Here is a 57,671-nt window from a genome sequence, read left to right as displayed (position 1 = left end):
GAGCGAGGAGCAACTGGTGCTGGTGGTCGATATCGGCGGTGGCACCTCGGACTTCACGGTGGTGCGTCTGGGTCCGCAACAGGCCGGGCATGCCGACCGCACCGAGGACATTCTGGCCACCACCGGCGTGCATATCGGAGGCACGGATTTCGACCATCGCCTCAACGTGGCCCAGGTCATGCCCCTGCTGGGCTACAAGCACATCGGCCCCAGCGGGCGCGAGGTGCCCAGCAGCGTGTTCTTCGATCTCTCCACCTGGCATCTGATCCAGTGGCTGTACACGGCCAAAGCCCTGGCTTCGGCGCGCGGTCTCAAGAGCGATTACAGCGATCCGCAGCTGCACCAGCGCCTGATGAAGGTGCTGGATTGGCGCGAAGGCCATAGGCTGGCCGATGCGGTGGAGCAGGCCAAGATTGCAGCTTCGCAAAGCCATGCGGCCTCGGCCATAGCGCTGGACTGGCTGGAGCAAGACCTGCCGGCGGCCATCTCCCCGGAGGTTCTGCAGGAGCAGTTGCAGGCCTTGCTGCTGCAGGTCGTTGAATGTGCGCAGGACTGTGTGCGCCAGGCCGGCGTCGCGGCGCCAGACGCCATCTATCTCACCGGCGGCTCGTCGGCCCTGCGTACCCTGCGCGATGCGCTGCGCGTCGCTTTCCCCGATGTGCCGCAGGTCGAAGGTGACCTGTTTGGTGGCGTGGCAACCGGTCTGGCCTACGCTTGAGTCGCAACCAGGCTTCCCCAAACGGGGGCTGCGGGGCAGCCCTTGCCAGGCGTCTCTGGTTTGTACCGCGCCCGGTTGATGTAGTTATTCCTCTTCGGCGGCCCGCTTGAGTTCCAGCGCCCGGTCGTAGAGCGTGTTGCGACTGGCCCCAGTGATTTCGGCGGCCAGTTTAACGGCCGTCTTGGTCGGCAACTCGGCCAGCAGCAGCTTGAGCACACGCTCGGCCTCGCCCGATTCCTGCTGCACTGCCACGGGGTGCAGCACGATGGCGAACTCGCCCTTGATGCGCTGCGGCGAGGCCTGCAGCCAGGCTGCCAGCTCGTGGGCCGGCATGCTGGCGATGTCTTCAAACTGCTTGGTGATCTCGCGCGCCAGCGTGACGCGACGCTCGCCCAGCAGGGCCAGAGCCTGGGCCAGCTCGATGATGCGGTGCGGTGCTTCCAGCAGCACGGTGCAACGCGGCTGGTCGGCCAGCTTCTGCACGGCGGCCAGTCGTTCGGCATTCTTGGTGGGCAGGAAGCCGGCAAACACAAAACCGCTTTCGCCCTGTGCCGGAGTGACGGCGCCGGCCACGCTGATGGCCGATGTCACGCTGCTGGCGCCGGGCAGCGGAATGCTGCGCAGACCCACGGTCTGCAGCGCCGCGCACAGGCGCGCGCCCGGGTCGCTGACGCCGGGAGTGCCGGCATCGCTGACATAGGCGATGCGCTGGCCTTGCTGCAGGCGCTCGATCACCTGCTGGGCGGCTTCTGCCTCGTTGTGCTGGTGCACGGCCAGCAACTGGTTGCCGGGTCGGTCCAGCCCGTAGCTGCGCAGCAGGCCCTGGGTGTGGCGCGTGTCTTCGCAGGCGATGCAGTCCACGATCTGCAGTACATGCAGCGAGCGCAGGCTGATATCGGCCAGATTGCCAATCGGCGTCGCCACCACATACAGGGCTCCCTGCGGATAATGCTGGGAAGCGGCCGCGTCATGTGCGGCAGTCAGTGCAGAGGCGAAAGAGGTAGTCAATGGATTTCCTTGGAAAGCGGCCCAAGCTGGCGCAAAGCACAACCGCACGCGGGCAACAGGCCGAGGATGCCGCGTTGGCCCATTTGCAGACGCGGGGCCTGAAGCTTGTCGAGCGCAATTATCGGACGCCGGGCCGTGGTGGCGGCGAAATCGATTTGATCCTGCGTGACCGCGACGGGTCTTTGGTGTTCGTCGAAGTCCGCAGCCGCAACACCGAGCGCTTCGGCGGTGCCGGCGGCAGCATCGGCCGCCTCAAGCAGCAGCGCATCGTGCTGGCCGCCAGATACTATCTGATGAGGCTTGCGGCAGCGCCGCCATGCCGCTTCGATGTGGTACTGGTTGACAGCTCCGGGAACCCGATGCGCATCGAGTGGCTCCAGGCGGCATTCGAGGCGCTTTAGTCGCCGCGTCATAGTTGTGCGCAACACTGATGCGCAAATAACGGTTTGCTACCAAAGAGATAACAGGTGGCGGGTATCATCGGGCCTCCATGCTAGAGCAACGAATTCAACAGCATTTCATCGACAGTGCCGACCTGAAGTACCAGGCCGCCCAGGCGCTGAGCCAACCTATTGCTTCCGCCGTACAGGCCATGCTGGCCTGTGTGACGGGCGGCGGCAAGGTGCTGGCCTGCGGTACGGGCGTTTCGGCCAGCGATGCCCAGTTATTTGCCTCCCTGTGCGTGACAGGGTTCGAGCGCGATCGTCCCGAGCTGGCGGCCGTGGCCCTGACTTCCGATGGCGGCCTGCTGGGCAGCGTGGGAGCCACGGGCTCGGGCGGCAATGCCAGCCAGTATCTGGCGCGTCAGGTGCGGGCGCTGGGGCAGCCCGGCGATCTGCTGCTGCTCATGTCGGTGACCGGCAACGACACGGCTGTGCTGGAGGCTCTTGAAGCCGCCCACGAGCGCGACATGATGGCCGTGGTGCTGACAGGCCGCACCGGCGGCAATCTGGCCACCGCCGTGCGCGAGACCGATGTACTGATCTGCGTGCCCCACGACCGTGCGGCGCGCGTGCGCGAAACCCATACCTTGATCCTGCACTGTCTGGCCGATGGTGTGGACTCTCAACTGCTTGGTGACCAGGAGATGCCTTTATGAAGTTGAAGTGGACCCGTGTTGCATGTGCGGCCCTGACTGTTGCCGCTCTGGGCGGTGCCTTGAGCGGTTGCGTGGCTCTGGTGGGCGGCGGTGCTGCCGTGGCGGGCATGTCGGCGGTGGACAGGCGTACCACCGGCACACAGGTTGAGGACCAGGGCATAGAGCTGCGTGCCGGCAATCGCATCAGCGAGGTGATGGGCGACAAGGCTCGCGTCAGCGCCACCAGCTACAACCGTGTGGTGTTGCTGACCGGCCAGGCAGGCAATGCGACGGACAAGGCGACCATCGAGAAGCTGGTGCGCGAACAATCCACCGTGCGTCAGGTCTATAACGAGATCGAGGTCGCGCCTTTCACGGCCACTCTGGGTCAGCGCTCCCAGGATTCTCTGATCACGACCAAGGTCAAGGCCAGTCTGGTCAACGCCAAGGACATTTCATCCTCGGCCATCAAGGTCGTGACCGAGAACAACGTGGTCTATCTGATGGGCATAGTTACGCCGCGTGAATCCAAGCGGGCTGCCGAGATCGCTCGTGGCGTCAACGATGTGAGCAAGGTTGTGCGCCTGTTTGAGGTCATCTCCGAAGATGAGCTGGCTGCAGCAACATCCAAGGCTGCCCCTGTGGTCGAGGATCGCTCCAGCATGAACTGAGGTGAGCGACGGTCACAAAAAAGCCGGACTCGAGTCCGGCTTTTTTCATGGCTCAGCGCAGGCGCTGGATCAGGCTGGAGGTATCCCAGCGATTGCCACCCATGGCCTGTACATCGGCATAGAACTGGTCCACCAGCGCGGTGACGGGCAGGCGTGCGCCATTGCGCTGGGCCTCGGCCAGCACCAGCCCCAGATCCTTGCGCATCCAGTCCACGGCAAAGCCGAAGTCGAACTTTCCCACGGCCATGGTCTTGCCGCGATTGTCCATTTGCCAGCTCTGGGCGGCTCCCTTGCCGATCACATCGAGGACTTTCTCAACGTCCAGGTCGGCACGAAGGCCAAAGGCGATGGCTTCGGACAGGCCCTGCACCACACTGGCCACGCAGATCTGATTGACCATCTTGGTCAGCTGACCGTTGCCGCAGGCGCCCATATAGGTGAAGGCGCGCGAGAAGGCATCGGCCACAGGGGCCACCTGGTCGAACACATCCTGATCGCCGCCGCACATGACGGTGAGCTGGCCGTTGACCGCCCCGGCCTGACCGCCCGATACAGGGGCATCGATAAAGTGCAGGCCGCGTTTGCGTGCTTCTGCATACAACTCGCGTGCCACCTGGGCCGAGGCCGTGGTGTGATCGACAAAGATGGCGCCAGGCTCCATGCCTGCAAAGGCGCCGTCGTCGCCCAGCACAATGGAGCGCAGGTCGTCGTCGTTGCCCACGCAGGAGAAGACCATGCGTGCGCCCTTGACGGCTTCGCGGGGCGTGGCCGCATGGCTGCCGCCTGGGAATTCCTCGGTCCAGGCTTCGGCCTTGGCAGCCGTGCGGTTGTAGACCGTGACCTGATGGCCAGCCGCAGCCAGGTGCCCGGCCATGGGATAGCCCATGACACCCAGGCCCAGAAAGGCCACGGGAGTGGAAGCGCAAGCAGCGTAGCTGCGGGAGGCGATGGTGGCTGTGCTCATGAAATCCTCTAAGACTTGGTGCGAAACAGTTCGATCATGGTAGCGCCGGAGTGCATGGCCGTGGCTGACAGCAGGGGCCTGGGCGGCCCGCCACGCAGCAAAACCCGCGCTCCTCCTGTGGGAAGAGATGCCAGCGCCTTGGGCTTAGACGATGGTCAGATGCTCGGTGCCGGCCGCCAGGTCCAGAGTCCGGGCACGCTGGCTGTTGAGCTTGATCTGCAGACGCAGGTCGTTGACCGAGTCTGCATTGCGCAGCGCGTCTTCATAGGTGATGAGATTGGACTCGAACAGGTCGAACAGCGCCTGGTCAAAGGTCTGCATGCCGATGTTGCGGCTTTTCTTCATGATCTCCTTGATCTCGACGACTTCGCCCTTGAAGATCAGGTCGGCGATCAGCGGCGAGTTGAGCATCACCTCGATGGCGGCGACACGGCCCTTGCTGTCCTGCTTGGGGATCAGGCGCTGGGAAATGATGGCCCGCAGATTCAGCGACACGTCCATCAGCAGTTGCGGACGGCGCTCTTCGGGGAAGAAGTTGACGATACGGTCCAGCGCCTGGTTGGCACTGTTGGCGTGCAGCGTGGCCAGACATAGATGCCCGGTTTCAGAGAACGCAATCGCGTGCTCCATGGTTTCGCGGTCACGGATTTCGCCCATCAGAATCACATCGGGCGCCTGGCGCAGCGTGTTCTTGAGCGCGGCTTCCCAGCTTTCAGTGTCCAGTCCCACCTCGCGTTGCGTGACCACGCAGTTCTTGTGCGGATGCACGAACTCCACGGGATCTTCCACGGTGATGATGTGGCCGAAGGAGTTTTCATTGCGCCAGTCCACCATGGCGGCCAGCGTGGTGGACTTGCCCGAGCCCGTCGCGCCGACCAGGATGCACAGGCCGCGCTTGGTCATGGTCACTTCCTTGAGCACCTGCGGCACGCCCAGGCCGTCAATCGTGGGCAGGGTGCTGGGAATGGTACGCAGCACCATGCCGACCTTGCCCTGCTGCATGAAGGCGTTGACACGGAAGCGCCCCACACCGGCAGGCGAGATGGCGAAGTTGCACTCCTTGGTGTGTTCGAAGTCTGCCACCTGCCTGTCGTTCATGATGGAACGCGCCAGGGCCAGCGTATGCAACTGGTTCAGCGGCTGGGGCGAGACCTTGGTGACTTTGCCGTCAATCTTGATGGCGGGCGGAAACTCTGCAGTGATGAACAGGTCGCTGCCGTTGCGGCTGACCATGAGCTTGAGCAGATCGTTGATGAATTTACTGGCCTGATCGCGTTCCATGATCGTTCCTTGAGGCAGCGTCAAAATTGGCAGAGCCCAAGTGAGAGACGCCGAGCAAGAGCCGCCTCGCGGCGAGGGCGTCGTCCCCCTGGGGGGAAGCGGCAAAGCCGCTCAGGGGGAGGCATCATCCAGGAAAATTCTCGGGAATCTTCGCCTTGCTGCGCGCTTCGGCAGGACTGATGAGGTTGCGGCGCACCAGATCGGTCAGGTTCTGGTCCAGAGTCTGCATGCCCATGTTCTGGCTGGTCTGAATGGTGGAGTACATCTGTGCCACCTTGGCTTCTCGGATCAGGTTTCGGATGGCGGGCGTGCCCAGCATGATCTCGTGTGCGGCCACACGGCCCTGGCCGTCCTTGGTCTTGCACAGCGTCTGCGAGATCACGGCCTGCAGCGACTCGGACAGCATGGCGCGCACCATTTCCTTTTCCTCGGCCGGGAAGACGTCGATGATACGGTCGATGGTCTTGGCGGCCGACGAGGTGTGCAGCGTGCCGAACACCAGGTGACCGGTTTCGGCCGCCGTCATGGCCAGACGGATGGTTTCCAGGTCCCGCATTTCGCCGACCAGGATCGCGTCCGGGTCTTCACGCAGCGCGGACTTCAGCGCTGCCGCAAACGACAGCGTCATGGGGCCGACTTCGCGCTGATTGATCAGGCATTTCTTGGACTCGTGCACGAACTCGATGGGGTCTTCCACCGTCAGGATGTGGCCGTACTCGGTCTCGTTGAGATAGTTGACCATGGCGGCCAGCGTGGTGGACTTGCCCGAACCCGTGGGACCGGTCACCAGCACCAGACCGCGCGGCTTCAGGGCCAGGTCGGCGAAGATCTTAGGGGCGTTGAGTTGCTCCAGTGTCAGGATCTTGCTGGGAATGGTACGGAACACGGCCGCCGCGCCGCGGTTCTGGTTGAAGGCATTGACACGAAACCGAGCCAGGCCTTCAATCTCGAACGAAAAGTCCACTTCCAGAAACTCTTCGTACTGCTTGCGCTGGGCATCGCTCATGATGTCGTAGACCATGGCGTGCACGGTCTTGTGGTCCAGCGGATCGATGTTGATGCGGCGCACATCGCCGTGGACGCGAATCATGGGGGGCAGACCTGCCGACAAATGCAAGTCCGAAGCCTTGTTCTTGACACTGAATGCCAGCAATTGCGTGATATCCACGGAGATCCCTCTCTGGTTTGATACTCTGGCGCCAATTATGACGACGATTGAAAACAATCTGGGGCAGATTCATGCCCGCATGGCAGCCGCTTGCGCCAGTGCAAGCCGGCCCGTAACATCGGTGCAACTGCTGGCCGTTTCCAAGACCTTTGGCGCGGATGCGGTGCGCGAGGCGGTGCTGGCCGGCCAGCGCAGCTTTGGCGAGAACTATATCCAGGAGGCCGTGGAGAAAATTGCCGCGGTGCGCGCCATGCAGCTGGCGGGCGGCGAAGCGCTGCAGTGGCATTGCATAGGCCCCATCCAGAGCAACAAGACGCGGCTGGTGGCCGAAAATTTCGACTGGGCTCAGACCGTGGACCGGCTCAAGATCGCCGAGCGCCTTTCGGCCCAGCGTCCGCATGGCATGGCACGGCTCAATGTCTGCATCCAGGTCAATGTGGATGGCGGCGCCACCAAGTCCGGCGTCATGGCCGAGCAAGCCCTGGAGCTGGCCCAAGCCATGGTGAAACTGCCCAATCTGCAGCTGCGCGGCATCATGAGCATTCCTGACGATGCCCCTGATTTCGAGGCGCAATGCGCAGTCCACAAAAAGGCCAGAGCTGTTTTTGAGTCCATCAAGGCCAGCGGTCTCGCGGGGCTGGAGCATTTCGACACGCTGTCCATGGGCATGACCGGCGATCTGGAAGCCGCCGTGGCAGCAGGCAGCACCATGGTGCGCGTGGGCAGCGGAGTGTTTGGGAAGCGGAGCTACACCCCCTGAGCGGCTGCGCCGCTTCCCCCTCTCTCTACGCGCTGCGCGCTAGGGGAGGGGACGACACCCTCGGTGCGGGGCGGCCCTTCCTTGGTGTCTCTGCGTTGGTCCGCGCTGGTATCAGACCGCTTAGGCCATGCCATACCGCACAGGAGATTGTGCTCAAGGTCGCTTCATCTGGCACTCCGTGGGTAGATCAAGCTGCTGGGCGGAATAGACGGCATCGGTTCTGAAGCCGTAGTTCGTGCCTTCCCAGCCGGTCTTGACCAGCTTGCCGTCCACGGGGGCGATGGTGTTGACGACCTGGGGCAGCAGCAACTGGTGGTCCTTGCCGCGCATCTTGACGGGGCCGAAGACGGTGTCCATGGACATGTCCTCCATGGCCTTGGCAATTTTCACGGGCTCGGTGGACTGGGCCTTGGCCATGGCAGCGGCCAGCATACGCGGCACAAGATCCATGCGCGGGGCCAGAAAGTCCTGGTTCATCCTGGCCTTGTACTCCCTGGCCCGGGCGTCGGCCTGGGCGCGGTCGGCCATGCCGGGGTGCCATTCCGCGACCCAGGTCACCTGGCCTATCTTTGCCTGGGAAATCGAGGTCACGGTGCCCGGAAAGCCGCCTGCGCTGTGGTTGAAGTAGCGCAGGTTGTAGCCCGAGTCGCCGGCGGACTTGAGCAGCAGAGCCAGGTCCTGGCCCCAGTTGCCGGTGATGACCGAATCGGTGCCGACTTCCTTGATCTTGGCCACATAGGGTGCAAAGTCCTTGATGCGGCCCATGGGGTGCAGGGTCTCGCCGACAAACTGGATATCCGGGCTTGCCTTGCCGACCATGCTGCGCCCGAAGCTGGCCCATTGCTTGCCATGGGCGTAGTCCTGGTTGAGCAGAAAGATTTTGCGGATCTCGGGCTGGGTCTTGATGTAGTTGGCAATGGCCTGCATGCGCATGGCAGTGTTGGCATCGAACATGAAATGCCAGAAGCTGCAGGACTTGCCGGTCAGCTCGGGATCGATGGAGCTGTGGTTGAGTATCAGCACCTCCTTGCCCGGGTTGCGCTGGTTGTAGCGCGATGCCGCCTGCACCAGCGCCGTGACCACCGATGAGCCCGAGCCCCCCGTCACCACCACGCGTGCGCCCTGATCAATGGCGGCCTGCAGCGCGCTCTGGCTCTCCTGGGCCGAGAGCTTGCTGTCGAACTGCAGCAGCTGGAACTTGGCGCCGTTGTAGAGGCCGCCCTTGGCATTCACGTCATCGACAGCGTAGAGCACATGGTTGCGCATGACTTCCCCCACATTGGCAAACGGGCCGGAGAGCGGGTCGATGAATGCAATCTTGAACGGCTCTGCCGTCTGGGCGGATACGGTGCCGGCACACAGGCTGGCAGCCAGCGCAAGGGCTGAGAAGCGAACTGACATGGTTTTGTCTCCAGGAGTTGGAATGGCGCCTTGGCCTTCGAGGCTCTCAGCTGGCGCTGTTGGTGGTGGATGAAGCGCTCTTGCGGCGCCTGGGGGGCGAAGGGTTCTGCGCTGCTGGCGCCGGTGCGGCTCTGGCCGCGCGTTTGCGCGCAGGGGCCGCAGCAGTGCGCAGGCCCAGTACGCGCGAGGCCAGATCGGTGAGCTCGACCACCATCTCGGCCGGGCCCAGCTTGCCGTCAGGCTGATACCAGTTGTAGAGAAAGCCGGGCAGACTGCAGGCCGCCTGGGCGGTAATGCGGGTGTCGCGGAAATCGAAATGCCCGCTGGCGCGGCCTTCGTCGAGCAGGGCGCAGAACTGCTTGTAGAACTGCTGGGCCACATTGCGCGATGCCTTGAGATAGGCGGGGCTGAAGGCCTGTGGCTCGCGGTAGGGGAAGAAGCCCGCAGGGTAGTGCGCAATGGTGGCAGCAATCAGACGCTGCAGGCCGTCAATGGCTTTTTCATGCGCGGGGCGCGGGTCGTCGGCTGCAAAGTCCAGCACCGTGAAGCAGGCCTCGGTCGGTGCCCAGCACAGGGTTTCGAAGATCTCCTGCTTGTTGCGGAAGTAGTAGTAGACAAAGGGCTTGGTCACGCCCAGCGCCTGCACGATCTGCTCGATGGTGGTGTTGGCATAGCCATAGCGGTCGAACAGGGCTTCGGCGGCCTTGAGAATGCGCTCGCGCTTCTCGTCGGAGCCGGCGGTGGGCAGGCGCTGGCGGCCGCGCGGCGCCACGGGCGCAGCCGGCTTTTTTTCGGTCTTTCTGGACGTGGCGGGCATGAGGGTTTGCGTGTGTCGCATTCGTTATACCAATGGGTAGCATTGTTCTACCGGCAGGTATACATTGACAAGACTCCGAGCAGCAGATTGCCCTAAGGCAATCCCTGAGAAAGCCCGCAAAGTGGCGCCGCTGCTCGGTCTACACGAGACACCCAGGAGACAACCATGGCTGAATCCGAAATCCTCATTCCCCTGCATGAGGCCTTGCGCCGCAATGCGCGCCAGCATCCCGAGCGTGATGCCTATATCTGGTACGGACAGCACATCAGCTGGCGCCAGGTGGATGAGGCCAGCGATGCCGTAGCCGCCCATCTGCAGCAACTGGGCGTGAAGCCGGGCGAACCCGTCGCCCTGTTCATGAACAACTGCCCGCAGTACATCGTTGCACACTACGCGGTGCAGAAGATCGGCGCCATAGTCTGCCCCTGCGGGCCGCTGAACAAGGAGCATGAACTCGAATATCAGCTCAATGATCTGCAGGCCAGGGTCATCATTGCGGCCGATGTGCTGCTGCCCGTGGTCGACAAGGTGCGCGGCAGCACGGAGCTGCTGCATGTGCTGGCCGTGCGCTACGGCGACTGGCTTCCCGCAGCGCCCACGCTGCCCCTTCCTGCAGAGCTGCAGGCCCCCGTGCAGCCGCTGCCCGGCAATGTGACGTCGTTCTGGGATCTCATGCACAGCGGCGCCAGGCCTTCACATGTCGAGGTGGACATGGACGAGGTGGCCCTGATGACCTATACCTCGGGCACCACCGGCCTGCCCAAGGGCGCCATGCTGAGCTTCGGCGCGGCCGCATACAAGACGGCCGGCGCGTCCCGGGTGACCGGGGTCAGCGCCGAGGACGTATTGCTGGCCGTGGCACCGCTCTATCACATCGCCGGCATGTCCATGGGGGTGAACATGCCCGTGCATTCGGGGGCGCCCTGCGTGCTGCTGCATCGCTTCGATCCACTGGCCGTGGCGCAGGCGCTGGAGCGCTATCGCGTCAGCTGGTGGTACAGCATCGCGCCCATGAATGTGGCGCTGATGCAGGTGCCCGGCGTGGAGAAGATGGATTTCAGCGCGCTGCGCCGCAACACCGTCACCAGCTTCGGCATCACCTATACCGAGGAACTGGCGAAGCAATGGCGCAGGTTCGCACCCAATGCCATCTCCAGCGAGGCGGCCTACGGCCTGTCAGAAACCCACACCATGGATACCTTTATGCCCGGCGATGCCATTCGTTGGGGCACGCATGGCAAGCCCGCGCCGGGCAACGAGATCCGGGTGATAGACCCGGAGACCGGCGCGCCGCTGGCCGCAGGCGAGGTGGGCGAGATCATCATTCGCGGCCCGGGCAACTTCAAGGGCTACTGGAACAAGCCCGAGGCCACGGCCAAGACGCTCAAGAACGGCTGGGTGCATACCGGCGACATGGGCAGGTTCGATGCCGACGGCTATCTGACCTTCATCGGCCGCTTCAAGGAAATGATCAAGGTTTCGGGCTACAGCGTGTTCCCCGAGGAGGTGGAGACGATTCTGATCAAGCATCCGGCCATCGCCCAGGCGGCCGTGATCGGTGTTGCCGACGCTCAGAAAGGCGAGGTCGTGCGCGCCTTCATCGTGCGCAAGCCCGGGCAGAGCCTGGAGGCGGACGGGCTGCTGGCCTGGAGCAAGGAAAACATGGCCAGCTACAAGGCGCCGCGCGAGGTGCGCTTCATCGATGCGCTACCGGCCACGGGCGCAGGAAAGGTGCTGCGCCGTTTGCTGCGAGATATTTCCTGATTTTTTGCATCAAGAGTGGTTGTGATCATTGATTGGTGCGCGCTAAAAGCTATTAAAACGAGAGTCCTATGTTCAAGAAAGTCCTGATCGCCAACCGCGGTGAAATCGCGCTGCGCATCATCCGAGCGCTGCAGGAGCTGGGCATTGCCAGCCTGGCGGTGTACGCCGCCGATGATGCGGCGGCCCCGCATGTGCAGGCCGCAGACGAGGCGCTGGCACTGGGCGCCAGCGGCCCGGCTGCCTATCTCGATGGCGCGCAGCTGCTGCGGATTGCCCAGCAGCACGGTTGCGATGCACTGCACCCGGGCTATGGCTTTCTCAGCGAGAACGCAGACTTTTCGGGCGCCTGTGCGGCAGCGGGGCTGCGCTTCATCGGCCCGACGCCTGAGCAACTGGCGCTGCTTGGCGACAAGGCCAGGGCCCGCGCGCTGGCGCAGCAATGCGGCGTGCCCCTGATGCCCGGCAGCACCGAGGCCGTGACGCTGGAGCAGGCCCAGCAGTTCTTTGCGCGCCAGCAGGCCGACGGAGCCAGCGGCATCATGATCAAGGCCATCGGCGGCGGCGGCGGGCGCGGCATGCGTGCGGTCACCGAGGCTGGCGAGGTGGCGGCCGCCTACCAGCGCTGCCGCAGTGAGGCCCAGGCAGCCTTTGGCGTGGATGGCGTCTATGTCGAGCGGCTGATGAGCGGCGCGCGCCATATCGAGATCCAGCTGCTGGGTGACGGCAGCGAATGGCCGATGGCGCTGGGCGAGCGCGAATGCACGCTGCAGCGGCGCTTTCAGAAGCTGGTGGAGATTGCGCCCAGCCCGAGCCTGACGCAGCCGCTGCGCGAGCGCATCACCGAGGACGCGCTGCGCATGGCAGCCAGGCTGCGCTACGAAAGCCTGGGCACATTCGAGTTCCTGGTCGATCTGCAATCCCAGTCCCTGCCCTATGTGTTCATCGAGGCCAACCCGCGCCTGCAGGTGGAGCACACGATTACCGAAGAAGTCTTTGGCGTCGATCTGGTGCAGGCCCAGATCCGCATCGCGGCGGGCGAGCATTTTGCCGACCTGGGCCTGAATGTGAATGCACGGCCCCGGCCGCGCGGCTATGCCATGCAGTGGCGCATCAATGCCGAAACCCTCGATGCCCAGGGTAACTCCCGCCCCGGCAGCGGCCGCATTGCCGAGCTGCACTGGCCGCAAGGCCCCGGCATACGCCTGGACAGCCATGCGCAGCAGGGTGCCAGCCCGTCGCCGCATTACGACACCTTGCTGGCCAAGCTCGTCGTGCACAGCAACGCGCCGCGTTTTGAGGATGTGCTGCGCCGCTCCCGGCGCGCGCTGGCCGACTGCCGCATCGTGGGCCTGGCCACCAATCTGCCGCTGCTGAAGGCCCTGGCGCAGCGGCCCGAGATGCAGGATCAGACCGTGCACACGCGCTGGCTGGAAGAGGTCCTGCCGCAGCTGGTGTATGCTGCAGAAAAGATAGCTTCAAGCGCAATTCATTCAAAGAATTCAGATGCTTTTGCTTCTGAAAGCAAGGTACTTCAAGCGCAGCAAGCTCCTGAAAATGCTGTGCTGGCCCCCATGCCAGCCAGGGTCGTGCAGTGGTCTGTTGCGGTGGGTGAGACGGTGGCCAAGGGCGCCGAGCTGGGCATTCTCGAAGCCATGAAGATGCAGCATGTGCTGTTCGCGCAGGCGGCGGGCCGGGTCCAGGCGCTGCTGGCGGAGGCCGGCAGCTATGTGGCGCAGGACCAGGCCTTGCTGGTGCTCGCGCCCGTTCAGGGCGATGCAGCGCATGCCGAGGTGGTGCCGCAGCGGCAGGACCCGGGCCACATCCGGGCCGATCTGCAGCGCGTCAGGGATCGCCATGGCTTCACGCTCGATGCAGCGCGGCCCGAGGCCATGGCCAGGCGCCATGCCCAGGGCAGCCGCAGCGCGCGCGAGAACATTGCCGATCTCTGCGATGAAGGCAGCTTCATCGAGTACGGCGCGCTGGCGATTGCCGCGCAGACACGCAGGCGCAGCCTCGACGATCTGGTGGCTAACACGCCGGCCGACGGCATGGTCACGGGCATGGGCTCCATCAATGCCGCGCAGTTCGGCGCGGAGCGGTCGCGCGCCGTGGTCATGTCCTATGACGCCACGGTGCTGGCGGGCACCCAGGGGGCGCGCAATCACGCCAAGACCGACCGCATGCTGGGCATCGCGCTGCAGCAGAAACTGCCCGTGGTGCTGTTTGCCGAAGGCGGCGGGGGCAGGCCCGGCGATACCGACACACCCGTGGTCGCGGGCCTGCATGTGCATACCTTCGCGGCCTATGCGGCGCTCTCGGGTCAGGTGCCCGTGGTGGGTATCACCCATGGCCGCTGCTTTGCGGGCAATGCGGCGCTGCTGGGTTGCAGCGATGTGATCATCGCCACGCGCAGCAGCAATATCGGCATGGGCGGACCGGCCATGATCGAGGGCGGCGGCCTGGGTGTCTTCCGTCCCGAGGAAGTCGGCCCCGCCAGCGTGCAGCATGCGAATGGCGTGATCGATATCCTGGTCGACGACGAGGCCCAGGCCGTGGCCGCGGCCAGGCACTATCTGTCCTTCTTCCAGGGGCGGGTCGAGCAATGGTCCGAGCCCGATCAGCGTCTGCTGCGCCAGGTCGTGCCCGAGAACCGCCTGCGTGCCTACGATACGCGCGCAGCCATGGCCGGGTTGGTGGACGAGGGCAGCCTGCTGATGCTGAGAACCGGCTTCGGCGCCGGCATCCACACGGCGCTGGCGCGCATCGAGGGGCGGCCCGTGGGACTGATAGCCAACAACCCGGGCCATCTGGGCGGCGCCATCGATGCCGATGCGGCCGACAAGGTGGCGCGTTTCATGCAGTTGTGCAATGCCCACGGCATCGCCATCGTCAGCCTGGTCGATACGCCCGGCTTCATGGTCGGGCCGGAGATCGAGAAAACCGCCCAGGTGCGCCATGTCAGCCGGCTGTTCGTCATGGCGGCCAAGCTGCGCGTCCCATACTTCAGCGTGGTGCTGCGCAAGGGCTATGGCCTGGGCGCCATGGGCATGACGGCGGGCAGCTTTCATGCGCCCATCTTCAATGTGGCCTGGCCCACGGGCGAGTTCGGCGCCATGGGCCTGGAAGGGGCTGTGCGGCTGGGCTTTCGCAAGGAGCTCGAAGCCCTGCCGGAGGGCGCGCAGCGCGAGGCGTTGTTCCAGAAGCTGCTGGCCCAGCAATACGCGCATGGCGAGGCCATGCACATGGCGGCCACGCTGGAAGTCGATGCCGTCATCGACCCTGCGGAGACCCGCGCCTGGCTGGTGCGCGGCCTGGCCGGTGCGCGACTGCGCGAGGAAGGCGGCCGCTTTGTGGACACATGGTAAACGCTGATGGGGGCATCGAGATTTCAGCGTTTAATCGGTTGAAATCTCCGATGTGCAAAGCGCTTGCAGCTCATGTTTTTGATATGAACTGCATACGCAAAACCATATTCCGGCTCATGCTAAGCTGAATGTCTTGCACCAGCGCCCCGGCGGCCCAACGTCTGCTCCGGGGTGTTTTTGACTGCCCAGTATTTGCGATTGGAGATATCCCATGCCCGGACTTTTGCCCGACGTTGATCCCGATGGCCTGCTCGAATTCTCGGTGGTCTACACCGATAGAGCGCTCAACCACATGTCCAAGAAGTTCGTGGGTGTGATGCAGGACATCCTGGGCATGCTCAAGGACGTCTATCACGCCAACACGGCCGTGCTGATTCCCGGCAGCGGCACCTTCGGCATGGAAGCCGTGGCGCGCCAGTTCGCCAATCGCGAGCGGGTGCTGATCGTGCGCAACGGCTGGTTCAGCTATCGCTGGACGCAGATCTTCGATGCCGATGCGGGCCTGGGTGGCGGCTCCGTGGTCTGCAAGGCGCGCAAGCAGGGCGAGGGCAGCCAGGATCCCTGGGCGCCATGCCCGGCAGCCGATGTGGCCGAGACCATTCGCGTGGAGCGTCCCAAAGTGGTGTTTGCCCCGCATGTAGAGACCGCCAGCGGCATCATGCTGCCCGATGAATACCTGCGTACCGTCGCCGACGCCGCGCACGAGGTTGGCGCGCTGTTCGTGCTGGACTGCGTGGCATCCGGCGCCATGTGGGTCGATATGGAAAAAACCGGCGTGGACGTGCTGATCTCGGCGCCGCAAAAGGGCTGGAGCAGCTCGCCTTGCTGCGCCATGGTCATGCTCTCGGCGCGCGCCCGCGAGGCCATAGAGCACACGCAGAGCTCCAGCTTCTCCTGCGACCTGAAGAAGTGGATGCAGATTGCCGAGGGCTACGAAAAAGGCCAGCACGCCTATCACACCACCATGCCCACGGACGCGCTGCTGCGCTTGCGCGACGTGATGCTGGAGACGCGCAAATACGGCTTTGCCAAGGTGCGCGAAGAACAGATGGAACTGGGTCGCAAGGTGCGCGAGCTGCTGCAGTTGCGCGGCTTCCCCAGCGTCGCGGCCGAGGGCTACAAGGCGCCTGGCGTGGTCGTGAGCTACACCACTGACGCGGAAATCCAGAGCGGCCGTGCCTTCCTCAAGGTGGGCTTGCAGACCGCCTCGGGCGTTCCGCTGCAATGCGATGAAGGCCCGGACTTCAAAACCTTCCGCATCGGCCTGTTCGGCCTGGACAAATGGCATGACTCGGATCGCTCCGTGGCGCATCTGTCCAAGGCACTGGACGATATCGGCATTGCCCGGACCTGAGTCAATGCAGCCGGCAGCATGGCTGCCATGACATCTTTTCGACCCGACTTCGTAATAAAGTCGGGTTTTGTTTATTCAGCGCATCCGATATGAAAAAAGCAGTCTCCGTGATCGGGTTTGTATTTGCTCTGGGCGCTGGCGCAGTGGTTCATGCTGCGCCAGTCACCACCGCCAGCGGGCTGATCTATGAAAGCCAGGTCGAAGGCAGCGGGCCCAGTCCCAAGGCGACGGACACCGTCAAGGTGCACTACCGCGGCTACTTTCCCGATACCGGCAAGGAGTTCGACAGCTCCTATGCACGCAAGCAGCCCATCGAGTTCCCGCTCACTGGCGTGATTCCCTGCTGGACCGAGGGCGTGCAGAAGATGAAAGTGGGCGGCAAGGCCAAGCTGACATGCCCTCCCGGCATAGCCTATGGCAGCCGTGGTGCAGGCCGTGCCGTTCCCCCCAATGCCACGCTGAACTTCGATGTGGAGCTGCTGGGCATCCAGGGCCGCTGATCAAGGCCTGTCGATCTCAAGCCGCTTGGCCAGGCGCTGCAGATTGGCTCGATCGAGCTGCAGCTCGCGCGCTGCGGCGGCCCAGCTGCCCCGGTGACGGGCCAGGCTGGAGCTGACCAGCTGGCGTTCATAGGCGCTGACGGCGGCGCGCAGACCGGCCTCGGGCGCAGCCGCCGGTGTGGCCGGGTCCATTGGGGCTGTAGCCTGTGCGGCGGCAGGCGCCTCGGCCCGCTCCCAGAGATCGGCAAGTCCCAGGGTCACGATGCGCAGCCTGGTTCCCGCGCGGCTGGCGCTGCCGTCATTGCGGCTCAGGGCCCTGAGCACGGCGCGGCTGATGCAGTGCTCGAGCTCGCGCACATTGCCGGGCCAGCTGCGATTGAGCAAGGCCGCCTGTGCGGCCGCATCCAGGCGCAGGCCGCCCAGCCTGAGCCTGGAGCGGTTCTCCTCGAGGAAATAGCCCGCCAACTGCAGCACGTCGCTGTCGCGCTCTCGCAGCGGCGGCACGGCGAGCGGATAGACATTGAGGCGGTGATAGAAGTCCGCGCGCATGCGCCCGGCGTGGACTTCCGCAGCCAGGTCACGGTTGGTGGCGGCGATCACGCGCACATCCACATGGTGCTCCCGGTCCGAGCCCAGGCGCTGCAGCTGGCCGCTTTGCAGCACGCGCAGCAGCTTGGCCTGCACGGGCAGCGACAGTTCGCCGACCTCGTCCAGGAACAGCGTGCCCTGATGTGCCTGTTCGAACTTGCCACTGCGCTCGCTCAGTGCTCCCGTGAAGGCCCCGCGCACATGGCCGAACAGCTCGCTCTCGACCAGGTTGTCGGGCAGGGCCGCGCAGTTGATGCTGATCATGGGCTTGTCGGCACGGCCCGACTGCGCATGCACGGCCTGGGCCACCAGCTCCTTGCCGGTGCCGGTTTCGCCGGTGACGAGCACGCAAAGATCGCTGGCTGCGACCAGGGCAATGTCTTTCTGCAGCTGGCGCATGACGGGGCTTGCGCCCTGCAGTCCGCGCTCCTGCGGCGCGGCGGGACTGGCCGAGCCGGTGGCGCCGCGCGCGAGCTGGGACAGCAGGTGCACGCGCTCGGCCGTGGCCACGGTGGCTGCGGCCAGATTGCTGAAGGCCTGCAGCATGGCCAGCGCCGCGGGGTCGGCGAACCGGCCCGGCTCCAGTGCGTCCAGCGTCAGCAGACCCCAGGGCAGGCCGCCCAGCTGCAGCACGCAGCCCATGCAGTCATGCACATGCAGCTCGCTGATGGCCTGGCCTTTGTGCGCCACCAGCCCGTCATAGGGATCGGGCAGGGGACTGTCGGGTTCAAAGCGCATGGCCTGGCCGGCCGCCAGCAACTGGGCAAAGCGCGGATGCTCGCCCAGGCGAAAGCGCCGGCCCAGCGTGTCCGGCATCAGGCCGTCGATTGCCATGGGGCGCAGCCATTCGCCTTCGAGCTTCAGCAGGGCTACGGCATCGGCGGGCAACAGGTTGCGCAGTGCGGCCAGCAGACGGCGCAGACGTTCGCGCTCGGACAGGTCCTGGGCCAGATCGGCGATCAGCGGGCTGACGGCGTTAAGAATGTGAGATGTTGTCATAACGACATCGGATGGTGTCAATGAGACAGCAATTGATGGATGTCATATTGACGCATGTTTTTGCAAGCCATTGTTCTGCAATGGTCTTGTTGCTGGCACGCCGTTTGCATTTATCTGCTCAAGCCTTGCAGCTGGCAAGGCAGCAACCAGGAGATTTGCATGCTTACCGAACGTCAACGCGAGATCGTCAAGGCCACCGTACCGCTGCTGGAAACCGGCGGCGAGGCCCTGATCACGCATTTCTACCAGACCATGCTGGGTGAGTATCCCGAGGTGCGCCCGCTGTTCAACCAGGCGCACCAGCAAAGCGGTGCTCAGCCGCGAGCATTGGCACATAGCGTGCTGATGTATGCCAAGAACATCGACCGACTGGAAAACCTGGGCAATCTGCCTGCGCAAATCATCAACAAGCATGTGGCGCTGCAGGTACAGGCCGAGCATTACCCCATCGTCGGTGCCTGCCTGCTGCGCGCCATTCGCGAGGTGCTGGGGGCAGAGATCGCCACGGATGAGGTGATCGCCGCCTGGGCCGCCGCCTATCAGCAGCTGGCCGATATCCTGATCGGTGCGGAGCGCGCGGTGTACGAGCAGACTGCGGCAGCCGAAGGCGGCTGGCGTGGTGCGCGTGCCTTCAAGCTGGTGCGCAAAGAGGCCGAAAGCGCCGAGATCACGTCCTTCTATCTGGAACCCGTGGACGGCGGCGCGGTGATTGCCCATCAGCCAGGCCAGTACATCGGCCTGCGCGTGGTAGTCGACGGCCTGGAGCAGCGCCGCAACTACTCGCTGTCGGCGCCTGCCAACGGCAAGAGCTATCGCATCAGCGTCAAGCGCGAGGCCGGCGGCAAGGTCTCCAACCATTTGCACGACCAGCTGCACGTGGGCGATACGCTGGAGCTGTTCCCGCCTGCCGGCCATTTCACCTTGCAGGCCAATGCCAAGCCCCTGGTGCTGATCAGCGGCGGTGTGGGCATCACGCCCACGCTGCCCATGCTGCAGGCCGCGCTGCCCACGGGGCGCGAGATCACCTTCATCCACTGCGCGCGTGATCGCGGCGTGCATGCCTTCCGCGAGAAGATCGATGCGCTGGCTAACAGCCACGAGCAGCTCACACGCCGCTATTGCTACGACCAGGCGGACGCGGGCGACGAGGTCGATGCCCAGGGCCTGCTGAGCACCGACCGACTGGCCCAGTGGCTGCCTGAGTCACGCGATGCCGATGTCTACTTCCTGGGCCCGCGCGGCTTCATGCGCAGCGTCAAGCAGTCGCTGCGCGAGCTGGGCGTGCCCGAGGCCCAGGTGCACTATGAGTTCTTCGGTCCTGCGGAAGCGCTGGCTTGAGCGAGCTGAATGCTATTGAATAAATAGCTTTATGCGCTTGGTGTGAAAGGGGTAGAGGCTGAAAAGGCTTGAACTCAAGTCTTCAGTCTCTTCCATGCACTATGGTGTGAATGATTTCCCTGCCATCCAGGATGCGGCTGACACCATTGAACCAGCGGCAGTCGGCGTGGATGTTGGCGTAGTGATCCATCCAATCCAGCGTGATGGGTGAAATGCAGACCAGACGCTGGCTCTGCAGACCAGCATCAAACACTTGTGCGCGGAACTGGCTCAGGTTGGCGGGGCAATCCATCTCTTGAGCAAAGCACTGCCATGCAGCATGCAAAGCCGTGGCGTCTGCTGTGCGCAATCGTGTTTCAGACTCGGAGGCTTCCGCGGGACTGGTTTGCCAGTCGCTGATTTGCCCCTGCTGCAAGGTGGCCTTGACGCAGTGCCCTGCATCGCCGAAGACCAGCGCTTGAGCATCGCTCAGGCTGTGTACATAGAGTCTGTTGGACTCTGGCACTTCTGCGGCAAAGCGTTGCAGCAGCGGTATGTCCATCCCTAAAACGAAGCTGCTGCAAAGCGCGGGCTGTACAGCGATGGCTTCGGGTCGCAGCACCTGCTGCACCCAGGTTTGCCAAGGCAGCGGAAGCCCGGGCATCAACCATCCCAGCTCGCCCTCCGTGATTCTGTGTCGCAGCCCGGCCTCTTGCCTTTGTCCATCGGCGATCTGGCTGCGAGAGTATGGCCGCACGGCATTCAGCTCACGCTTGAGCTGGCGCTTGTTCAGGCGTTGTGCGGCCACGGGGACTGGGTTTAGCGGTAATACGCCTCGACCGTACCCTTGATCTTGATCAACAGGGGCTTGCCCTTGCGGTCCAGGGTCTTGCCGGCGGGCACCTTGACCCAGCCCTCGCTCACGCAGTATTCCTCGACGTCAAAGCGGTCCTTGCCGTTGAAGCGGATGCCGATGTCGTGCTCGAACACGGCGGCCACATGGTGAGGGCTGCGAGGGTCGATGGACAGGTGATCGGGCAGTTCGGGGCGTTGTATGTCGGTCATATCGTGCGGATCCAAAAACGCCTATTGTCCTCTGCTTTGCTGGCTAGTCAGGTGAGCTCATGCCATGAGTCCCTGCTTTTCTTCCTTCGTGAAAACAAGCTGTTGGACTACTTTTGGCAATTCCTGGGGTTATTGACTGCCGCAAATGTTACCTGTGCGTGCGCCAGATGGCTGGTTCGGTTTTACATGTCTGCATGCAGTTTCCGCAGAGTCGCTGCTCATGTGTGTCGATGGTGACTTTTTGTGTCGGTTTGCGTTGTCACCCCGAGAGGCCCAAGGGAAGTTCGGGTTGATGAAAACCCGAATTGATAAGGCAGGAACAGCGTGAATGTCCAACTCTGTATGTGGATGTAGCGTAACGGCTGTACAGCCTGTTTGTTTGCCAAAGGCAACTTGGTTTTCAAAGTTTAAAAGCTATGAAAACGGTAGTCGAAGCTTCACTTCCAAACCGAAAAATGAGCTCTCCGAAACAGCGCCCCGAGCTTGTGCAGCCCGGCGCGCGCAACAAAGGAGAGTCTGATGGATACAGCCATCCGCACCAAGGCAGGCTTGGTTTTTCTGGGACCACTCACCACAGCCGTCCCTGAGTCAGAGCGATCTGTCTCCTATCAGGATCTGGATGCGCTGATGCACTCCGGTGTACAGCCGCAGGGCATTTATCTGCGTGCCGTGCCGCACCAGGTCTGGCGCAAATGGCTCAATCGCACCCGCCAGAGCGACTGGTGGAGCCTGCCGGTCTTTGCGGAACCGGCGCTGCGCGACGCGCAGCCGTACGTGGATGCGCTGTGCAGCGTGGAGCGGGCACACGAAATCACCGAGGGCATGGCCTTGCGCCGCCAGATGCTGCCCGATCCTGGCGATGTGCTGGGGCTGGAGGAGCGTCTGCTGTACTTCCTCTACGAACGCGGGCCGCAGACGGGCTTTCGGCCGCTGCTCGACCGCGACAGCGACCAGCTCTACCGCTATCCGGTCGCGGAGCAACTGGCCTGCGCACAGGAGAGCGTGTCCCAGGCGCTGGAGGAGCTGCGCCGCCGCGGGCTGCTGCGCTCCGAGGGGCTGGTGGACCGCACCCGGCTGTGCTCGGGTTGCGGCTCCGCGCACATCCATTTCGTGGACGTATGTCCGCATTGCCAGAGCCTGGACATCCGACGCGAGTCAATGCTGCACTGCTTTGCCTGCGGCCATGTCGGCGCCGAATCGCAGTTCGTTGAAGGCGGTGCGCTGGACTGCCCCAAATGCCATGTGCATTTGCGTCACATCGGCGTGGACTACGACAAGCCGCTGGCCCAGTACCACTGCCGCAGCTGCCAGCGCTCATCGGTCGATTCCATGGTCCAGGCGCGCTGCCTGGACTGTGCGCGCACGAGCACGCCCGACGAGCTGGAGGTGCGTGAAGTCGCCACGCTGATGCTGAGCGCCAGTGGGCGTCAGGCTGTGCGCAATGGCGGAGTGGGCGAGGCCTACCCGCCGCTGAAGGCGCGCAACTATGTGGACCCGCAGGGGTTCAAGCGCATGTTGGGCTGGGCCAGCGACATCCAGGCGCGAAACCCGCAGTTCAGCTTCCACCTGATGCGCATGGAGCTCGAGCACAAGGGGCTACCGGCGCAGCAACTCAGCCCCTGGCAGATCACCGAGCTGCTGGACGAACTCGCCGTGCGCCTGAACGCCCAGCTGCGCGAGTCCGACCTGATTACCCGCGTGGATGAGCACAGCCTGTGGGTGATCCTGCCATACACGATGCCGCAGGGCCTGCAAAGCCGCATCGAGAAAACCATGGAAAAGCTGGCCGAGGAAGAGGGTGAAGCCAAGCGCCTGGCCCTGTCGGTGCACCTGCGTAGCATGGAAGTCAAGGCCATGAACGACGGCAGCGAAGCACCGTCCGCGAGCAATCTGATGCGGAAGATGCAGGCCGACACGCTGCAAGAGGCCTGACCATGTGGCAGCAGTTTGTGGAATCTTTCTTGCTGCTGGCGCACAGCTTCAGCACGCGGGGCGCATGGGATCAGGCATTCAACCTGTTCCCGTTCATCGTCCTGCTGGAGCTGCCGTTCTATGTGCTGGTCGTCGGCGGGATGCTGCGCTACGGGTTGCGCCATTGGCGTGTTCCGGTCCGGCGCCTGCAATACCCGTCCGTGTCCTGCCTGATCACCTGTTATTCCGAAGGCGATGATGTGCGCAAGACCATCAGCTCCTTGGTGAATCAGCGCTATGCGGGGCGCATCCAGATCATTCCGATCATCGACGGAGCTATCAAGAACAGCGACACGCTGCATGCGGCACTGTCCGAGGCCAAACGCTGGGAAGGTACCGAGGGGCGGCGCGAAGTCACCGTGCTGCCCAAGTGGCAGCGCGGCGGCCGGGTGTCTTCGCTGAATGCGGGGCTGACGCTGGCCACGGGCGACGTGGTGATGGCACTGGACGGCGATACCTCGTTCGACAACGACATGGTGGAGAACGCCACACGCCACTTCGACGATCCACTGGTGGCGGGGGTTGCGGGCAATCTGCGTGTGCGCAACCAGGGCAGAAACCTGGTGACCAAGATGCAGGGGCTGGAATACATGCTCTCCATCAGCGGTGGCAAAACGGGCCTGTCCGAGTTCAACATCGTCAACAACATCTCGGGTGCCTTTGGAGTGTTCCGGACTTCGCTGGTCCGGCACCTTGGCGGTTGGGACGCGGGGACGGCGGAGGACCTGGACATGACGCTGCGCATCAAGCAGTACTTCGGCCGCTACAGCGGCATGCGCATCAAGTTCGAGCCGCATGCCATGGGGCATACCGACGCACCGGAATCCTGGCGCGTGTTCTTCAAGCAGCGCTTGCGCTGGGACGGGGACATGTACTACCTGTTCGTGCGCAAGTACCGTTTCAACCTGCGGCCTTCGTTGCTGGGGTGGCCGAACTTCCTTTTCACCCTTATCAACGGCCTGCTCATGCAGCTGGTGCTGCCCTATCTGATCGTGGGATCGCTGGCAATGCTGCTGTTCATCCAGCCGCTGGGCATCGTGCTGGGCACGCTGGCTTTCGTCTACCTGGGCTATCTGCTGTTGCTATTGGCCTACTACCTGGTCTATCTGGCCACGGTGTCGGAGCGCATCCGGTTGGACCTGTCCTATCTGCCGTACCTGCCGCTGTTTCCTCTCTTTGCCTTCGTGACCCGGGTGCACAGCGGCTACGCCATCCTGGTGGAAGCGCTGACCCATTCGCACCTGGACTCGTCCATGGCGCCCAATTGGGTGCTGCGCAAGAACAAATTCTAAAAACCAACGCATGAAACCATTTCCCCTTCACTACCTGCCGGGTGGGCCGCACCGCGTCCGTGCCCTGAGCGGCCTGATAGGCGTCAGCCTGCTGGCTTCCATGCTGGGAACAAGCGCGAGCGCGCAGACTGCCACTGCCGTATCCGCAGCGTCTGAGGCGCGTGCTCCTGTCGCTTCCGCCGACACGGGCCAGCCCTGGAGCTGGGCCGACCTGCAGGCCTGGAGCGCGGAGCAGGGGCCAGCCGTGCGGCTGGCGCGCCTCAAGGAGCATGTGGCCGGCAGCAACCTCAAGCTGGTCGAGTCGGACAACGGTGCACGGCTTATCGCGGCTGCCGGCCTGGCACGCGCCAAGGAGCCGGTGACGGATACCCTGAACCGCAACTACAGCCGCCTGTCGGGGCAGGCTGGTCTGCGCTGGAGTTTTCTGGGCGCCGAGGAAGCACGCCGGCGCAATGTGCAGGAGGCCAGGACCGAGCAACTGAGCAGTACCGCGCAGACCCAGCTGCTGCAGGCCCAGGCCGTGACGGAGCTGGGACGGCTGTATGTGCGCTATCTGCGCAGCCAGCAGCGCGAGCAGGTAGCACGGGCCTATCTGTCCACGCGCTCCCAGATCGAGGGCAGGCTGCAGGAGCGCGTGGCTGGCGGCCACATGCTGCGCTCTGAAGGGCTGGACCTGCAGGGCTACTACGAAGCCGCGCAGAATCGCGTGGCCAAGGAGAAGGAAGTGCAGCGCGCAGCCTTGCAGCAAATGGGCTTTTTGACCGGCCGCCGTCTGCGCGCCCAGTCGGTGCCGGCTCTGGCCCTGCCGCAGACCTGCATGAATCCGGCCATGCTGCAGGATGCGCTCAACACGCATCCCGCGCTGGAATCTGCACGCTATGCGATGGAAGGATTGCGGGAGCAGGCCCGGCACACGCGCTATGGCGGAGTGACGGGCGGCGTGCAACTGAGCCAGAGCCTGAGCAAGGATTTCGGCGGCAGCCCCGGCCATGCGACGGCCGTGGCGGTGGATGTGTCCATCCCCCTGCAATGGCGCAGTCAGAAGGATGCGATGGCGGCCAAACTGCAGGGCCAGTATGACGAGGCGGCCGAGCAATACGCGCAGACCCAGGGCAAGCTGCAGCTGGAGCAGCAGACCGTGCTGGAGCAGTACAGGTTGAGCCAGGTCGAACTCAAGAGCAGGGCCCAGCGCTATGCAGCGGCCACCGAAGGGCTGCGTGTGGCGCAGCTGCGCGCGCCCAGCCTCGGCGGTGACGGCATGGTGCAGGCCATCAAGGCAGACAACGGCCGCTACGAGGCGGCGGTGCGCTATATCAGCGCCGCCGAAGAAGAGGATCTGGCGGCCATGGACATGCTGTATTACACGCGTGGTTGCAGCTTGCAGGTGCGTAGCGACGACCCGCTGCAGGCTGCGGTGCTGCAGCGTACTGGTGCCGCAGCTTCCGCAGTGGGTGCTGACGGACTGGTAGCAGTGGCGCAGCAGACCAGGCTCAGCGAGGAAGCGGGCGTTGCCAAACCCGCTGCAGCCGCTGCAGCAGCCGCACCTGCGGGAACCGGCTGGTATGCATGGAAAGGCTGGCAATGGGTGCAGCAGCCGGCCCGCATCGACCAGCTGCCGCAAGGCACGCAGCGCCTTCTGGTGTCGTTCACCGAAGAGCAGTTGCAGCGCCTGGCGGCCGACGAGCAGGCTCGCCAGGGACTGGAGCAGCTGGCGCAGCGTGCGCGCCAGCGCGGCATCCGGCTGGAGCTGCTGCTGGGCGAGCCGACCTGGGTGCTGCCCAAGGGGCGCGGCAACATGCTGGCGCTGCTGCAGAAGGTGCAATCCATGCCGTTCGGCATGGTCCACCTGGATCTGGAGCGCAGCCAATTGCCCGAGGTACAGCAAAAGGACTGGGGCCGCAATGTGCTCGACAGCCTGCAGGAGGCGGTGGCCCAAAGCCGCCTGCCGGTCTCGCTGACGACCCACCACCGCGAACTGCGCGAACCCGGCTTTCTACAGGCCCTGCAGAAGGCCGGTGTCAAGGAAGTCGTGCCCATGATCTACAGCGCCAATGCGCAGAGCACGGTGAACGCGATCAAGCAGCTGCCGCCCATGCCTCAGGGGCTGGACCTGGCCGTGGCGCAAAGCATTGAAAAGGAATTGCCCTCGGAAGAGAGCTTGTTTCGCATAGGCAGGCGCCAGGCACTGGTTCATTGGCAGGGCGTGGCACAAGCGCTGCGGACGGTGCCCGGTTTCAAAGGCGTCGTCGTGCAGTCCTGGGAAGACTATATGGAGGCTCAACCGTGAAGATCCAATTCAATGCTCCGCCGGCTTCGGCGGAAGTCAGCAATGGCATTCCCGTCAAGTACGACAACGTCAAGCGCAAGGTGCCGCGCTGGCGCTGGTATCTGGTGCTGGGCATTGTGCTGCTGATACCCTTGTACTTTGTCTACAAAACCGTGAGCAGTACGGTGCTGCGGGCTTCGCCCGGCATGGTGGTCATCGACCAGGTCGTGGTGCGTGCACCGATCACGGGCCAGGTGGAGCAAGTCGCCCCGGAGGGGCAGGCCACTGAGCAGGGCGAGCGCGTGCTGCGTGTGGTGCAAAAGCAGGTGCCCACGCCAGCGGCCGGTACGGTGCAGGCTGCCGACGTGGTGGCCAGTTCCGCGGACCATACCTATGCGATGCAGCGCCAGGATCTGCAGGGCCAGCAAAAGGCCTTGCAGTCCAGTCTGCAGGCCGTGCAGGGCCGCATGTCTCTGATGCAGGATCGCGTGCGGCAGATTGATGAGCTGTTCCGCCAGGGCGCGGCCACGCGCCAGGAAGTGGACGCAGCACGCCTGCAGATGCTGCAGGCACAGGCCGAGGTTGGCCGCGCCCAGCGCGAAATCCTGGTCGCCAGCCAGCAGCAGAGCGCCCTGTATCTGCAGGCGGCCAAGGATGCTGCGGCCACGCGTCAGGCTGTCGGTCTGGCACAGGCCGGCAACATCACGCCGGTTGCGGATCTGATGGCGCCCGTGCCCTCGCAGGTGGTGCGCAGCTTCGTCAAGGCCGGCGAATGGGTGGTGGCCGGAGACGAGCTGATGGTGCTGCAGACGCGCAAGGCGCCCTGGGTCCAGGCCTATCTGACGCCCCAGCACCTGAGGTACGCGCGCAAGGGCCAGAAGGCCACGCTGGTCTTTCTGGACGGGCAGAAGGTGCCGGCCGAGGTCGATGAGGTCTTCTCGGAAACCCAGCGTGTCCCGGCCGAGCGCGTGGGCCCGATGGAGTCGCAAAGCGCCGCGGTGGTGGTCAAGCTGCGTCCGCTGCAGGCCCTGCCTGCCGAGCACCGCGTCAACCGCCTGCCCATTGATGTGCGCTTTGAGAGAAGCTGGTGGCCCTGGAGCCAGGACCCTCGGCTTGCTGATTTCACGGCAAACGTCAAGGTCGGCTGACCCGTCCGATGCTGGCGGCAGCCCTGGGCTGCAGACGAGCGGGCCGAGAGGCCGTATGCTCTAGCGCATGCTCACGTCTGAACAACGTCGCTCGCTGCAGCAGGCCAAGCGCATGCCGCTGGTTCTGCTGCTGCTGGTGGCCGCAGGTTTCATTGCCACTGCGCTGGCCGGCTCGCGCTGGGCCATAGAGGGGCAGGCCGTGCCTTTATGGCTGGTCTGTCTGCGCGGCATTTGCGAGGCGGCGATGGTCGGGGCGCTGGCCGACTGGTTTGCCGTGACGGCCCTGTTTCGTCATATTCCGCTGCCGCTGGTGGGGCGGCACACGGCCATCATCTCGCGCAACAAGGATCGCATAGGCCGCAACCTGGCCACTTTCGTGCGCGACAAGTTTCTCGACGCGCCCTCGCTGGTGGCGCTGATCGAGCGCAACAATCCGGCCCAGGCGCTGGCGGACTGGCTGACGGCTCCGGCCAACAGCCAGCTGCTGGGCAGGCAGGTGGCGCGACTGGCGCTGGCCGCGCTGGAGATGGTGCAGGACAAGCAGGTAGAGAAGTTTCTGACCCAGTCGCTCAAGGCCGTGATGCAGCATGTGGATCTGTCGCGCGCGGCGGCATCGCTGCTGTCGGGGCTGACGGCGGGCGGGCGCCATCAGGAGGTGCTCGACGATGTGCTGGCGCGCATCAGCCGCGTGCTGCGCCAGGAGCAGACCCATGTGCTGATCGCGCAGACCATCGTGATCTGGCTCAAGCGCGAGCACCCGATCAAGGAAAAAATGCTGCCTACGGACTGGCTCAGCGACAAGGGCGCCAGTCTGATCGCCAGCGCTCTGGACAGCCTGCTGCAGGACGTGGCCCAGAACCCCGGCCACCGTCTGCGCGAGGCCTTCGACAGCTCCATACAGCGCCTGATCGACGGTCTGCAGAACGACCCGGTCTACGCCGAGAGAGTAGAAAAACTGCGCAACTATCTGCTGCATGACGAGAAGCTGGCCGTCTATCTGCGCGAGCTATGGGCAGGCTGGCGCACCAGGCTGGAGCGCGATCTGGCCGACGAAAACTCGGCCATGGCTCGGCGTGCAGCCGTGATGGGGCGCTGGCTGGGCCAGGCACTGGCGCATGATGAGGCGCTGCGCAACTCCATGAACGAGCGCCTCAAGCGCTGGGCGACCACGCTGGCTCCCGATGTCTCGCAGTTCATCGCCAGACATATTGCCGACACGGTGCAGCGCTGGGATGCGGAGCAACTGGCCACGCTGATCGAGGCGCATATCGGCAAGGATCTTCAGTACATACGCATCAACGGCACGCTGGTGGGCGGCGCCATCGGTTTGCTGCTGTTTCTCATCTCGCATGCCGCGGCCCTGTGGCGCAGCCTGCTGGCCTGGCTGGGATAAAGCTCTATGAGCCGCATGCCGGTGCCAGTTGGCGCTGGTTAGCGTCCTTGTCAAAGTACTTAACAGTAAAAAATCTTTGGAAGGCCTGTTGGTTGTGGTTACAATGAGAATTATTCGCAACAATAAGACCTTGCGGTAATCTTTGACTCAGCCAGGCATGCACATTGAATGACTGCATGCCGCCATGCCCAGCTGCATGGTTTAGCCAGGACGATCTCTGCGCAGATCGTGATTGCCTTCTTCATCACTCCAACAGCGCGAATGCTTCGCTGACCTGCACCTGCTGTTCGTGGCTTTGGCCATGAGGCGCAGCCGTGTCTGGTCGATGTGCATCTTCTTCCAAACTCATCATGCAAATTCATGCAGCCGCTGCTGCAGGCCTGGCCATGGCCTGCGCATCTTCGTCTTTCCGTCCTCTGTTCACCACCCGCCGGTCGCTGCGTCCTGTGCTGGGCATGGCGCTGGCTGCAGCAGGCCTGCTGACCCACGGGCTGACGGCGGCACAGGAGAAATCTCTGGAGACCGTGGTGGTCACGGCCTCGGGCTTCGAGCAGGAGATCAAGGATGCGCCGGCATCGATTTCCGTCATCACCCGCGAAGAGCTGGAAAAAGGCAGCTACAACAATCTGCATGATGCGCTGCGCGACGTGCCAGGCGTGAATCTGGTGCCTTCGGACAACAATTCCAACGACATCAGCCTGCGCGGCATGGGCGTGAACTACACCCTGATCCTGGTGGACGGCAAGCGCACCAATACCCGCGAAACCCAGGCCAACGGCTCCACCGGCACCGACCAGAGCTGGGTGCCGCCGCTGGAGGCGATCGAGCGCATCGAGGTGGTGCGCGGCCCCATGTCCTCGCTCTACGGCTCGGACGCCATGGGGGGCGTGATCAACATCATCACGCGCAAGGTGGCCAAAGAGTGGATGGGCTCCATTCGCACCGAAGCCACGCTGCAGGAACGCTCGTCTTCGGGCAATATCTACCAGAGCAATTTCTATCTGTCCGGCCCCATACAGACCGATCTGCTGGGCCTGAGCATCTACGGCAACTACAACAAGCGCGGCGAGGACAACATCCTCAACGGCTACAACGACTACGACAATCGCGCGCTCAACGTCAAGCTGGCGCTGACGCCCAACAAGGACCACGACATCATTGCCGAGCTGGGCACGGGCAAGCAGCACTACACCTCGACGCCGGGCAAGACGCTGGCGGCCACGGCCGCACTCAGCGACCGCAAGTTCGAGCGCGACAACTTCTCGCTGCAGCACAAGGGCCGCTGGGGCTGGGCGTCCTCGGACACCTATCTGCAGCAGGAGAAGACGCGCAATCTGTCGCGCGACATGACCATCAAGAACACGGTGTTCAACAGCAGCTGGGTGGCGCCGCTGGGGGCCAGCCATCTGCTGACCACGGGCGTGAGCTACAACGAGCAGGACCTGAACGACACCACCACCAACACCTTGCCCAATGCCAGCCGCACCAGCATCAACCGCAGCCAGTGGGCCGTGTTTGCCGAGGACGAATGGCGTCTGCACAAGGACTTCGCACTGACCGGCGGCCTGCGCTACGACCATGACAGCCAGGCCGGCGGCCAGGTCAGCCCGCGCCTGTATGGCGTGTGGAATCTGGCCCCGCAGTGGACGGTCAAAGGCGGCGTCTCCACGGGCTTTCGTGCGCCGTCGCTGCGTCAGACCGTGGGTGACTGGGGCCAGAGCAGCCGTGGCGGCAATATCTACGGCAACCCCGATCTGAAGCCCGAAACCTCGCTGACCAAGGAAATCGGCGTGCTCTACGACAGCGGCGCCGGCACCACGGCAGGGCTGACGGTGTTCGACAACGAGTTCGAGGACAAGATCACCCGAGTGGCCTGCCCCAGCTGCGGCCCGCTCAACAGCTCGGGCCGCGTGCCCACCACGAACATCAATGTGGACAACGCCATCACGCGTGGCCTGGAGGCTTCGCTGGGAACTCAGCTGAGCAAGACGCTGCGCCTGAAGACCAACTACACCTTCACCAAGTCCGAGCAAAAGAGCGGCGAGTTTGCCGGCATGCCGCTGAACCAGCTGCCGCGCCATCTGTTCAATGTCTCGCTGGACTGGAGCCCCACGGCCCAGCTCAACAGCTGGCTCAAGGCATCCTACCGCGGCAAGGAAAGCGCACCCACGGGCGGAGCGTCCTCGGGCAGCTTCACCCAGAAGAGCTACACCATGCTGGATCTGGGCGGCTCCTACAAGCTCAACAAGACCGTCACGCTGTACGCGGGCATCTACAACCTGCTGGACAAGCAGGTCATCTATGACGGCGTCAATTACGACACCGTGCTCGACGGCCGCCGCTACTGGCTGGGCATGAACGTCAAGTTCTGATCCTCGTCAGCGCAGCCGTTGCTGGGATTCGCGGCAAGGGCTGCTGACTTTTCTTCTGTTTTGCTTTTCAAGGTTCTTCATGCAACAACTGATCAGCCGTCGCGCCGCCAGCCTGGCACTGCTGGCGATGGCCGGCACCGCCTGGGCGCAAACGCCGCAGTCCCTGTCATCTGCGGCCCAACCCGCCCGCATCCAGGTCCAGCATGCCAGGGGCGTGACCGAGCTGCCTTTGGCGCCGCAGCGCGTGGTGGTCTACGACCTGGCTTCGCTGGACACCATGCAGGCGCTCAAGCTGCCGGTGACGGGAGTGCCCAAGGTTCATTTCCCCGCCTATCTGACGGGCTACGCCGATGCCCGCTACCAGGTGGCGGGCTCGCTGTTCGAGCCCGACTACGAGGCGCTGAGCCGCATCCGCCCTGATCTGATCGTGGTGGCCGGCCGCTCGGCCAGCAAGTACGAAGCGCTGAGCCGTATCGCACCGACACTGGACCTGAGCACTTCGGGCAAGGACTTGCTCGGCGATATGCAGCGCAATGTGACCGCACTGGCCAGCCTGTGGGACAAGCAGGCGCAGGGCGCGCAGCTCATGCAGCAGGTGCGCAGCGACGTGGAAGCCACCCGCGCTGCCGCGGCCAAGGCCGCGCCAGGCCTGCTGGTGCTGGCCGTCAACAAAAACATGAGCGCCCAGACGCCGGGCTCGCGCTTCGGTCTGCTGCATGACGTGCTGGGCATCAAGCCCGCCCTGCCCGCAGATCCGGCGCAGGCGCGCGGCATTGCGCTGAAGATGGACGATATCGCCAGGATTGACCCCGAGTGGCTGTTCGTGATCGACCGCAACGCGGGCACGGGCAGCACCAAGGACAAGGATGGCAAGCCGGTCGTTCCTTCCCAGGTGCTGTTCGACAACGACACCATCAAGAACACGCGTGCAGGCCGCAAGCAGCAACTGGTGTTCGTTGATCCGCAGCTCTGGTATTTGCTGGGCAGCAGCGGCCCCCAGGCCATGCGGGCCAATGCGCAGCAGATTCGCGCTGCACTCGAGCGCTAGGCTCCGCGAAAGATAGCAAAGTTAATAGCTGCTTTCGCCAATGAATAAAGGGTTTCAATGCATAAAAGCATTGAAACCATTTATTTTCATGCGCAGCAAGCTATCAAAAGTATCAGGCAGCGGGCTCCGAAGGCTCGGGCGGCAGCAACTGCTTGCCAATCAGCTGCCAGGCCTTGGCGGCATCGGCCTGGCCGGCGAACAGATGGCAACTGGCGGCAGTCATGGCGATGCGGCCGTTCTCGGGCTCCAGGTCGAAGGCCAGCTCGCATTGCGCAGCGGCGTTGGCCCACATGACCAGCGCGTTCCGGTTCTCCTCCTTCTGCAAGGCGTGGGCCTCGGCCATCCAGGCCTGTGCCAAACGAAAGGCGGCTTCCGGCTCGCTCATATCGGCCTTGTGCGCCAGATAGAACTCCTTGCCGGCTGCCTGCCAGAAGGCGCGGGCCTGCTCGAAGTCCTGCGTGGCAATCTTCTGGGCCTGCTGCACCAGCGCGTTGCCGGCCTGCAGATGGGCCTGATAGGTGGATGCGTCTTGATCTTGGGACATGGCTGTTATTGTCCTCATTGCCTGGCCTCGCGGAGCGCGACCGCGTGCATCTCCCCTGGACGGCCCCGGGGCATTGCCGGTGCCTGCGGGTAGGCTTGCCGCTAGTAGCGGAAGTCCAGCTGATGCGGGCCCTTGCCGATCTCTGCCGTTTGGGTCTTGCTTACGCCCTCCCTGGTGGTGGCGGTGATCTTGTAGCTGCCGGCAGGCAGCTGGATCAGGCAGACCGGGCCGTTGGCCGTGAAGCGGCTGCTGTCCTTGCCGGAGCTGATCTCGACCGCCACATTGGCCAGATAGGCACCGTCCTTTTGCGCAAACAGCAGCGACAGCGGGTAGTCCTTCATCGCGGCGCGCATGAGCGTGGACTCGTCCTCGCCTATGCCGCCGCAGCTGTAGCGCAGCGCGCCGGCCTGCTGCATATCGGGAATCCGGCCCTGAGCCAGAGCGGGCAGGCCGAGACCGGCACTGGCGGCCAGAACCAGGCAGGCAGCGTTTCTCAAGCAATGCATGGTGTTTCCTTTCAGCGATGCACGGCCGGCCATCTTGCGGCCTGACCGCGCAGCTCCATGTCATCCCTGCTCGGTGCTGCGTGTGGGCCTCATCGGCTTTTACGCCCGGTTGCCGGATGAAACAGGCGCCCGTGCTTGTGCATCCTGGCCCGCAGGCAGACTCAGCCCGATGCTGGTGATAGACAGGCCGGAGCGTGCAAACGCCTGTCCGCCATGCATGCGCGCGATCGCGGCCACGATGGACAGGCCCAGGCCGTGGTTGCGATCGGCCTGGCTGCGCGCTGCGTCCGAGCGGTAGAAGCGGTCAAACAGCCTGGGCAGATGTTCTGCGGCAATGGCCTGACCCTGGTTCTGCACCGCCAGCGTGACCTGGCCGGCCTGCGGCGTGCTGATCTGTATCTCTATGCAGCTTCCCGGCGTGGCATAGCGGGTGGCATTGCCCAGCAGATTGGACAGCGCCCGGCGCAGCAATCGCGCATCGACCTGGGCCTGCGCATCGCCCTGCACCCGCACCTGCAGATCAGCCTCCTGCAGCGCGGCCTCGTGATACTCCACCACTTCGTCCGCTAGGCTGGCCAGGCTGGCCACCTGAATGCGGTGCGCGCTTTCGCCGCGATCAGCGTGAGAGAGAAAAAGCATGTCCGCCACGATGCCGGCCATGCGCTGCAGATCCTCCAGATTGGAAGCCAGGATGTCACGCAGCTCGCCCGCATCGCGGGGCTTGCGCAGAGCCAGCTCGCAGCTGCTGATGAGCGTGGTCAGCGGGGTGTTGAGCTCATGGGCGACATCGGCGTTGAAGGCCTCCATCTGGCGGTAGGCCACGGCCAGCCGCTCCAGCAGCGCGTTGAACTGGGCAATCAGCGGACGCAGCTCCTGGGGCTGGTTGCTGTCGTCAAGCCTGGTCTGCCAGTCGTGCGTGAGATCCTTGGCGCCCAGTTGCCGGGTCTGCTCCACCAGCGAATGCAAAGGCGCCAGCCCGCGGCGAACCAGCCAGGCGCTGAACAGCGACACCAGCAGAGCACCGCTGACGGCAGCAAGGCCCAGAATCCAGGCCAGCTGGCGCAGCAGGGCATCGTCGGGGCGGCGGTCCAGCATCAGCAGCACCTGTACGAGCTGCTGCTCCTGCGGATCCACATGGGCTGGCAGCACGACGCTGAAGCTGCGCCGTGCGCTGTGAACATCGTCCAGGGGCTGGTGCAGTTTCTCGAACAGCAGCGCGCCGCTGGCATAGCTGACGCGGATCGACATATCCTCGTGGCCCGTGAGAAAGTCGGACAACATGTGCTGCATGCTGGACGCGGAGCGGTTGGCACGCGCCTGTTGCAGAAGATGCGTCACCGTGACCTGCTTTTGCTCCAGGCTTTCCTGCTGGCGCTGGGCCAGTGCCAGCCAGCTGCCCCAGTACACGGCCACGCAGACCAGGCCCAGGCCCAGCATGGTCTGCAGGGCCAGCGAGCGCGACAGCCGGCGGCTCAGGTTCGGGATCTGAGGAGTGCTTGGAGAGACGTGATCAGCGGTCATGAGTGGCTGCTATGCTGGAAGATTCATTGTTTGCGGTTTGCTGGAAAAAGGAACGGACCATGAGTCTTGGTAACGCCATCATGAACAACTACACCTTCTTGCTGGAGATGTACGAGGACAGCTATTTCCCTGAAGAACTGGTTCGCAAGGGCGAGGATATTCTGAGAGAACTCTGCCTGCAGATAGAGCAGCAAAAGCCGCAGAATCTGGAGCAGCTGTATCGATTGACCCACGCTGCGACCGAGCGTTTCAACGATCTTCAGCAGGAGTTCGAAGAGCAGGGCAGCGAGCTAGAAACGGCGGCACGTGAATGCATTGCGGCTGACTTCGAGGCCATTGCCAAGGCTTATGGTTTTGAAGAGGCGGATGTGGAGGAACTGATCGCTCTACGCGAATGGTAAGCACCGGCTATCAGGCATCAAGGCGAAGCTCCAGCACATAGCCCATGCCGCGCACCGTGTGCAGCAGGGGCAACTCGAACGGCGCGTCGAGCTTGAGGCGCAGGCGGCGCACGGCGACCTCGACGACATTGGTTTCGCTGTCGAAGTTCATGTCCCAGACCTGGGAGGCCAGCTCGGTGCGCGACAGCACTTCGCCCTGGCGCCGCAGCAGCAGACTCAGCAGATTGAACTCCTTGGCCGTCAGGTCCAGTCGCTGGCCGGCACGCATGGCGCGGTGACGCAGCAGATCCAGCTCCAGATCGGCCATGCGCAGCACAGTGGCTTCGGGCGTGGCCTGGGCCTGCAGGCCACGGCGCAGCAGTGCATGAATGCGGGCCACCAGTTCTGAAAATGCAAAAGGCTTGACCAGATAGTCATCGGCGCCGGCCTGCAGTCCTTTGACGCGGTCCTCCACCTGGGCGCGGGCCGTGAGCATGAGCACTGGCGTCTGGCGGGACTGGCGCAGAGCCGCCAGCACGGCCAGGCCGTCTATGCCGGGCAGCATGCCGTCCAGAATGATGAGGTCGTAGGGCTGCTCGGTGGCCAGATGCAGGCCGTCAATGCCGTTGTGCGCGGCATCGACCACAAAGCCTTCCTCGCCCAGGCCTTTTTGCAGGTATTCGGCGAGTTTGGTTTCGTCCTCGATGACTAGAAGCTTCATGCGCAGATTGTCGAGCAAGTCGGTCGTTTGCGAAGATGACAAATTTGTCATCTTGAGGTCAGAACCCTGTGGGGGCCGCGAGGCTAGATTTGCTCCGCTTGCACAAGACTGCCAATGGAAGGGCAGGCATGCCGGCGGAGCATCACCATGACATTCATCACCAAGGCGGCCGCTGTGTTGCTGGGCAGCGGTTTGGGCCTTTTCGTGCCTTGTGCCTGGGCGCAACAAACTGCGCCCGCAACAGCAGCGGCAGCCGCCCCCATCAGCCTGCAGGCCGCACTGGCGCTGGCCATGGAGCACAACCCCGGTCTGCGAGCGGCAGCGCAGGCCCTGGCGGCCAGCGAGGGGGCGCTGATCCAGAGTCGCGCCAGACCCAACCCCGAGCTGGCCTATTCGCAGGAAGACACGCGCCGCGAAACCAGGTCCATGACTCTGCAATGGAACCAGTCCATAGAGATCGGCGGCAAGCGCGAGGCTCGCATGAAGGCGGCCAGGCATGGTCGCGAACTGGCCAGGGCCGAGCTGGAGGCCGCGCAGGCTGGTCTGCGTGCCGATGTGCGCACGGCATTTGCCAATGTGCTGGCCGGCCAGCAACGCGTGCAACTTCACCAGAGGACGCTGGAGATTGCCAGCAGTGCCCGCGATGCCGCGGCCAAGCGCGTGCTGGCAGGCAAGGTGGCTCCGCTGGAGGAAACCAAGGCCAGCGTGGCCGAGAGCAGTGCCGAGCTGGCGCTGGCGCAAGCGCGTTCCGGTCTGCGTGTGGCACGTCAGCAGCTGGCGGCGCTGTGGGGAGCGCAGCCTGCGGCATTTGGCAGCGCGGTGGGAGAGCTGGCGCAACTGCCTGTGCTGCCCGATGAGGGCCTGGTGCTGGAAAAGCTAGAGCATTCACCGCAGATGCTGCGCGCGCAGCAGGCCGTTTTTCAAGCCAGGTCCGTCGCCGAGCTCGAGCGTGCCAAGCGCCTGCCTGACCCCAGCGTGAGTCTGGGCATGAAGCGTGCGCAGGAAGTGGGACGCAATCAGCTGGTGGTGGGTGTCTCGGTGCCGCTGCCGATCCTGGACAGCAACCGCGGCAATCAGCTGCAGGCGCTGCGTCTGGCCGACAAGGCCGAGGATGAGCTGCTGGCCACGCGCCAGCAAATGTACGCACAGCTGCAGCAGCAACGTGAACAACTGCAGACCAGCCGGGCCCAGGCCGAGCAACTGGCGCAGCAGGTCCTGCCGGCGGCCGAGTCCGCTTACGAAGTCGCAGCCAAGGGCTTTGCCCTGGGCAAGTTCAGCTATCTGGAAGTGCTGGATGCCCAGCGCACGCTGGCCGAGGCACGCAGCCTCTATCTGGAGCAACTGGTGGCAACCCATCAGGCGGCTGCGGACATCACCCGCCAACTGGGCGATGTGCCCGGTCTTGAGTAAGAACAAGCACGTATCATGAATTCCACATCCTCTAAGCCCCGCCGCACGGCGATTGCCATCGCCATCATTCTGGCGCTCGGTGCGGCCGCTGCTGCAGCCATTGTCTACGGTACGCAGCCGGCGGCTATAAGCGCCGAAGGCCACGGTCACGGTGCTGCAGAGAAGAGTCATGCCCATGAAGAAAAGAACGGGCATGAGCATGACGAAAAAGAGGGGCATGACCATGGCAGCGAGCCTGGGCATGAACAGGCAGCAAGCACCGGAAAACCCGCAGCCAAGCCTGAATCCGCTCATGCCGATGATGAGGATGAAGGTCTGCTCAAACTCGATGCCGAGCGTGCCAGGGCTGCGGGCGTGGCGCTGGCCGAGGCCGGCCCTGCGTTGATCGCCAGCATGCTGCAGTTGCCGGGCGAGATTCGCTTCAACGAGGACAGGACGGCTCATGTGGTGCCGCGGGTGGCGGGCGTGGCGGAGAGCGTAGCGGCCAATCTGGGGCAGGTGGTAAAGAAGGGCCAGTTGCTGGCCACCCTGACCAGCCCTGCGGTATCCGAGCAGCGCAGCGAGCTGATGGCCGCGCAAAAGCGTCTCGCACTGGCGCGCACCACCTATCAGCGCGAAAAGCAGCTGTGGCAGGAAAAGATCTCTGCCGAGCAGGACTATCTGCAGGCCCAGCAGGCACTGCGCGAGGCCGAGATCGCGTCCGCCAATGCGCAGCAGAAGCTGGCTGCGATCGGTGCCGGCTCAGGCTCTGCCGGGGCGCTGAACCGATTCGAGCTGCGCGCGCCCTTCGATGGGGTGGTGGTGGAAAAGCATCTTTCCGTGGGCGAGGCCGTGCAGGACAGCACGGCCGTGTTCACCATCTCCGATCTGCGTTCGGTCTGGGCCGAAATGAAGGTGGCCGCCAGCGACCTGCCCTTTGTGCGCGTGGGCGAAAAGGCCACTGTGCATGCGACGGCCTTTGAATCGAAAGCCACGGGGACGGTGGCCTATGTGGGCGCCTTGATAGGGCAGGAAACCCGCACGGCACCGGCACGCATCACCTTGGACAACCCGGATGGCATCTGGCGTCCGGGCCTCTTCGTGAATGTGGATCTGACGGCATCCAGCCAGAAGGCGGCGGTGACGGTAGCCAGTGCGGCCATCCAGAAGATCGACGGCGACAAGCCCGTGGTGTTTGTGCCGGTGGACGGCGGCTTCAGGGCGCAGGTCCTGAAGCTGGGCAAGACCGATGGCCAGAACACCGAAGTGCTGCAGGGCCTGAGTACAGGCCAGCGCTATGTGAAGGACGGCAGCTTCGTCCTGAAGTCCGAGCTTGGCAAGGCAACGGCCGAGCATGTGCACTGATTAGCCACCCCCTGAGGCGCGGCGCGCCTTCCCGTTGCACGGCGCCCCCAAGGGGGACGACACCCTCGCCTGGGCGGCCCCGCCGCGAGGCGGCTCTTGCTCGGTGTCTCTGGTTTGGATTGCGCCAGTGTGACAGGGCAGATGAAGATATTTGGAGTTTGAATGTTTGAGCGCATCATCCGCTTTGCGATTGCCCAGCGCTGGCTGGTCATGCTGGCCACGCTTGCCCTGGTGGGCCTGGGTATCTACAACTACCAGCGTCTGCCCATCGATGCCGTGCCCGACATCACCAATGTGCAGGTGCAGATCAATACCTCCGCTCCCGGCTATTCGCCGCTGGAGACCGAGCAGCGCGTCACCTTCCCCATAGAGACCGTGATGGCCGGCCTGCCGGGGCTGGAGCAGACCCGCTCGCTGTCGCGCTACGGCCTGTCCCAGGTGACGGTGGTATTCAAGGACGGCACGGACATCTACTTTGCACGCCAGTTGGTTAACGAGCGCATGCAACAGGCGCGCGATGCCCTGCCGGCGGGCGTCGCGCCTGCGCTGGGGCCTATCTCCACGGGGCTGGGCGAGATCTATCTGTGGACCGTGGAGGCCGATGAGGGCGCCACCAGACCCGACGGCTCACCCTATACACCCATGGATCTGCGCGAGATCCAGGACTGGGTCATCAAGCCCCAGCTGCGCAATGTGGCGGGAGTGACTGAGATCAATTCCATTGGCGGCTTCGCCAAGGAATATCTGGTGGCGCCCCAGCCGCAAAAGCTGGCGGCCTATGGCTTCACGCTGGCCGATATCGTCGCAGCGCTGGAGCGCAACAACGCCAATGTGGGTGCCGGCTATATCGAACGCCAGGGCGAGCAGTATCTGATCCGCGCACCGGGACAGGTGGGGGGTATTGCCGATATTCGCGAAGTCATCGTGGGGTCGGCACAAGGCCAGCCGATTCGCGTGCGCGATCTGGCCGATGTGGGCCTGGGTCGCGAGCTGCGTACGGGGGCTGCCACGGACAACGGTCGCGAAGTGGTGCTGGGTACGGTGTTCATGCTGATTGGCGAGAACAGCCGTGCCGTGGCGCAGGCGGTGCATGAGCGCATGCAGGTGATCAACAAAAGCCTGCCGCCCGGCGTGAAGGCCGTGACGGTGTACGACCGCACCAATCTGGTGGATAAGGCCATTGCCACGGTCAAGAAGAACCTGATCGAAGGGGCGGCGCTGGTCGTGGCGATCCTGTTCCTGTTTCTGGGCAATCTGCGGGCAGCGCTGATCACGGCGCTCATCATTCCGCTGTCCATGCTGTTCACCTTCACGGGCATGGTGCAGATGCGCGTCAGCGCCAATCTGATGAGCCTTGGGGCGCTGGACTTCGGCATCATCATTGACGGCGCGGTGGTGATCGTGGAGAACTGCGTGCGCCGTCTGGCCCATGCCCAGGCAGCAGCAGGCCGATCGTTGACCCGCAGCGAACGTTTCGAGGAAGTGTTTGCGGCAGCCAGGGAGGCAAGGCGTCCGTTGTTGTTCGGTCAGCTCATCATCATGGTGGTCTATCTGCCCATTTTTGCGCTCACCGGTGTGGAAGGAAAGATGTTCCACCCCATGGCACTGACGGTGGTGATCGCGCTGCTGGGTGCCATGCTGCTGTCTATCACCTTCATCCCTGCCGCGATTGCGCTGTTCATGGGCGAGAAGGTGGCAGAGAAGGAAAACCGTTTGATGGAGTGGGCGCGCCGTGCCTATGCGCCGGTGCTGGACAAGGTCATGCATGCACCAGCAGTGGTGTTGACGGCGGCCAGCGTCATCGTTGCCCTGAGCCTGCTGCTGGCCACGCGCATGGGCAGCGAGTTTGCACCCAATCTCAATGAGGGCGACTTTGCGATTCAGGCCTTGCGCATACCGGGCACCAGCCTTACGCAGTCGGTGCAGATGCAGATGCAGATCGAGAGCGAGCTCAAAAAGCAGTTCCCTGAAATCGAGCGTGTGTTTGCGCGTACCGGAACGGCCGAGATCGCGTCGGACCCGATGCCGCCCAATATCTCGGACGGCTACATCATGCTCAAGCCGCGTGAGCAATGGCCCGATCCGGCGCGCTCGCGTGACGATCTGCTGGCTGCCGTACAAGAGACTGTGGAAAAGATTCCGGGCAGCAACTACGAGTTCTCGCAGCCGATTCAGCTGCGCTTCAACGAGCTGATCTCGGGCGTGCGCAGCGATGTGGCCGTCAAGATCTTCGGTGATGACATGGCTCAGCTGGAAAAATCCGCGCAGGCCGTGGCCGCCATGCTGCAGAAGATCCCCGGTGCCTCCGAGGTCAAGGTCGAGCAGACCACTGGCCTGCCCATGCTCACGGTGCAGATCGACCGCGAAAAAGCCTCGCGTTATGGTCTGAACATGGGCGATGTGCAAGATGCCATCAGCACGGCATTCGGCGGGCGTGAAGCCGGCACGGTGTTCGAGGGAGATCGACGTTTTGCCATCCAGGTTCGCCTGCCCGAGGCCATGCGCAGCGATGTGGACAGCATAGGCCGTCTGCCGATTGCGCTGCCGCGCGGCGGCGACGGGCGTCTGGGCTTTGTGCCGTTGTCATCGGTGGCGACGGTGGAGCTGGCACCGGGGCCCAATCAGGTCAGCCGCGAGGATGGCAAGCGCCGTATCGTTGTCAGCGCCAATGTGCGCGGGCGAGACATCGGCTCCTTTGTGGCACAGGCTCAGCAGGAACTCGAAGGTGTTGCGTTGCCTGCAGGGTACTGGACACGCTGGGGCGGAACCTTCGAGAACCTGGAGTCGGCCCGCCAGCGCCTGATGGTCGTGGTGCCCGTGTCGCTGGCGCTGGTGTTCACGCTGTTGTTTGCCATGTTCGGCAATGTACGCGACGGTCTCATTGTCTTCACTGGCATTCCGTTTGCGTTGACCGGCGGGATTGCGGCGCTGTGGCTGCGCGGAATTCCGCTGTCCATTTCGGCGGCCATCGGCTTTATCGCACTCTGCGGCGTGGCCGTGCTCAACGGCCTGGTGATGATTGCCTATATCCGTTCGCTGCGTGAGCAGGGCATGGGTGTTGAACAGGCCGTCACCGAAGGGGCGCTCACGCGTCTGCGTCCCGTGTTGATGACGGCCCTGGTGGCATCGCTGGGCTTTGTGCCCATGGCGATTGCCACGGGAACGGGGGCCGAGGTGCAAAGGCCGCTGGCCACGGTGGTGATTGGCGGCATTCTCTCGTCCACGGTGCTGACGCTGTTGGTGCTGCCGCTGCTGTACAGACTTGGTTATCAGAAGCGCCAGTAGCCGTGCAAGCGCCAGCGTTCTGACTGGCGTTTCGATGTTCTCTGCACAGGGCCGATGCGAATGCATCGGCCCTTTTTGCATGGCGCTTCGTGCCGGGAAAGGCTTGCGAATCTTGAGCGCTGGCCCGATGCGAAGAAACGTACTGAAACACGGACGTCATCGGGATGACACGAGCTTTTCCTAGATTCTTGCCGGTCGAAACCTGTCGACATCAAAGCGAAAGACTCCATGCAAAACAAGCGTTTGATCAAGGCGCTGGCGCTCGCCTGTCTGACGGCCGCCACGCTGGCCGCCTGTGGTGGCAGCGATGACAGCCCGCCTGCTCCCACAAACCCGACCAATCCCACGACCCCCACGAACCCCACCGAGCCGGCCAAGCCGGAGATGCGCTGTGCTCCCTGAGCGCGGTGACAGACAAGGCTTCACCATGATTTCGCGACGCAACCTTCTGCAGGCCGGCAAGAACGCCGCCTTTTCCGCTGCCGCACTGGCGGCCTTTCCGCCCAGCATCCGCCGTGCGCTGGCCATTCCGGCCAACAATGTCACGGGCACGGTCATGGACGTACAGCATGTGGTGATCCTGATGCAGGAAAACCGCTCCTTCGATCAGTACTTCGGCACACTCAAGGGGGTGCGCGGCTTTGGCGACCGGATGACGATTCCCGTGCCCAACGGCCGCAAGGTCTGGCAGCAGGAGCGTGCCAACGGTACGGTCATCACGCCCTACCATCTGGACGGAACGGCCAACAACGCGCAGCGCGTTTCCGGCACCCCTCATTCCTGGCTGGACAGTCAGCAGGCCTGGGACAACGGCCGCATGTCGCGCTGGCCCGTGGCCAAGACGGACACCTCCATGGGCTATTTCAAGGAGCAGGAGCTGCCCTACCAGTTCGCGCTGGCCAATGCCTTCACGATCTGCGATGCCTACCACTGCGCCATGCACACTGGCACCGACGCCAACCGGTCATTCCACATGACAGGCACCAACGGTGCCATACCGCAGAACGTGGCCTTCGTGAATAACGAGTGGGATGCCATCAACGGCGTGCCCAGCGACGCCAACACCGGCTACACATGGAAGACTTATGCCGAGCGGCTGCAGGAAGCCGGGGTGAGCTGGATCAGCTACCAGAACATGCCCGACGAGTGGGGCGACAACATGCTGGGGGCGTTCCAGAACTTCCGCAGAGCGAATCTGGCCTCCGGCTTTCCGGTCTCCAGCGGCGGTGCGCCCAATGCGCCGTATACCAACACCGGCCAGGCCTTGCCCTACCACGCCTATGATGCTGCCGGCGACAACGCTGCCAACCCGCTGTACAAAGGCGTGGCCAACACCTTGCCTGGCAACAAGCCCGAGGAATACCTGGACGCCTTCAAGCGCGATATTCGCGAAGGCAAGCTGCCCCAGGTGTCCTGGGTCAATGCACCGTCCATCTATTGCGAACACCCCGGCCCATCCAGCCCGGTGCAGGGCGCCTGGTTTCTGCAGGAGGTGCTGGACGCGCTGACGGCCAATCCCGAGGTCTGGAGCAAGACCGTGCTGCTGGTCAACTTCGACGAGAACGACGGCTACTTCGACCATATGCCTTCGCCCTCGGCGCCATCGCAGAACGCCGACAAGACCTATGCAGGCAAGACCACGCTGCCGGAGGCCGATCTGCAGGCCGAGTACTTCACGCATGGCGCGCCGGTCGGCAGCCGCAGCCAGCCCGCCCCCGATGGCCGTGTCTACGGTCCCGGGCCGCGCGTTCCGCTGTATGTGATCTCGCCCTGGAGTCGTGGCGGCTGGGTCAACTCGCAGGTATTCGACCATACGTCGGTGCTGCGTTTTCTGGAGGCACGCTTTGGCGTGAAGGAACCCAATATCAGCCCGTTCCGTCGTGCGGTATGTGGAGATCTTCTGAGCACCTTCAACTTCAAGACGCCGAACAACGAGACCCTGCCCGTGCTGGCTGGACGATCCACACGCGATGTCGCCGACCAACTGCGTGCCGATCAGCAAAAGCTGCCCGCCGTGCCGGTGCCGCGCGATATGCAACTGCCTTTGCAGGCGGTCGGTACGCGTCCCTCGCGGGCCTTGCCCTACGAGCTGCACACCAGTGCGCGCTGTCAGGCCAACAGCCAGGTGGAGCTGGTGTTTGCCAACACCGGTACACAGGCGGCCGTCTTCCATGTCTATGACCGCTACAAGCTGGATCGCACGCCGCGCCGCTATATGGTGGAAGCGGGCAAGACGCTGGCCGATACCTGGGATGCCGTGCGCGACAATTTCGGCAAGTACGACCTCTGGGTGCTGGGCCCCAACGGTTTTCACCGCCACTTCAAGGGCGACCTGAATCGCCTGGGCAGTACACAGGCTGCCCCCGAGGTGCGTGTCTGCTACGACATCGCCAATGGCAATGTCTACGTGGATCTGATGAACAAGGGCGCTCAGGCTGCGGTGTTCACCATCACACCCATGGCCTACCTGAGCGACGGTCCATGGACGGTTAGCGTTGCCGCTGCCGCCAGCGCCGAGAGGCATTGGGAGCTGAAGGCCAGCGGCCAGTGGTATGACTTTGCCGTAACCTGCAACAGCGATCCGGCGTACTACCGGCGCTTTGCCGGCCGCGTGGAAACCGGTCAGCACACGATCAGCGACCCGGCCATGGGCGAGGTATAGCGACCATGCGGAGCCTTTGCTGACCTGTCTGGCATGCACCATTGGCCCTAATATGGCGGTCTTGTATGACGATGGATGCCTGCCATGACTTTCCCCGCACTGCGCGACCTTGTTGAAGACCTGCGTCATGCCCGGCCCGCGCTATGGGCCGGGCGCAGCGAAGGGGCTCGGTCCACGCACTCTATAGACGCAGCTCAGGTTCAGCAGGCTGTACAGCGTTTTGAACGTTTTGCACCCTTGCTGGCGCAGCTGTTTCCAGAGTTGCAGGTGTCTGGCGGACGTATTGAGTCGGCGCTGCTGCACGTGCCGCAGATGCAGCAGGCTTTGCAGCTGCCCGAGCAACTGGGTCGGCTCTGGCTCAAGGCCGATCACAGCCTGCCAGTAGCGGGCTCCATCAAGGCACGCGGTGGCGTGCATGAGGTGCTGGAGTATGCGGAGCAGATCGCCTTGCAGCATGGCCTGCTGGCCGATGGCGACTATCTGCAACTGGCCTCCGATGCTGCGCGTGCGGTGTTCGCCAGCTACCAGGTGGCGGTAGGCTCCACGGGCAATCTGGGCCTGTCGATTGGCGTCATGGCTTCGGGCCTTGGCTTCAAGGCAACGGTCCATATGTCTGCCGATGCCAAGGAGTGGAAAAAGCAGCGCCTGCGAGCCCGTGGCGTGCAGGTGGTGGAGCATGCCGGCGACTATGCCCAGGCCGTGGCCGCAGGCCGCGCGCTGGCCGACCAGGATGTGCACTGTCACTTTGTGGATGACGAGCATTCGCTTTCGCTGCTGCTTGGCTATGCGGCGGCGGCTCCGTACCTGGTCGCGCAACTTGCAGAGAACGGGATTGCCGTGGATGAGGCGCATCCTTTGTTTGTCTATATTCCCTGCGGCGTTGGGGGTGCGCCCGGCGGCGTGGCGCTGGGTCTGCAGCAGGCATTCGGGCCGCATGTGCATTGTTTTTTTGCCGAGCCCGTGCAGTCGCCCTGCTTCATGGTGGAGATGCTCGCTGGTGCTGCAGCGCTGCCTGGTCTGGAAGCCCATCCTTCGGTCTATGAGCTGGGCCTGAACAACCAGACCGAGGCCGATGGCCTGGCAGTGCCGCGTGCATCGGAGCTGGCTGCCGACGTGGTGCGTGGCTTTCTCGGCGGAGTTTTCACGGTGGAGGACGAAACCCTGTTTCGCCATCTGTGCCTGTTGAAGGATAGAGAGGGGCTGCAGATCGAGCCATCGGCGGCCGCGGGATTTGGCGGTCCGCGGGCCCTTTTGGAGAGTGTTGCGGGTCAGGATTATCTGCAGCGCCAGAAGCTGTTGCCGCACATGGCAAACGCCACACATATTGTCTGGACCACGGGCGGCCTGTTTGTCCCCGACGAGGAGTACGCGAGGTTTCTGGCGCGTGGACGCGATCTGCTGAACTGAGCACCTTACCTGATTACCTGGGTCTTGGCGCCGTGCCCGCTTCACTCATTAGCATCAGCAGGCTGCGGTTGAAGTCCTCCACCACCAGCAGGCGGCCCGCATGATCGAGGCCGATGCCCGTGGGGCGCCCGCCGGGGCGCAGACCGGGCCTGGCGTCCCAGTTGCTCAGCCATTGAATGGGTTTGCCAGAGGGCCGGCCCTTGTCGTCGCGCGCAAAGCCCACGAGGCGTTGACCGTCTGCGCGCTGGCCGTGCCAGGCCACCAGCAATTGCCCGCCAAATGCGCTGCCCACAGGCGTGGCCAGCATTTGCAGCGGAGCCACGTGGGCGGGCCAAAGCATATGCGGTGCCTCGGTCTTGCTGCAGTCAAAGCGCTTTTCATAACCCTGTGCGTTCTGGCGTGCGCCTATGCAGTAAGGCCAACCGTAGTCGGCACCCGCGCGCAGCAGGTTGAGCTCCTCCGGCGGTTGCCTGGGGTCGCGGTAGTCGATATTGTTTTCGCCTTGCCAGACGGTACCTGCCGCAGGGCCGTCGGGCATCACGGCCAGCGCCATGGAGTTGCGCAGGCCGCTGGCAAAGGGGTTGAATTCCTTGACGGGCTGCTTGCCGGCCTGCAGCACCATGCGCCAGACGGCAGCGCGCGGCATGGCCGCGCTGCGCTCGGGGCAGGGCACGGCTTGCTTCTGGTCTTCACCCCGGCAGGCATCGGTGGCCGATCCCATATTGACGTAGAGGCTGCCGTCCGGCGCAAACGCCAGCTCCTTGAGCAGGTGCGCACCGTCGGCCGGCAGGCCGCTGGCCAGCAACTCGGGCTGAGGTGTCTGTCCGAGTGAAGGCACTGCAGCGCGCCATATCTTGTCGGCCTCGCCGATATAGATTTTTCCGTCCGGACCGCGCGCCATACCCGAAGGGTAGTTGAGCTTGCTCAGCAACACTCTTGCTTCGACGGCCCTGGCCGTGGTGTTGGCATTGGCGGGAGTCGCCGCGTCTGGCGGCAGGCGCAGTTCGATCAGCTGGCCCACCTGGGGCATCCAGTTGCCCATGTCCAGCACCCAGATACGGCCCGGCTCAATCTCCAATACGCGGCGCGGAAAGCGCAGCCCATGGGCATCGTCGGCTATCAACCCTACGCAGGTGCCCGAGGGACTGGTGATGGCCAGGCGTGGATAGATACCACATTTGCCGGTGGAGGCATAGCCGCGTGCATGCGCACCTGGGCTGGCAGCCATGAGCAGCAGCGCAGACAGTCTCAGAATCAACCTGTATTTGCGCTGCATGGCTCTCCTGGCGGCTAAAAGCGCGGCAGATCGGGGTGGGCAATCTGTCCGCCGCGCACCAGCATCTTGCCGTACTCGGCGCAGCGGTTGAGCGTGGGAATCACCTTGCCGGGGTTGAGCAGCGATTGCGGATCAAACGCCGCTTTGAGCGCGAACATCTGGGCGTTCTCAGCCGTTGTGAACTGGGTGCACATGCTGTTGAGCTTTTCCACGCCCACACCATGCTCACCCGTCACCGTGCCGCCCATGGCGACGCTGGTTTCCAGAATGTCGGCGCCGAACAGCTCGCAGCGGTGCAATTCGTCGGGGTTGTTGGCATCGAACAGGATCAAGGGGTGCAGATTGCCGTCTCCTGCATGGAACACGTTGGCGCAGCGCAGCTGGTATTTCTTCTCCATCTCCTGAATCGCCAGCAGGATGTCGGCCAGACGCTTGCGCGGAATGGTGGAGTCCATGCACATGTAATCGGGGCTGATGCGGCCGCTGGCGGGGAAGGCGTTCTTGCGCCCGCTCCAGAAGCGCAGACGTTCTTCCTCGCTTTCGCTGACGGTGATGGCCGTGGCACCAGCGTGGCGCAGAACTTCGCTCATGCGGGCGATCTCTTCCTCGACCTCCTCGGGCGTGCCGTCGCTCTCGCAAAGCAAAATGGCTTCTGCAGTGAGATCGTAGCCGGCGCGCACAAAGTCCTCCACGGCGGCCGTCATGGGCTTGTCCATCATTTCCAGTCCGGCGGGAATGATGCCGGCCGCGATCACCGCAGCCACTGCGTCGCCCGCTTTGCGCACATCGTCGAAGCTGGCCATGATGCAGCGCGCCAGCTGGGGCTTGGGCACGAGCTTGACCGTGACCTCGGTCACCACGGCCAGCATGCCTTCGCTGCCTATCATGACGGCCAGCAGGTCCAGACCGGGGGTGTCGAGTGCATCCGAGCCGAACTCGACGGGCTCACCTTCGATGCTGAAGCCTTTGACCTTGAGCACGTTGTGCACCGTGAGCCCATACTTGAGGCAGTGCACGCCGCCCGAGTTCTCGGCCACATTGCCGCCGATGGTGCAGGCGATCTGGCTGCTGGGGTCGGGCGCATAGTACAGGCCGTAGGGGGCAGCGGCTTCGCTGATGGCGAGGTTGCGCACGCCGCACTGCACCAGGGCTGTACGGCTGTAGGCATCGACCTTGAGGATTTTGTTGAATTTGGCCAGCGACAGCGTCACGCCCATGGGGTGAGGCATGGCGCCGCCCGAAAGCCCCGTCCCCGCGCCACGTGCAATGACGGGTGCTCCTATGGCGTAGCAGGCCTTGAGCACGGCCTGCACCTGAGTATAAGTCTCGGGCAGGCAGACCAGCAGAGGGCGCTGGCGGTAGGCCGTCAGTCCGTCGCACTCATAGGGCGTGGTGTCTTCGCTCTGATAGAGCAGGGCATGCGCCGGCACATGGGGGCGCAGTGCCTCCACCACCTCGGCCTGGCGCCGGGCACGCTCGGACTGCTCGGGCGGGTGGTGCGCGGCGTTGGCCGCGGCGCTGGAGGTGGCGACGAGATCGGTAAAAGTGCTGGCGAACGTCATGCCTGCAAATGTAGGGGATGCGCCCGCGCATTGGTGTGAGCTTTATTGCAAAGCTGCTTGAAATGCTTTGCGATGATGATGATATTTGCTCTTTAAATAATAGCTATTGATGATTGATGAATAAGACTTGGAATTGATTTATTCCCTGAAATGGCCGCTCGCATCAATCATGGTCAACCCCACATAGCTGGAGCCGGTGTGCGGCGGTGTGAAGCGCAGATGCATGGCGCCGTAGCGAATCTCGCCCATGGCGTCGAGGGCGGCCAGCAAGCCCGCTCGATTGTTTGAGGGTGCAGCTTTACGCAGCGCGTCCAGCAGGGTTCGGGTGTTGAGAAAGACTTCCAGGCCCAGATAGGAGGCAGGCGGCATGCCGCTGTGGTCGAGGAGCAGCTGGTAGTCCTTGATGGCCGGAACCGCGCCCTTCCAGGGACTGGGCACCAGGGTGGTGAAGGCAATGCCGCGTGTATAAGGGCCCAGCCCTTGCACCACCGCACGGTTGGCCTGGGCGGCCAGGTTGTAGAAAGGCGCCGTGACATGAGCCTGTCTGGCCATGGTGATCAGACCTATGGTGGCAGGGGCGCCCGCCAGCACGATGACGCCTTGAAGATCGGGCAGGGCGGCCAGCTGTCTGGCCAGGTCCGGGGTGTTGCTGCCCGATGCCTCCACGGGCAGAGTTGCCGCGGCCTTGAGATCATTGGCTGCAAAGGCGTTCAGGGCGATCTGCAGGCTGTTTTTACCGAAGCCGTCGTTCTGGTGAACGATGGCGATCCGCCGCAGACCTATGGTCTGCATCTGCTGCAGCATGGCCGCGACTTCTGCCTGGGTGCTGGCGCGCAGCGGATAGATGAAACGGCCCGGCTGCTGGCGCATGCTGCCGGCTCCGGCAATCACGCCCACCAGGGCCGTCTGGCCTTGCTGTACCTCGGGTTGCATGGCTGTGCAACTGGCCGTTCCCCAGCAGTTGAGCAGGGCCAGGGCTCCTTCCTGGATCAGTTGGCGTGCATTGCTGGCGGCGCGCTGTGGCTCGTAGCCATCGTCCAGCACCTTGAGTGTCAAAGCTTTGCCGCCCAGGCCTCCCTGCTTGTTGAATGCCTCCACCTGCGCCTGCATGATGCTCATCCCTTCCTTGCCGGCCTCGGCCTGCGAGCCTGACAGTGGCAAGCTGGCGCCTATGGTGAGCTTGTTCTCCTGCGCATGCAGGGTCAGGCTGGTGGTGATGCTGGCGGCCAGTAGCCAGGCGCAGCGCGATGGGGTTTGCATGGGTCTCCTCCTCGTTGTTGTGAGCCCATGGTGGGAGGACTGCAACAAGGGTGGGAGAGGGCAACTGTGGCCATGTCGGCTGGGGGCGACGTTATGGTGTTTTGACCCACTTGTGAGATACGGGCTTGATCTGCATCGCCCCATGGCCTTGCGTCGTCATTTGCTCTCCAGTATCCACAGGCGCTTGCTGGCGCGGGTCATGGCGACGTAGAGCATGTTGCGCTGTGGGTCGCTCGCATTGGGCGAGAAGTGTCTGGAATTGACAAAGGGCACGGCCACATACTCGTATTCATGGCCTTTGCTGCGTTCTACCGTGAGCAGTTGCAAGCTGGGTTTTTCATGGCGCTGATGCTGCGCGATGCTCGACTGGACCATGAGGCTGAGGCGACCCAGGAATTCATCGACGGAAAGCCCGGCGCAGATGCGCGACAGCGCTTGCAGGCTGGCCAGGCACTGGCGCAGTTCGTCCTGGCTGATGGGGGCCTGGGCGAAGAACTGTCGCAACAGAGGGTGCTGAAGCAACTGCCCCGCATCGGCGCACTGGTCGGTGGTCAAGGCCAGCAACCGGGCACAGGGGGAGTCTGGTGCGATGTAGGCGGCGAGGAAGCGGCGCATGGCGGCTTGCTGTCCCATGAGTTCGGCGGCAATGCGCAGCGTGTCGGACTCCGGCGGGGCGTCGCCCAGTGCAGTCATGTCGAACAGGCCGTTGGCCAGCAGATCCCGGTCGGGCGGGCTGGCATGGCGCACATAGCGCATCAGACCTTCGGCAGCGCTGCTCAGAATGCCTTGCGAGAGCAGCGCACCGCCGCTGCAGCCCTGCATGGCCCACAGCATGGCCAGCACCAGGGCGATTTCGCGGCGCTGGTAGAAGCGCTGCATGCCTTTGCAGGCATAGTGCACGCCCTCGTGGGCGAACAGCCATTCGAGCAGTACCGAATCTTCGGGCGAATGCAGGATGACACGCAGCACGGCCGGCGGGTCCTGCGGTTTGCGGGGCTGGCGGGCCACTGCGGCATGAATATCCAGCAATTGCCGGGCGCAGTCCTCGTCATCGCCACGGCGATGTTCGAACCAGGCCGAGGCATTGCGGTAATGGGCGTCGAATTCCACGCCGAAGAGCTGGTTCAGTTCCTGGCAGATGACGGGGCCGAAGCGATAGGTCGTGTTGAGCGTGGCCTGGCCGGTGCCCGCAGGCAGCTCCTGCAGGATGCGCTGGGCGCTGTCGCCAAAGATGGAGGAGGCGCCCGGCAGTATGTGCTGGTTGAAGTCGCCGACACCGATGAAACGCCCGTTGCCGCGCGCCAGATGGCGCAGCACCAGCAGCGCGGCTTCGTCAAGGTCCTGCAGTTCGTCGAACAGCACGGCGTCGAAGCGACCCTGCAGCAGCGGGAAGCCGGCATCGAAGTCCAGTGCTGCCAGCTGGCAGGCCAGCGCGTAGGTGCAGTCGCCGGGCGCATAGAACAGCGGCTCCTGGGTGGGGCCTGCGCGTAGCCGCTCATAGCTGCGCAGCAGCCGGTACAGGCCGTAGTCCAGAGCGTTGTCGCGGCAATATGCCAGCGCGCTGAGGCCGCTGTCGTCGATGTCGAGTTCCAGCATGCACTGCTTGGCCTGGGCCTCGAAAGCGAGGAAGGCGCTGATGTCCAGAGGCCGTGCGAAGTAGTCCGCCAGCTCGGGTATGTCGAGCTCGGCATGCCGTTCGGCCTCTTGCGACAGCGCTTCATGCGCCTGCTGGATGAGCAGGTTCTTTTCCAGGCTGGAGGAGAGCATGGGGACAGGGTCGCCCTGCTCTTCGAGTAGGCGGGCGCAAAAATGCTCCAGAGTGAGCAGATGCAGGCCTTCGAGGCGCACGGCGGAGATCCGGTCCAGGCGCGCCTGAATGGCCTTGATGCCGGCCTCCGAGTAGGCCAGCATCAGCACGTTGCGCGCGCCCTGGGCGCGGATCAGGTCGGTGGCCTTGATGGCCAGCGTAGTCGTCTTGCCTGTGCCGGCCAGGGCGCGGATGAGCAGCGAGGACGCTTCGCTGTTGAGGGCCTGGTTCTGGTCAAGGCCGGGGTACAGCCTGGGCTGCAGGTTCATGCAGTGGGTGCTCCATCTTCGTTATCCATCGAGCTATCCGTGCAACGGCAGGGACTGCGAGCAAGAACTGCGCCGCCGCGAAGCCGCCGGGTTGCCGCTCAGCCCATGGCCTTGCGCAGCCACTCTGCGAAGGCCGCACATTCCCAGCGGTCCATGATGCCGGTCTTCCAGCACAGATAGTGTGCGTGGGGACTGGGAGCATCGACATCGAAGAGGCGCACCAGCGTACCGTTTTCCAGCCAGGGCGCACCGAGCTTATGGCGTACCAGTGCAATCCCCATGCTGGCCGATGCGGCGTCGCACATCAGACCGATGTCGTTGAACTGCGAGCCTTCGTTGGGCTCGGCCATGTCGAGGCCGGTCGCGGCAAACCATGTGCGCCAGGGCTCCAGCGGGCTGCGCAGCAGCGGCATGCCTTCCAGGTCGTCCGGGCGCTCGAACGGGCCATGTTCGCGGATGAAGCTGGGCGAGGCCAGCGGCGTGACCGTGTCGCGGGCCAGCTCGATATGCTCCACATCGGCATAGTGGCCGGCGCCGAAGCGCACCATCAGGTCGGCATCCTCGCCGATCACATCCAGCAGCGGAATCGACACCTGCAGCGCAATGTCTATCTCGGGATAGGCTTCGGTGAACTGGCGCAGGCGCGGGATCAGGATCACGCGCGCAAAGGTGGGGGTGACGGCCAGCTTCAGGCGTCTGCGCCCAGGCGAGGCTGACGCTCCTGGAAAGCGTTGCAAGGCGCCCAGGCCTTCACGCACATGGGCCAGATAGGAGCTGCCGTCCGTGGTCAGCGAGAAATCCGTTCGGCCGAACAGGCGAGCTCCCAGAATCTGCTCCAGCTGCTTGACTCTGTGGCTGACGGCACTGGGCGTTACGCACAGCTCCTCCGCCGTCAAGGTGACCGAGCGCAGCCGCGCCAGAGCCTCGAAGGTGAGCAGGCACTGTATCGGCGGAATCCGCCTGGCCGTAATGCTGTTCAAGGCGCCGGGGCTGCGGGTCATACAATCAATCCCAAGCCCAGGGATTTAGCGGAACACAACGGTCTTGTGACCGTTGAGAATGACGCGGCGCTCGCTATGCCACTTCACGGCACGGGCCAGAACCTGGCTCTCGGTGTCGCGGCCGCGGGCCGTCAGGTCTTCCACGGTGTCGGTATGGTCGGCGCGTGCCACGTCCTGCTCGATGATCGGGCCTTCGTCGAGGTCGGCCGTCACATAGTGGGCGGTGGCGCCGATCAGCTTCACGCCGCGGTCATGCGCCTGGTAGTAGGGCTTGGCGCCCTTGAAGCTGGGCAGGAAGCTGTGGTGGATATTGATGGCGCGGCCGGACAGCTTTTTGCATAGGTCGTTGGACAGCACCTGCATGTAGCGTGCCAACACCACCAGCTCGGCGCCTTCTTCCTCGATGATCTCGTACTGGCGCTCTTCGGCCTGGGCCTTGGTCGCGGCAGTCACGGGAATGTGATGGAAGGGGATGTTGTAGCTGGCCGCCAGCTGATAGAACTCGCGGTGGTTGCTGATGATGGCCTTGATCTCGATGGGCAGCAGGCCCGACTTCCAGCGGAACAGCAGGTCGTTGAGGCAGTGGCCTTCCTTGCTGACCATGATGACGGTCTTGATGCGCTCGGCCTTGGAGTGCAAACTCCACTGCATTTGATATTGATCAGCTAATTCGGCAACGGATGCCTTTAAAGAGGCGGCGTCTTTGCCATCGCAGGCAAACTGCACGCGCATGAAGAACAGACCGGTTACCGGGTCGTTGTACTGCGCTGCTTCTTCAATATTGCCGCCTTGCTCAAGCAAGAATCCGGAAACGGCATGCACCAGGCCCAGTCGGTCTGGGCAGGATAAAGTCAAAATATAGGCTTGGGTCATAGCTCGGCAATTGTCGCAGCAAGGCGAGGACCCTGCGGACAAAGGAAATTCATGAAAAGCGAGGAGGGGCATTTCCCGCTCACACCCTGGGTGATTGTCACCCTCTATTTGTGCGTGGGGATGCTTTGGTTGGGGGCGCAGGCGGGCGTGCTCGGCTATTTTGATGTATCGCTGAATCGACAGTCGCTGCGTTGGCAGATAGGCCTGTTCATTGTTTGGTTGCTGGCGACAGCGCTGGTTGCACTTTGGTTCATGCAGCGCAAGGCGCGCGCCGACCAGCGTGGCCGGGAGACGGCGCAGGAGCTGGAGCTGGTGGTGCGCCACGCACCGGCCGGCATGGCTCGCGTGCATGTGGGCGGTGCAGAGATTGTCTGGGCTAATGCCAAGCTGGCGGGTTGGCTGGGCTGTAGCGTCGAGTCGCTGCGCGGTCAGGATTTTCGTGTTCTGGTGCCTGTGAATGACCAGGACGAAGTTGCTCTGCAGCTGCAGCGCCTGCTGGACGGCAGCACCGATTACTTCCAGGTGCTGCGCCAATGCGTGAATGCCTGCACCGGCAAGGTTACGCCCGTGCTGTGCACCACCAGCCGCGTGGCGGCTTCGGGTGTGGACGGGCCGGTGGCCCTGGTCTGCGTGCTGCAGGATCTCAGCGAGATGGTGAGTGCGCGCAACGCCATGATGCGCAGCGAGACCATGCTGCGCCTGGCGCTGGAGGGCAGCGGCAATGGCGTGTGGGAGTGGGACGCGCTCGAGCAGCGGCTGAACTTCTCCACGGGCATGAGTGCCTTGCTGCGCTATCAGGGCCAGGATCTGGCCCGCGAGTTCGATTTCCATCAGCGCCTGCACCCCGAAGATGCCGCAGGTGCGCGTGCCCAGGCCGAGCAAGCACTGGAGCAGGGCAGCATGCTGGTGCTGACGGCACGTCTGCTGTGCTTTGACGGCCTGTATCGCTGGTTTCGCGCACGCGGCCAGGCCTACAAGGATGAGAGCGGACGCCTGATACGGATCTCGGGCCTGCTCTCCGACCAGACTGCGAGTCGCGAGGCCGATGAGCGCAGCCGCCTGGCTTCCACGGTGGTGGACAACACCATCGAGGGCGTGGTGGTGACCGATGCACACAGCCGAATTCTCTCGGTCAACCACGCGTTCACCAAGCTGCTGGGCTTCAGCGAAGCGGAAATGCTGGGCAAGACGCCGCGCATGTTCAAGTCCGGCCGACATGACAAGGCTTTCTACGACGCCATGTGGGCCAGCATGCATGCCACAGGGCACTGGCAGGGCGAAATCTGGAATCGACGCAAGAATGGAGAGGTCTTTCCCGAGCGCATGTCGCTGAGCGCGGTCAAGGATGCCAACGACAAGGTGACGCATTACGTCTGCATGTTCACCGATATCTCGGCCGAGAAGGCGCGCGAGCAGCAGCTGGAGTTTCTGGCCCATCGCGACACCTTGACCGGTCTGCCCAACCGCTCTCAATTCACGCGCATGCTGGGCGAGGCGGTGGAGCTGAGTCAGAGCACCAACCGTCGCATGGCTGTGCTGCTGTTCAATATCGACCGCTTCAAGGACGTGAACGACAGCTATGGCCACTCCATTGGCGACGAGGTGCTCAGGCATGTGTCTGTGCAGATGCAGGGTGCTTTGCGGCACGGCGATATCATTGGCCGCCTGGCGGGCGATGAAATCTGCGTGGTGGCGCAATCCATTTGCGGTCGCGACAGCGCGGTGGACGTGGCCGAGCGCCTGATGGCAGCAGCCGGCCAGCCCTGGACCACGCCAGATGGCCTGTCGGTGGTGGTCAGCGTCAGCGCAGGCATCTGTCTGTATCCCGACCATGCATTGACAGCCGACGATCTGCTGCAGGGGGCCCATGCAGCGGTGTATGGAGCCAAGGCCAGAGGCTCCAATGCCTGGTGCTTCTTCCATGAGAACATGACCCAGGCCGCCCGCGAGCGTCTGGCGCTGGAGGCGCGCTTGCGCCGTGCGCTGGAGCTGGGCCATATGCGTCTGTATTACCAGCCACAGATTGAACTGGCGACGGGGCGACTGGTGGGGGCTGAAGCCTTGTTGCGCTGGCTGGACCCTGAGGAAGGCCTGATCTCGCCGGCCCGTTTCATTCCCGTGGCGGAAAACTCGGGCGTTATCGGCCCGCTGGGCCTGTGGGTGCTGGGTGAGGCCTGTCGTCAGGGCCAGCAATGGCGCGCTGCCGGTCTGCCCGATCTGACGATTGCGGTCAATGTCTCGCTGCATCAGTTTTTGCTGACCGATATTGCCGGGGCTACGGCCGATGCGCTCAACAAGTCGGGTTTCCCGGCCAGCCTGCTGGAGCTGGAAATCACCGAAAGCGCACTGGCCGAAAAGCCCGAAGAGGCGTTGGCCGTGCTCAACCGTCTGCGCGAGCTGGGCCTGCGCCTGGCCATCGATGACTTTGGCACCGGCTATTCCTCGCTGGCGCACCTCAAGCGTTTTCCGCTCGATCTGCTCAAGATCGACCAGGGCTTTATCCGCGACATTCCGCACAGCGCGGACGATATGACCATCAGCAGCTCGGTCATTGCCCTGGGTCATGCCATGGGTCTGAAGGTCCTGGCCGAAGGCGTGGAAACCCAGGAGCAGCTGACCTTCCTGCAGCAAAAAGGCTGTGACTACTTTCAGGGCTATTTCTGCAGCCGGCCCTTGCCGGCCGAGGACTTCACGCGCCTGCTGGAAAAGACGCGTGAGGGGCAGCCGCTGGTGGCTGTCGCGACCGCGGGCTGAGGATCACCAGCGCTGCAGCAGCCCGTCAAGACTTGGGCGCAGGTCTGTTCTTCCACTGTTCGCGCAGTTGGCTGCATTGGTCTTCGGAGGCGTTGCCCTCCAGCGTCAGCAGCTTGTCTGCCTTCATGGCGATAGCAGTCTGCGCCTTGTCTGATTGGGCTATCGCCACCTTTTGCTTGAAATCGCCGGGCAGCCAGGTCGGCACGCCGATATCGCTGCGCACATGGCCGCGGCCCGCCACCAGCAGCACGCTTTTGCCGGTCTGGCCCAGCTCGCGCACCGCTGTTTCAGTCACTCTGGCCATGGATTCATCGCGGGCCAGCTGAATTCGGGCCATGGGCGCGAACTGCGATTCGGGCAGCAGGCCGCAGTGGCCGTCCTTGATGGCCTCGAGCTGCAGCTGCCAGCCAGCAGCCGGCAGGTGTCCGTCGTAGCGGGACTCGCCCATGGCCTGCTTCATCCGGGTACGTGGCAGATTGCCACCGAGCACGGGTACGCCGGCTTTCACGGCAGCCATCACCACCGGGCCATAGTCTTGCCAGGGCCAGCCGCCCGGGCCGCCGCCCTGAGCCCATTGCAGAGCAGCTTTCACCTCCTCATCGCTGGCCGATGCGGGCAGGCTCCGGGTGCTGCCGCCTGCAGGGGCCATCTCGACCACCAGGGCAGCGAGCCTGCCTTGCGCTGCCAGGTGGCGCACGGTAGCGGCTTCCCACTGATGATGGGCGATCTGGTCATGCTGCTCGCCGAGCAGAATGATCGATGTTCTGGCCCACTGCCCAAG

General features: G+C 63.8%; 45 protein-coding genes (1 of these 45 running past the window's edge). 25 read left to right on the top strand and 20 right to left on the bottom strand.

What is annotated here, in order from left to right:
- A protein-coding gene (locus CSE6_RS11255; RefSeq protein ID WP_059440619.1) for an Hsp70 family protein crosses the window boundary here: on the top strand, positions 1-718 show its 3' portion. 533 nt of this gene lie to the left of the window's left edge; 718 of the gene's 1,251 nt are visible here — the last part of the coding sequence; its start codon lies off the left edge, out of view; it ends in the stop codon at positions 716-718.
- 84 nt (positions 719-802) lie between these two features.
- Here CSE6_RS11255 and rsmI read toward each other — a convergent pair whose 3' ends face one another.
- Positions 803-1,726 (bottom strand): 16S rRNA (cytidine(1402)-2'-O)-methyltransferase, encoded by a 924-nt coding sequence (gene rsmI / locus CSE6_RS11250; protein WP_034354997.1) that lies wholly within the window; start codon positions 1,724-1,726, stop codon positions 803-805.
- On the opposite strand from rsmI, the gene CSE6_RS11245 reads away from it, so the two are divergent.
- The 3 genes from CSE6_RS11245 to CSE6_RS11235 all read left to right on the top strand — a co-directional run bounded on the left by CSE6_RS11245 (position 1,726) and on the right by CSE6_RS11235 (position 3,475).
- Complete coding sequence (locus CSE6_RS11245; RefSeq protein ID WP_059440562.1) at positions 1,726-2,127, top strand: YraN family protein; 402 nt, start codon at positions 1,726-1,728, stop codon at positions 2,125-2,127. The two genes, rsmI and CSE6_RS11245, sit on opposite strands and share 1 nt — an antisense overlap.
- An 89-nt stretch (positions 2,128-2,216) precedes the next feature.
- Positions 2,217-2,825 (top strand): SIS domain-containing protein, encoded by a 609-nt coding sequence (locus CSE6_RS11240; RefSeq protein WP_003068456.1) that lies wholly within the window; start codon positions 2,217-2,219, stop codon positions 2,823-2,825.
- Positions 2,822-3,475: a BON domain-containing protein gene (locus CSE6_RS11235; protein WP_003068458.1), complete on the top strand. Its 654-nt coding sequence runs from the start codon at positions 2,822-2,824 to the stop codon at positions 3,473-3,475. Before CSE6_RS11240 ends, CSE6_RS11235 begins: the two co-directional genes overlap by 4 nt.
- Before the next feature lie 52 nt (positions 3,476-3,527).
- On the opposite strand, the gene CSE6_RS11230 is transcribed toward CSE6_RS11235, so the two are convergent.
- From CSE6_RS11230 to CSE6_RS11220, 3 genes are all read right to left on the bottom strand, one after another.
- Positions 3,528-4,439 carry an NAD(P)-dependent oxidoreductase gene (locus tag CSE6_RS11230; RefSeq protein WP_034354990.1) on the bottom strand — a complete coding sequence of 304 codons (912 nt, stop codon included), beginning with the start codon at positions 4,437-4,439 and terminating at the stop codon, positions 3,528-3,530.
- 144 nt (positions 4,440-4,583) lie between these two features.
- A complete protein-coding gene (locus CSE6_RS11225; protein WP_003068462.1) occupies positions 4,584-5,720 on the bottom strand; it encodes a PilT/PilU family type 4a pilus ATPase in 1,137 nt (378 codons plus the stop codon).
- A 124-nt stretch (positions 5,721-5,844) separates the two neighbouring features.
- Complete coding sequence (locus tag CSE6_RS11220) at positions 5,845-6,888, bottom strand: type IV pilus twitching motility protein PilT (RefSeq protein WP_003068464.1); 1,044 nt, start codon at positions 6,886-6,888, stop codon at positions 5,845-5,847.
- A gap of 37 nt (positions 6,889-6,925) precedes the next feature.
- Here CSE6_RS11220 and CSE6_RS11215 point away from each other — a divergent pair, with 37 nt between their 5' ends.
- On the top strand, positions 6,926-7,648 hold the full coding sequence (locus CSE6_RS11215; RefSeq protein WP_059440561.1) for a YggS family pyridoxal phosphate-dependent enzyme: 723 nt from the start codon (positions 6,926-6,928) through the stop codon (positions 7,646-7,648).
- A 153-nt stretch (positions 7,649-7,801) separates the two neighbouring features.
- Here the strand turns inward: CSE6_RS11215 and CSE6_RS11210 are convergent, their stop codons facing one another.
- Both CSE6_RS11210 and CSE6_RS11205 read right to left on the bottom strand, forming a co-directional pair.
- On the bottom strand, positions 7,802-9,049 hold the full coding sequence (locus CSE6_RS11210) for a branched-chain amino acid ABC transporter substrate-binding protein (protein ID WP_059440560.1): 1,248 nt from the start codon (positions 9,047-9,049) through the stop codon (positions 7,802-7,804).
- Between the two features lie 46 nt (positions 9,050-9,095).
- Entirely contained in the window at positions 9,096-9,866 is a 771-nt protein-coding gene (locus tag CSE6_RS11205; RefSeq protein ID WP_052057603.1) for a TetR/AcrR family transcriptional regulator, read from the bottom strand.
- Between the two features lie 165 nt (positions 9,867-10,031).
- On the opposite strand from CSE6_RS11205, the gene CSE6_RS11200 reads away from it, so the two are divergent.
- The 4 genes from CSE6_RS11200 (at position 10,032) to CSE6_RS11185 (ending at position 16,849) form a co-directional block, all read left to right on the top strand.
- The gene (locus CSE6_RS11200) at positions 10,032-11,630 is read left to right on the top strand and encodes an AMP-binding protein (RefSeq protein ID WP_059440559.1); all 1,599 of its coding nucleotides are present in this window, start codon (positions 10,032-10,034) and stop codon (positions 11,628-11,630) included.
- A 68-nt stretch (positions 11,631-11,698) separates the two neighbouring features.
- Positions 11,699-14,995: a carboxyl transferase domain-containing protein gene (locus tag CSE6_RS11195; protein ID WP_059440558.1), complete on the top strand. Its 3,297-nt coding sequence runs from the start codon at positions 11,699-11,701 to the stop codon at positions 14,993-14,995.
- 211 nt (positions 14,996-15,206) lie between these two features.
- The gene (locus CSE6_RS11190; protein ID WP_059440557.1) at positions 15,207-16,349 is read left to right on the top strand and encodes an aminotransferase class V-fold PLP-dependent enzyme; all 1,143 of its coding nucleotides are present in this window, start codon (positions 15,207-15,209) and stop codon (positions 16,347-16,349) included.
- 89 nt (positions 16,350-16,438) lie between these two features.
- Entirely contained in the window at positions 16,439-16,849 is a 411-nt protein-coding gene (locus tag CSE6_RS11185; RefSeq protein WP_034354972.1) for an FKBP-type peptidyl-prolyl cis-trans isomerase, read from the top strand.
- Here the strand turns inward: CSE6_RS11185 and norR are convergent, their stop codons facing one another.
- Positions 16,850-18,436 (bottom strand): nitric oxide reductase transcriptional regulator NorR, encoded by a 1,587-nt coding sequence (gene norR, locus CSE6_RS11180; protein WP_059440556.1) that lies wholly within the window; start codon positions 18,434-18,436, stop codon positions 16,850-16,852. It abuts the gene before it with no gap.
- 159 nt (positions 18,437-18,595) lie between these two features.
- Here norR and hmpA point away from each other — a divergent pair, with 159 nt between their 5' ends.
- Positions 18,596-19,774 (top strand): NO-inducible flavohemoprotein, encoded by a 1,179-nt coding sequence (gene hmpA, locus CSE6_RS11175; RefSeq protein ID WP_003068487.1) that lies wholly within the window; start codon positions 18,596-18,598, stop codon positions 19,772-19,774.
- Between the two features lie 82 nt (positions 19,775-19,856).
- Here hmpA and CSE6_RS11170 read toward each other — a convergent pair whose 3' ends face one another.
- Both CSE6_RS11170 and CSE6_RS11165 read right to left on the bottom strand, forming a co-directional pair.
- Positions 19,857-20,561 (bottom strand): hypothetical protein, encoded by a 705-nt coding sequence (locus tag CSE6_RS11170; RefSeq protein WP_034354966.1) that lies wholly within the window; start codon positions 20,559-20,561, stop codon positions 19,857-19,859.
- Between the two features lie 11 nt (positions 20,562-20,572).
- On the bottom strand, positions 20,573-20,818 hold the full coding sequence (locus CSE6_RS11165) for a DUF3297 family protein (RefSeq protein ID WP_034354964.1): 246 nt from the start codon (positions 20,816-20,818) through the stop codon (positions 20,573-20,575).
- Between the two features lie 519 nt (positions 20,819-21,337).
- Here CSE6_RS11165 and CSE6_RS11160 point away from each other — a divergent pair.
- From CSE6_RS11160 to CSE6_RS11130, 7 genes are all read left to right on the top strand, one after another.
- Positions 21,338-22,750: a hypothetical protein gene (locus tag CSE6_RS11160; protein ID WP_034354963.1), complete on the top strand. Its 1,413-nt coding sequence runs from the start codon at positions 21,338-21,340 to the stop codon at positions 22,748-22,750.
- Between the two features lie 2 nt (positions 22,751-22,752).
- Positions 22,753-24,081 (top strand): glycosyltransferase family 2 protein, encoded by a 1,329-nt coding sequence (locus tag CSE6_RS11155; protein WP_034377322.1) that lies wholly within the window; start codon positions 22,753-22,755, stop codon positions 24,079-24,081.
- Between the two features lie 10 nt (positions 24,082-24,091).
- Entirely contained in the window at positions 24,092-26,368 is a 2,277-nt protein-coding gene (locus tag CSE6_RS11150) for a TolC family protein (protein ID WP_059440555.1), read from the top strand.
- Positions 26,365-27,495, top strand: a complete 1,131-nt coding sequence (locus tag CSE6_RS11145; protein ID WP_034377321.1) for an HlyD family secretion protein — start codon at positions 26,365-26,367, stop codon at positions 27,493-27,495. The genes CSE6_RS11150 and CSE6_RS11145 overlap by 4 nt, the downstream gene beginning before the upstream one ends.
- Before the next feature lie 67 nt (positions 27,496-27,562).
- The gene (locus CSE6_RS11140; RefSeq protein ID WP_059440554.1) at positions 27,563-28,888 is read left to right on the top strand and encodes a DUF445 domain-containing protein; all 1,326 of its coding nucleotides are present in this window, start codon (positions 27,563-27,565) and stop codon (positions 28,886-28,888) included.
- A gap of 350 nt (positions 28,889-29,238) precedes the next feature.
- Positions 29,239-31,260, top strand: coding sequence for a ligand-gated channel protein (locus tag CSE6_RS11135; RefSeq protein ID WP_059440553.1), 2,022 nt, complete (start codon positions 29,239-29,241; stop codon positions 31,258-31,260).
- 79 nt (positions 31,261-31,339) lie between these two features.
- The gene (locus tag CSE6_RS11130) at positions 31,340-32,308 is read left to right on the top strand and encodes a siderophore ABC transporter substrate-binding protein (protein ID WP_059440552.1); all 969 of its coding nucleotides are present in this window, start codon (positions 31,340-31,342) and stop codon (positions 32,306-32,308) included.
- A gap of 112 nt (positions 32,309-32,420) precedes the next feature.
- On the opposite strand, the gene CSE6_RS11125 is transcribed toward CSE6_RS11130, so the two are convergent.
- The 3 genes from CSE6_RS11125 to CSE6_RS11115 all read right to left on the bottom strand — a co-directional run bounded on the left by CSE6_RS11125 (position 32,421) and on the right by CSE6_RS11115 (position 34,879).
- Complete coding sequence (locus CSE6_RS11125; protein ID WP_034404495.1) at positions 32,421-32,852, bottom strand: hypothetical protein; 432 nt, start codon at positions 32,850-32,852, stop codon at positions 32,421-32,423.
- Between the two features lie 101 nt (positions 32,853-32,953).
- Positions 32,954-33,358, bottom strand: a complete 405-nt coding sequence (locus CSE6_RS11120) for a hypothetical protein (RefSeq protein ID WP_238585683.1) — start codon at positions 33,356-33,358, stop codon at positions 32,954-32,956.
- Positions 33,359-33,457: 99 nt separating this feature from the next.
- Positions 33,458-34,879: a heavy metal sensor histidine kinase gene (locus CSE6_RS11115; RefSeq protein WP_034354937.1), complete on the bottom strand. Its 1,422-nt coding sequence runs from the start codon at positions 34,877-34,879 to the stop codon at positions 33,458-33,460.
- A gap of 59 nt (positions 34,880-34,938) precedes the next feature.
- On the opposite strand from CSE6_RS11115, the gene CSE6_RS11110 reads away from it, so the two are divergent.
- Positions 34,939-35,280: a DUF5713 family protein gene (locus tag CSE6_RS11110; protein ID WP_059440551.1), complete on the top strand. Its 342-nt coding sequence runs from the start codon at positions 34,939-34,941 to the stop codon at positions 35,278-35,280.
- Positions 35,281-35,290: 10 nt separating this feature from the next.
- Here the strand turns inward: CSE6_RS11110 and CSE6_RS11105 are convergent, their stop codons facing one another.
- The gene (locus CSE6_RS11105; protein WP_059440618.1) at positions 35,291-35,980 is read right to left on the bottom strand and encodes a heavy metal response regulator transcription factor; all 690 of its coding nucleotides are present in this window, start codon (positions 35,978-35,980) and stop codon (positions 35,291-35,293) included.
- Between the two features lie 147 nt (positions 35,981-36,127).
- Here CSE6_RS11105 and CSE6_RS11100 point away from each other — a divergent pair, with 147 nt between their 5' ends.
- The 6 genes from CSE6_RS11100 to CSE6_RS11080 all read left to right on the top strand — a co-directional run bounded on the left by CSE6_RS11100 (position 36,128) and on the right by CSE6_RS11080 (position 46,088).
- On the top strand, positions 36,128-37,390 hold the full coding sequence (locus CSE6_RS11100; RefSeq protein ID WP_059440550.1) for a TolC family protein: 1,263 nt from the start codon (positions 36,128-36,130) through the stop codon (positions 37,388-37,390).
- A gap of 15 nt (positions 37,391-37,405) precedes the next feature.
- A complete protein-coding gene (locus CSE6_RS11095) occupies positions 37,406-38,734 on the top strand; it encodes an efflux RND transporter periplasmic adaptor subunit (RefSeq protein ID WP_045838804.1) in 1,329 nt (442 codons plus the stop codon).
- A 162-nt stretch (positions 38,735-38,896) separates the two neighbouring features.
- Positions 38,897-42,019, top strand: coding sequence for an efflux RND transporter permease subunit (locus tag CSE6_RS11090; RefSeq protein ID WP_059440549.1), 3,123 nt, complete (start codon positions 38,897-38,899; stop codon positions 42,017-42,019).
- 228 nt (positions 42,020-42,247) lie between these two features.
- On the top strand, positions 42,248-42,421 hold the full coding sequence (locus tag CSE6_RS26070; RefSeq protein ID WP_165570867.1) for a hypothetical protein: 174 nt from the start codon (positions 42,248-42,250) through the stop codon (positions 42,419-42,421).
- Between the two features lie 25 nt (positions 42,422-42,446).
- Positions 42,447-44,681, top strand: coding sequence for a phosphocholine-specific phospholipase C (locus CSE6_RS11085; RefSeq protein WP_193751118.1), 2,235 nt, complete (start codon positions 42,447-42,449; stop codon positions 44,679-44,681).
- A gap of 75 nt (positions 44,682-44,756) precedes the next feature.
- Positions 44,757-46,088 (top strand): D-serine ammonia-lyase, encoded by a 1,332-nt coding sequence (locus CSE6_RS11080; RefSeq protein ID WP_083994720.1) that lies wholly within the window; start codon positions 44,757-44,759, stop codon positions 46,086-46,088.
- 13 nt (positions 46,089-46,101) lie between these two features.
- Here CSE6_RS11080 and CSE6_RS11075 read toward each other — a convergent pair whose 3' ends face one another.
- The 6 genes from CSE6_RS11075 to purU form a co-directional block, all read right to left on the bottom strand.
- Complete coding sequence (locus CSE6_RS11075; RefSeq protein ID WP_045838801.1) at positions 46,102-47,364, bottom strand: sorbosone dehydrogenase family protein; 1,263 nt, start codon at positions 47,362-47,364, stop codon at positions 46,102-46,104.
- A gap of 14 nt (positions 47,365-47,378) precedes the next feature.
- Positions 47,379-48,926, bottom strand: coding sequence for an FAD-linked oxidase C-terminal domain-containing protein (locus CSE6_RS11070; protein ID WP_034404478.1), 1,548 nt, complete (start codon positions 48,924-48,926; stop codon positions 47,379-47,381).
- A gap of 138 nt (positions 48,927-49,064) precedes the next feature.
- Complete coding sequence (locus tag CSE6_RS11065) at positions 49,065-50,186, bottom strand: ABC transporter substrate-binding protein (RefSeq protein ID WP_059440547.1); 1,122 nt, start codon at positions 50,184-50,186, stop codon at positions 49,065-49,067.
- 156 nt (positions 50,187-50,342) lie between these two features.
- Positions 50,343-52,262, bottom strand: coding sequence for a UvrD-helicase domain-containing protein (locus CSE6_RS11060; RefSeq protein ID WP_034404472.1), 1,920 nt, complete (start codon positions 52,260-52,262; stop codon positions 50,343-50,345).
- Positions 52,263-52,360: 98 nt separating this feature from the next.
- Positions 52,361-53,263, bottom strand: coding sequence for a LysR substrate-binding domain-containing protein (locus CSE6_RS11055; protein ID WP_012840040.1), 903 nt, complete (start codon positions 53,261-53,263; stop codon positions 52,361-52,363).
- A gap of 24 nt (positions 53,264-53,287) precedes the next feature.
- A complete protein-coding gene (gene purU, locus CSE6_RS11050; protein ID WP_003068559.1) occupies positions 53,288-54,136 on the bottom strand; it encodes a formyltetrahydrofolate deformylase in 849 nt (282 codons plus the stop codon).
- Between the two features lie 51 nt (positions 54,137-54,187).
- Between purU and CSE6_RS11045 the strand changes: the two genes are divergently transcribed.
- A complete protein-coding gene (locus CSE6_RS11045) occupies positions 54,188-56,890 on the top strand; it encodes an EAL domain-containing protein (RefSeq protein WP_059440546.1) in 2,703 nt (900 codons plus the stop codon).
- 25 nt (positions 56,891-56,915) lie between these two features.
- Here the strand turns inward: CSE6_RS11045 and CSE6_RS11040 are convergent.
- Positions 56,916-57,671: ChaN family lipoprotein (locus CSE6_RS11040; protein WP_059440545.1), on the bottom strand; the 756-nt coding region annotated here is incomplete at its 5' end.

Source organism: Comamonas sp. E6 (assembly GCF_001010305.1).
Taxonomy (GTDB): domain Bacteria; phylum Pseudomonadota; class Gammaproteobacteria; order Burkholderiales; family Burkholderiaceae_C; genus Comamonas; species Comamonas thiooxydans.
The sequence above is the reverse complement of the archived record's forward strand: the minus strand, read 5'-3'. Positions and strand labels throughout refer to the sequence as shown.

Excerpts from the sequence above, each read along its gene's own strand:
- CSE6_RS11245 (WP_059440562.1), top strand. The coding sequence starts at position 1,726 with ATGGATTTCCTTGGAAAGCGGCCCAAGCTGGCGCAAAGCACAACCGCA.
- CSE6_RS11240 (WP_003068456.1), top strand. The coding sequence starts at position 2,217 with ATGCTAGAGCAACGAATTCAACAGCATTTCATCGACAGTGCCGACCTG.
- CSE6_RS11235 (WP_003068458.1), top strand. The coding sequence starts at position 2,822 with ATGAAGTTGAAGTGGACCCGTGTTGCATGTGCGGCCCTGACTGTTGCC.
- CSE6_RS11230 (WP_034354990.1), bottom strand. The coding sequence starts at position 4,439 with ATGAGCACAGCCACCATCGCCTCCCGCAGCTACGCTGCTTGCGCTTCC.
- CSE6_RS11225 (WP_003068462.1), bottom strand. The coding sequence starts at position 5,720 with ATGGAACGCGATCAGGCCAGTAAATTCATCAACGATCTGCTCAAGCTC.
- CSE6_RS11215 (WP_059440561.1), top strand. The coding sequence starts at position 6,926 with ATGACGACGATTGAAAACAATCTGGGGCAGATTCATGCCCGCATGGCA.
- CSE6_RS11210 (WP_059440560.1), bottom strand. The coding sequence starts at position 9,049 with ATGTCAGTTCGCTTCTCAGCCCTTGCGCTGGCTGCCAGCCTGTGTGCC.
- CSE6_RS11205 (WP_052057603.1), bottom strand. The coding sequence starts at position 9,866 with ATGCCCGCCACGTCCAGAAAGACCGAAAAAAAGCCGGCTGCGCCCGTG.
- CSE6_RS11200 (WP_059440559.1), top strand. The coding sequence starts at position 10,032 with ATGGCTGAATCCGAAATCCTCATTCCCCTGCATGAGGCCTTGCGCCGC.
- CSE6_RS11195 (WP_059440558.1), top strand. The coding sequence starts at position 11,699 with ATGTTCAAGAAAGTCCTGATCGCCAACCGCGGTGAAATCGCGCTGCGC.
- CSE6_RS11190 (WP_059440557.1), top strand. The coding sequence starts at position 15,207 with ATGCCCGGACTTTTGCCCGACGTTGATCCCGATGGCCTGCTCGAATTC.
- CSE6_RS11185 (WP_034354972.1), top strand. The coding sequence starts at position 16,439 with ATGAAAAAAGCAGTCTCCGTGATCGGGTTTGTATTTGCTCTGGGCGCT.
- norR (WP_059440556.1), bottom strand. The coding sequence starts at position 18,436 with ATGACAACATCTCACATTCTTAACGCCGTCAGCCCGCTGATCGCCGAT.
- hmpA (WP_003068487.1), top strand. The coding sequence starts at position 18,596 with ATGCTTACCGAACGTCAACGCGAGATCGTCAAGGCCACCGTACCGCTG.
- CSE6_RS11165 (WP_034354964.1), bottom strand. The coding sequence starts at position 20,818 with ATGACCGACATACAACGCCCCGAACTGCCCGATCACCTGTCCATCGAC.
- CSE6_RS11160 (WP_034354963.1), top strand. The coding sequence starts at position 21,338 with ATGGATACAGCCATCCGCACCAAGGCAGGCTTGGTTTTTCTGGGACCA.
- CSE6_RS11155 (WP_034377322.1), top strand. The coding sequence starts at position 22,753 with ATGTGGCAGCAGTTTGTGGAATCTTTCTTGCTGCTGGCGCACAGCTTC.
- CSE6_RS11150 (WP_059440555.1), top strand. The coding sequence starts at position 24,092 with ATGAAACCATTTCCCCTTCACTACCTGCCGGGTGGGCCGCACCGCGTC.
- CSE6_RS11140 (WP_059440554.1), top strand. The coding sequence starts at position 27,563 with ATGCTCACGTCTGAACAACGTCGCTCGCTGCAGCAGGCCAAGCGCATG.
- CSE6_RS11135 (WP_059440553.1), top strand. The coding sequence starts at position 29,239 with ATGCAAATTCATGCAGCCGCTGCTGCAGGCCTGGCCATGGCCTGCGCA.
- CSE6_RS11130 (WP_059440552.1), top strand. The coding sequence starts at position 31,340 with ATGCAACAACTGATCAGCCGTCGCGCCGCCAGCCTGGCACTGCTGGCG.
- CSE6_RS11125 (WP_034404495.1), bottom strand. The coding sequence starts at position 32,852 with ATGTCCCAAGATCAAGACGCATCCACCTATCAGGCCCATCTGCAGGCC.
- CSE6_RS11120 (WP_238585683.1), bottom strand. The coding sequence starts at position 33,358 with ATGCATTGCTTGAGAAACGCTGCCTGCCTGGTTCTGGCCGCCAGTGCC.
- CSE6_RS11115 (WP_034354937.1), bottom strand. The coding sequence starts at position 34,879 with ATGACCGCTGATCACGTCTCTCCAAGCACTCCTCAGATCCCGAACCTG.
- CSE6_RS11110 (WP_059440551.1), top strand. The coding sequence starts at position 34,939 with ATGAGTCTTGGTAACGCCATCATGAACAACTACACCTTCTTGCTGGAG.
- CSE6_RS11105 (WP_059440618.1), bottom strand. The coding sequence starts at position 35,980 with ATGAAGCTTCTAGTCATCGAGGACGAAACCAAACTCGCCGAATACCTG.
- CSE6_RS11100 (WP_059440550.1), top strand. The coding sequence starts at position 36,128 with ATGACATTCATCACCAAGGCGGCCGCTGTGTTGCTGGGCAGCGGTTTG.
- CSE6_RS11095 (WP_045838804.1), top strand. The coding sequence starts at position 37,406 with ATGAATTCCACATCCTCTAAGCCCCGCCGCACGGCGATTGCCATCGCC.
- CSE6_RS11090 (WP_059440549.1), top strand. The coding sequence starts at position 38,897 with ATGTTTGAGCGCATCATCCGCTTTGCGATTGCCCAGCGCTGGCTGGTC.
- CSE6_RS26070 (WP_165570867.1), top strand. The coding sequence starts at position 42,248 with ATGCAAAACAAGCGTTTGATCAAGGCGCTGGCGCTCGCCTGTCTGACG.
- CSE6_RS11085 (WP_193751118.1), top strand. The coding sequence starts at position 42,447 with ATGATTTCGCGACGCAACCTTCTGCAGGCCGGCAAGAACGCCGCCTTT.
- CSE6_RS11080 (WP_083994720.1), top strand. The coding sequence starts at position 44,757 with ATGCCTGCCATGACTTTCCCCGCACTGCGCGACCTTGTTGAAGACCTG.
- CSE6_RS11075 (WP_045838801.1), bottom strand. The coding sequence starts at position 47,364 with ATGCAGCGCAAATACAGGTTGATTCTGAGACTGTCTGCGCTGCTGCTC.
- CSE6_RS11070 (WP_034404478.1), bottom strand. The coding sequence starts at position 48,926 with ATGACGTTCGCCAGCACTTTTACCGATCTCGTCGCCACCTCCAGCGCC.
- CSE6_RS11065 (WP_059440547.1), bottom strand. The coding sequence starts at position 50,186 with ATGCAAACCCCATCGCGCTGCGCCTGGCTACTGGCCGCCAGCATCACC.
- CSE6_RS11060 (WP_034404472.1), bottom strand. The coding sequence starts at position 52,262 with ATGAACCTGCAGCCCAGGCTGTACCCCGGCCTTGACCAGAACCAGGCC.
- CSE6_RS11055 (WP_012840040.1), bottom strand. The coding sequence starts at position 53,263 with ATGACCCGCAGCCCCGGCGCCTTGAACAGCATTACGGCCAGGCGGATT.
- purU (WP_003068559.1), bottom strand. The coding sequence starts at position 54,136 with ATGACCCAAGCCTATATTTTGACTTTATCCTGCCCAGACCGACTGGGC.
- CSE6_RS11045 (WP_059440546.1), top strand. The coding sequence starts at position 54,188 with ATGAAAAGCGAGGAGGGGCATTTCCCGCTCACACCCTGGGTGATTGTC.